The organism is Streptomyces sp. NPDC001002, from assembly GCF_053599215.1.
The window spans coordinates 168,263-224,826 of sequence record NZ_JBSFLV010000001.1 but is presented as its reverse complement, the minus strand read 5'-3'; the positions used below and the strand labels follow the sequence as shown (position 1 = coordinate 224,826).

Below are 56,564 nucleotides of genomic sequence, written 5' to 3'. Positions count from 1 at the left end.
ATCTCCCCCGACGACCGCGCGGCGATGACGCTCGCGGTCACGCATCTGGTGTCGCTGGGCCACACCCGGATCGGACTCGCCCTCGGACCGAAGCGGTTCGTGCCGGTGCAGCGCAAGATCGAGGGCTTCGTACGCGCGATGCAGGACCTGTTGGGCCTGGCCGCGCAGGAGGTCGAGTCGGATCTCGTCCAGCACTCGCTGTACACCCTGGAGGGCGGCCAGGCCGCCGCCGGCGCACTGATCGAGCGGAACTGCACGGCCGTGGTCTGCGCGAGCGACATGATGGCGCTGGGCGCGATACGGGCGGTCCGCCAGCGCGGTCTGGACGTCCCGCGCGATGTCTCGGTGGTCGGTTTCGACGACTCCCCGCTGATCGCCTTCACCGACCCACCGCTGACCACGATCCGCAAGCCGGTGCCGGCGATGGGCCAGGCGGCGGTCCGCACGCTCCTGGAGGAGATCGGCGGAACCCCCGCCCCGCACAGCGAGTTCGTGTTCATGCCTGAGCTGGTGGTACGGGGTTCGACCGCCTCGGCACCCGGAGAGCGCGGTCGTCCCTAGGGCGGAGAACCCGGGGTCCCGACCGGTTCGCAGGTAGGAGTGCGGGGCGTCTTTCCGTCGTAGGACATGCGCCCTGAACCAGCCCAAGGGATGATCGGTCGAGGAAGGCGTTTCTGGCAGACTTTGTGTCTATGGGTGAGTCGACCGTGACCAGTCTGGAAGACCGTGAGCAGACGGCAGTTCCGGACCCCGGCACGGCCGGACGAAGGCCGGGGTTCCTGCGTCGGCTGCGTACTCCGCGCCGGCCGCGGCTGTGGTTCGAGATCCTGCTGATCGGCGTCAGTTACTGGACGTATTCGCTGATCCGCAACGCGGTTCCGGAGCAGCGCGGTGAGGCGCTGCGCAACGCCGACTGGATCTGGAAGGTCGAGCACCATCTCGGCATCGCGGTCGAGGAGTCGATCAACCACGGTGTGAACTCGGTGACTTGGCTCATCGTCGGCATGAACTACTACTACGCGACACTGCACTTCGTGGTGACGCTGGGTGTGCTGGTGTGGCTGTACCGCAGTCATCCGGGCCGTTACGCGGCGGCGCGCATGGTCCTGTTCGCCACCACCCTGGTCGCGCTGGTCGGTTACTACCTGTATCCGCTCGCCCCGCCCCGCCTGATGAACGGCAGCACGTTCGTCGACACCGTCATGGTCCACCAGACCTGGGGTTCGATGGCGTCCGGCGACCTGAAGCACATGTCGAACCAGTACGCCGCGATGCCGTCCATGCACATCGGCTGGTCCCTGTGGTGCGGCCTCACGATCTTCGCCCTGGCCAAGGTCCCGTGGGTACGCGTACTGGGCCTCCTCTACCCCGCGGCGACCCTGATGGTCATCGTCTCCACCGCCAACCACTTCTGGCTCGACGCGGTCGGCGGCATGCTCTGCCTGGCCTTCGGCTTCACGGTCGCCCGCCTCTGGTACGGCGCCCTGCCGTACTCCCTGCCCCAGCTGCCTCCGGCGAGGGGCACGGGGAAGCGCCTGCTGCCTACGAGGGCGTAGGTCGGGGCGAGAGGCGTCCGCGCTCGGCGGAGTGCCGGGTTCGGGCGCGAGCCGCTGCCCGAGGTGCGCGGGCCGCGTATCAGCGGGGCGCTCCCGCCGCCTCCCGTAGCGCCTCCAGGAACGTCCGCAGCGCGGGCTGCACCGGTGCCGACTCCCGTACCGCCGCGCTGATCGTGCGGGTCGGCTCCGGCCGCCGCACCTCCCGCAGTACCACCTGCGGATGCCGGCCGCCGCCCAGCCCCAGCCGCGGGATCAGGCTCACCCCGAGGCCCGCCGCGACGAAGCCCTGTGCGGTGACGTAGTCCTCGCTCTCGACCACGAACCTCGGCCGGAACCCGGCGGCCTCGCACGCGCTCAGCTGGGCGTCCAGACAGGGCCCGGGCCACTCGCTGCCGACCCAGGGCTCCTCGGCCAGCTCCGCCAGCTCCACGGTCCGCCGGCCCGCGAGCCGGTGCCCCTTGGGCAGGACGGCGAGGTAGGGATCGTCGAGCAGATGCAGCAGCCGTACGCCGTTGGCCTGCCGCCCCGCGCCGACGACCAGCGCGAGATCCGCCCTCCCTTCGCGCACGTCCGGCAGCGGATCCTCGGGGTCGATCAGCTTCAACTCGACCTGCACGTCCGGGTGTTCGGCCCGCATCCGGGCGACCGCCGGAGCGACGAGCGCCGACCCCGCCGTGGCGAAGTACCGCACCGACAACCGCCCGGTACGCCCCGCGAGCAGATCGGCCAGCGCCGTCTCCGCCTCGGCGACCTGCCGGCCGATCGCGTCGGCGTACTCGGTGAGCAGCAGCCCGGCAGCCGTCGGCCGCACCCCCCGCCCGGACCGCTCAAGCAGCGCCGTACCGGCCTCCTTCTCCAGCGCGGCGACCTGCTGACTCACCGCGGAGGGCGTGTACCCGAGGCTCGCGGCCGCCGCCGTCACCGACCCGCTGCCGACCACCGTCCGCAGCACCTGCATCCGTCGCACATCCAGCATGTAGGAGAGGTTAACAGTGCTTGCACTATCTTTCACTTGTCCTTACGGCTATCTGCGGGCCACCGTGGACCCATGCCGCTCGCCTCCTCCCTCCGCATGGCCGTCCTGGCGCTCCTCTGGGGCTCCGGGTTCCTCTGGATCAAGCTCGCCCTGGACCACGGCCTCACGCCGGCCCAGATCACCATCGCCCGCTGCGCCCTGGGCACAGCCGTACTCCTGCTCCTGGCCCGCCGCGCAGGTCAGTCCCTGCCGCGTTCCCGCAAGGTATGGGGCCACCTCGTCGTGGCCGCGCTCTTCTGCAACGCGCTGCCCTTCGCGCTCTTCAGCGTGGGCGAGCAGACGGTCGACTCGGGCGTCGCCGGCGTCCTCAACGCCACAACTCCCCTGTGGTCCCTGCTCATCGGCGTCACCCTGGGCACGGACCGCGGCCTGACCCGAACCCGCCTGACGGGTCTCCTGCTCGGCTTCGCCGGTACGGTGTTGATCTTCGCCCCCTGGCACCGCTCGGGCCTGTTCGGCTGGGGCGCCCTCGCCCTGCTGGCCGCCGCCGCGAGCTACGCCGTCGCGTTCGCCTACATGGCCCGCCATCTCACGTCCCGCGAGGCCCCGTTGGCGGTCTCGGCGGCCCAACTCCTCACGGCCACGGCCTGGAGCACGCTGGCCCTCCCGGTCGCGGGCCCCCTGCACGCCGACACCACGGCCTTGTTGGCGGTCACCGCCCTGGGCATCCTCGGCACGGGCGTCACCTTCTACCTCAACTACCGCCTCATAGCGGACGAGGGCCCGACGAACGCGGCGACGGTGGGCTACTTGCTGCCGGTGGTGTCGGTGACGCTGGGCGCGCTGGTCCTGGACGAGCGGGTGGGTTGGCGGGTGGTGACGGGGATGGCGGTGGTCCTGACGGGCGTGGCGCTTTCCAGCCGGCGGCGTCCTCTTTCCAGCCGACGCCCTTCACTTTCGAGCCGACGCCCCATGGACGCGCCCCAAAGGGGCGCGGGGAACTGCGCGACCAGCCCCCACCGGCCCGCAGCCGACCAACAACCCCCTCACATCGCCGCCGCCCCATAAAACAGCTCGTCCACAACACCCCGTGCCCGACGCGCCGTACGGCGATACGCGTCCAGCATGTCCCCCGCATGCCCCGGCCCATACCCCAAGTACCGCCCCACCGCGGCAAGTTCCCGACTCTCAGAGGGAAACGTGTCCCCGGCCCGCCCCCGCACCAACATCACCGCATTACGAACCCGCGTCGCCAACACCCAAGCCTCATCCAGTATTTCGGCATCCTCACCCGACACCAGCCCGGCGGAGCACGCCGCGGCGAGCGCCTCCCGAGTCCGCGTAGTCCGCAACCCCGGCTCCACCCACCCGTGCTGCAACTGAAGCAGTTGCACAGTCCACTCCACGTCGGACAACCCGCCCGGCCCGAGCTTGGTGTGCAGCTTCGGGTCGGCCCCGCGAGGCATCCGCTCCGACTCCATCCGAGCCTTCAACCGCCGGATCTCCCGCACGGCATCGTCCCCGAGCCCCTCGGCGGGATACCGCAGCGGATCGATCAGTTCAATGAACCGCTGCCCCAACTCCGCGTCCCCGGCCACGGGTTCGGCCCGGAGCAACGCCTGCGACTCCCACCCCAGAGACCACCGGCGGTAATACGCCTCGTAGGAGTGGAGCGTCCGCACCAAGGGCCCGGACTTGCCCTCGGGGCGCAGGTCGGCGTCGATGAGGAGCGGCGGGTCCGCGCTCGGCACCTGGAGCAGCCGGCGCATCTCGGAGACGACCTTGTTGGCGGCTTCGGAGGCCTCCCGTTCCGGCACTCCCTCGCGCGGCTCGTGCACGAACAGGACGTCCGCGTCGGAGCCGTAGCCGAGTTCGTGACCGCCGAAGCGGCCCATGCCGATGATCGCGAACCGGGTCGGCAGGGTGTCGCCCCAGCCGCCCCGCACCACCGCGCGCAGCGTGCCCGCGAGGGTCGCCGCCGTCAGGTCGGAGATCGCGCCGCCGACCCGGTCCACCAGGGCGCCCTGGTCGGCCTCGACGGGGTGGGTGTCGGTGCCGTAGGAGCCGACGATGTCGGCGGCGGCCGTACGGAAGAGTTCCCGGCGGCGCACCCCGCGTGCGACGGCGACCGCCTGGTCGGCGTTGTCGGCGCGCCGCACTCCGGCGAGCACCTCCTGCTCCAGGTGGGCCCGGTCGCGCGGCTCCAGGCCGCCGCCACCGGCACCCCCGTCACCGCCGCCGTCGCCGAGCAGGGCCACCGCTTCCGGGGCCCGCATCAGCAGGTCGGGGGCGAGGCGTCCGGCGGACAGCACGCGGGCGAGGTTCTCGGCGGTGGCGCCCTCGTCCCGCAGCAGCCGCAGGTACCACGGTGTCTTGCCCAACGCGTCCGACACTTTGCGGAAGTTGAGCAGTCCCGCGTCCGGGTCGGCGGAGTCGGCGAACCAGCCGAGCAGCACGGGCAGCAGGGTGCGCTGGATCGCGGCCTTGCGGCTCACCCCGGAGGCCAGCGCCTCCAGGTGCCGCAGTGCGGCGGCCGGGTCGGCGTAGCCGAGGGCGACCAGCCGTTCGCGGGCCGCCTCGGGGCTCAACCGGGCCTCGCCGGGGGCGAGTTGGGCGGCGGCGTCGAGCAGGGGACGGTAGAAGAGCTTCTCGTGCAGGCGGCGTACGACGGAGGCGTGCCGGCGCCACTCGCGGGTCAACTCGGCGACCGGGTCGGCGCGCAGGCCGAGGGAGCGGCCGATGCGGCGCAGGTCGGCCTCGTCCTCGGGGACGAGGTGGGTGCGGCGCAGCCGGTAGAGCTGGATGCGGTGTTCCATGGAGCGCAGGAAGCGGTAGGCGTCGTCGAGCTGGACGGCATCGGCGCGTCCTACATACCCGCCGGCGGCGAGGGCCTGGAGCGCGTCCAGTGTGGTGCCGCTGCGCAGGGAGGCGTCCGCCCGCCCGTGCACCAACTGGAGGAGCTGCACGGCGAATTCGACGTCTCTCAGTCCACCCGGCCCGAGCTTCAGCTCGCGGTCGACCTCACCGAGCGGGATGTTCTCGACGACCCGGCGGCGCATCTTCTGCACGTCGGCGACGAAGTTCTCGCGCTCGGCCGCCTGCCAGACCATGGGGGCCAGCGCGGTGACGTACTCCTCGCCAAGCTCCAGGTCGCCGGCCACCGGGCGGGCCTTGAGCAGGGCCTGGAACTCCCAGGTCTTGGCCCAGCGTTGGTAGTAGGCGAGGTGGCTGCTGAGGGTGCGGACCAGGGGGCCGTTGCGGCCCTCGGGGCGGAGGTTGGCGTCGACGGGCCAGATGGAGCCCTCGACGGTGGTCTCGGAGCAGATCCGCATCATGTGCGAGGCGAGTTTGGTGGCGGCGCGGATCGCCTTGCCCTCGTCGGCGCCCTCGACGGCCTCGCCGACGAAGATCACGTCGACGTCCGAGACGTAGTTCAGCTCGTGGCCGCCGCACTTGCCCATCGCGATCACCGCGAGCCGGCACAGCGCGGCGTCGTCGGGCGCGGCGGCGCTCGCGATGGCGAGGGCGGCGCGCAGGGTGGCGGTGGCGAGGTCGGCGAGTTCGGCGGCGGTCTGGGCGAGGTCGGTGGTGCCGCACACGTCACGGGCGGCGATGGACAGCAGGCAGCGGCGGTAGGCGACGCGCAGGGAGACCGGGTCGGTGGCCTCGGCGAGCCCGCGCTCGAACTCCTCGACGCCCGGGTGCAGATCGCGCGGCTCGTAGGTGACGAGGGCGTGCCAGTCGTGCGGATGCCGGGCGAGGTGATCGGCGAGCGCGGAGGAGGCGCCGAGCACCCCGAGCAGCCGGTCGCGCAGCGGCTTGGCCGCTATCAACGTGTCGAGCAGCGTCCGCCACGCGGTGGTGTCGGGCTGGGCTTCGAGCAGTCGTACCAGCCCCAGCAGCGCGAGGTCCGGATCGGCGGTGGCCCCCAGTGCCTCCAGCAACACCGGGTCATTGCGCACAGGCGTCAGCTCACCGCTGTCCAGCAGCCGCTCCGCCGCCGAGGGATCGGTGAAACCGTGCCGCAGCAGCCGCGAAAAGGTACTGCTCCTGCGCCCCGGCGCCGTCATCCCGGCCTCCCGTCGGATCAAGGTCGTACTGGCCCGAGCGTAACCGGAGACACCGGCAGAAGCGCCGGGGCGGGAGAGTGGATTCAGCGGGTCACCACCAAGGTGGCGGGGCTGGCCGGGTTCACCAGCACCGTGTCTCCCGGCCCTTCGGCGCCTCCGTCCGGCGGCAGCACGGCCGCGGTGTTCGCCCGTACGGCGAGTGGAACCACGACGTGAGAGACCGTGCCAGGGCGGCCGGTACCGCGCAGGGAGGCGTACTGGACGTCCAGGCACTGCTTCCGCAGCCTCGCCAGTGCCGTGTCGACAGGCATGCCCGCCTCGACCGCCGGGAGGACCACGCTGCGGTCGGTCCAGCGGTCGAGGTACGCGCAGGCGGAGTCGTCGCGCGGTGCCGTGGGCTGTCCGGGCCGACCCCCGTGCGGTCCGGACAGCGTGAGCCGGGCGCGGTCTCCGACCGCGGTGTTCGTGGTGTCGATCCGGAGCGTGTCGCGGCGCAGCCACTGGAGGTGGTGTCCGTCGAGGTCGGCCCGCACCCAGTCCTTGGTGTCGACGAGGAACGCGGTCTCGATCGCGGCCTCCTCCGGGGGCACCATCCGGGGCGCCCGCCCGCGGGAGGCCCGCTCCGTCCCGGTGTCCGGCCAGTGCCGCAGCACCACCAGCAACGCGTCGGCAGGCCTGGTGAAGGGGTGAGCGCGGCCTCCGGTGACCGGGTACGACCCCGCCGGCGTGATCGCTGTGCGGGAGGATCCGGAGAGCTGGATGTCGCCGCGGGAGCCGAGTGTGATCCCGACGGCGTCGAAGGGCGTGTCCTGCGCCGAGGCGGTCGTGGCCGTGCTGTCGCACCCGGTGGCGAGCAGGGTGGTGGTGAGTGCGGCGGCACCTGCTGCGAGCGCCATGGCGCGGCAGGGGCGTGGGTGGGCGGGTCCGTCGTGGAAACGCAGGTGGGAACGCATGGGATGCCTCCGTGTTCTCATACGGACCGGGGTCGGCCGTATGAGTCGACGGTGCGCGCGTCAACGAACGTAGCCCATTCGGCATTTGGCGAATCTCCGGTTTCCCGGGCCGTGGCCGGGCGTAGATTCGCGTCAGGCAAAACCGGCCACAGGGAGGCCGTCATGACTCCGCCCTTCACCACCGCCGAGGCCCATCTGCGCCGCATGGCGGACGTCCTGGACGAGGCCCGGCAGGACCTCGCGGAGGGCGTGCCCCCGATGTCCCTGCTCCACGGACTGCAGCGGCTGATCCCCTGCGACTGCGCGAGCTTCTCGGAGCTGGACATCCCGACCAGGATCAGCTGGAACGACCGGGACACCCCGGGCGGCGAGGATCAGGGCCCGATGGAGGAGTACTGGCGCTGGCGCCACCAGCACCTCCAGTGCGAGCAGGTCTCGCGCCCGCACGACACCCCCGAGACGACGCAGATGGCGGACTTCGTGTCGGCCCACAGACTGCGGAACCAGCCGATCTACGTCGAGTTCCTGCGCCCCTTCCCCACCGTCGCGGACGTCGCCCTGCCCACCGCGCCGGGCCGCACCCGGGTCTTCCAGTTGTTCCGCACGGACGGGCAACCGTTCAAGGACCACGAGATGACCACGCTGCGGCTGCTCGCCCCGCACCTGTACGAGATCTACCTGGCCGCCGCCCGCAGGCACCGCACCCCGGTCCGGCTGACCAACCGCGAACTCGACGTCCTGCGCTGTGTGGCCCTCGGCATGAGCACTCCGCAGATCGCCGAGCAGCTCTGCGTGGCGCCCAGCACCGTCCGCAAGCACCTGGAGAACGCCTTCGGACGGCTCGGCGTGTCCAGCCGTACCGCGGCGGTGGCGCGGGTGTTCCCGGAGTACGCCTGACGGTCCGCCGATGAGTTCGCGCGGCCGGGGCGGTCACCACCTCAGGAGCCGATACGAGGAGGACATCCCATGACGCCCAGGACGAACCGCGAACCGCAGACCCGTCTCGACCCCCACTACAGCGACCCGGCCGCCACCGCCACCGAATGGGCCGAGGCCGAGGAACGGCTCAGCGCGGCCGAGTTGTTCTGGATCTCCACCGTGCGGCCGGACGGGCGGCCGCACGTCACGCCGTTGCCCGCGGTGTGGGCGGACGGCGCGCTGCACTTCTGCACCGGCCCCGAGGAGCGCAAGGCCCGCAATCTGGCCGCCAATCCGCAGGTCGTGCTGACGACCGGCACGAACACCTGGGACAAGGGACACGACCTGGTCGTCGAGGGCGAGGCCGTGCGGATCACGGACGAGGACCGGCTGCGGGAACTGGCCGCCGCGTGGGAGGCCAAGTACGGCAGTTTCTGGCACTTCGACGTCCGCGACGAGGCCTTCCACCACGGCCCCGGACACGCTTTCGTCTTCGCGGTGGCGCCCCGCACGGTTTTCGGCTTCGGTAAGGGAGAGCCCTTCAGCCAGACGCGGTGGCGCTTCGAGTGACGTAGCCGTGAGGTGTCCACCCGCGTACGACACCCCTGCGACAAAGGAGTCGTTATGGACATGACCCTCGAAGTGATCCTGATGCCCGTCACCGACGTGGACCGGGCCAAGGAGTTCTACCGGGACAAGGTCGGCTTCCACGTGGACCTCGACGGAGAAGTGATGGAGGGCGTACGGATCGTGCAGCTGACGCCGCCGGGCTCGGGCTGTTCGATCGCCCTGGTCGACGGGCTCCAGGTGCCGACGGGGACCCCGCAGCCGGGGACGTACCACGGCATGCAGCTGTGCGTGACGGACGCGAAGGCGGCGTACGAGGAGCTGACCGCGCGCGGCCTGGACGTCACCGAGCCGCAGCAGTTCGCGCCGCAGGACGGGGCGACCTTCATGTACTTCAAGGACCCGGACGGCAACGGGTGGGCGATCCAGGAGTACCGCAAGCGGGAGACGGAGCCGCTGCACCAGGTGCTGGCTCAACTGGCGGGCCGGGCGGGAGTAGTTCACCCGTCTTCTGGGCGGGAGTAATGCACCCGCCTTCCGGGTGGGAGTAGTTCACCCGGTCTTCATGCTTCCGGTCGGGTGCGGTGGGGCGGGAGAATCTTGGCGTGTGCATGCTGACGCCGTCAGTGCTCCGCCCTTCCCCCCACGCTTCCCCACCGGAGGTCGATGTGTCCGGCAGCTCCGCCCGTTCGACGTTCCGCCGCAGCCGTACCGCCGTGGCCGCCACGCTCGCCTTCACGGCGACGGCAGTCGGTCTGTGGACCGGCCTCGGCGGATCCCCGTCCGCGCACGCCGCGGCCACCGTGCCGAACCCGGACCACGTGGTCGTGGTGGTCTTCGAGAACCACGCCTACAGCCAGGTGATCGGCTCCTCCAGCGCGCCGTACATCAACTCGCTCAGGACCGGCGGCGCCAGCCTCAGCCAGTCGTACGCCGAGACCCACCCGAGCCAGCCCAACTACTTCGCCCTGTTCTCCGGCTCCACCCAAGGTGTCACGGACGACAGCTGCTACACCCCCGGCTTCTCCTCGGCCGCCAACCTCGCCTCCGAGGTGATCGCGGCCGGCGGCACCTGGGCCAGCTACAACGAGACGCTGCCCAGCCAGGGTTCGACGACGTGCAGCAGCGGCACGTACGCCCGCAAGCACAACCCCTGGTTCGGCTTCAGCAACGTGCCGACGTCGACCGCGAAGACCTTCGCGCAGTTCCCGACCGACTACGCGACCCTGCCCGACGTGTCCTTCGTCGTGCCCAACCTGTGCAGCGACATGCACGACTGCTCGGTGTCCACCGGTGACACCTGGCTGAAGAACAAGCTTGGCGCGTACGCCACTTGGGCCAAGACCCACAACAGCCTGCTCGTCGTCACCTTCGACGAGGACAACCGACTGGCCGGCAACCGCATCCCGACGGTCCTCTACGGCCAGCCGGTCACGGCGGGTTCGACGTCGTCCACCACCTACAACCACTACGACCTGTTGCGCACCCTGGAGGACTCGCAGGGCCTGACCACCCACGCGGGCAACGCGGCCTCGGCCAAGGACATCACCGGCATCTGGACGTCCTGACGTGTACGTAGCGGACAGCCGCGCGAGCACCCCGACGGCGTCCGTGGAAGGGACCGCCGCCCGGCGTGCGGGCGGCGGGATCGCCCCCACCGTCCTCGCGCTCGGCACGGTCAGCCTGATCACCGACGTGTCCTCGGAGATGGTGACGGCGGTCCTCCCGCTGTACCTGGTCACGGGCCTCGGCCTCTCCCCGCTGGGCTTCGGCCTCCTGGACGGCGTCTACAACGGCTTCTCGGCCCTCGTCCGGCTGGCCGGGGGCCACCTGGCCGACCGGGGCGGGGGCCGGCACAAGTGGGTGGCGGGCCTGGGCTACGGCATCTCGGCGGCCTGCAAACCCCTGCTCCTGCTCGCCCACACCCTCACCCCCATCGGCCTGATCCTGGCGGCCGACCGCACCGGCAAGGGCCTGCGCACGGCCCCCCGCGACGCGCTGATCTCCCTCTCCGCCACCCCGGAGACCCGAGGCCGCGCCTTCGGCGTCCACCGCGCGATGGACACGGCGGGCGCGCTGCTGGGCCCACTGGTGGCGTTCCTCATCCTGCGGGCGACGGTCGACGGCTACGACGCGGTGTTCACGGTGAGCTTCTGCGTGGCGGTGCTGGGCGTGGTGGTGCTGGTGCTGTTCGTGCCGTCCGGTTCGACGGGGAGGTCGGCGCGGGAGCCGTCCGTTTCGTCGCGGAGGCAGGCGCCGGAGCCGGCTGGATCAGCCCCGGGGTCCGCCCAACGCCCCACCCTGCGGGCGGCGTTGGCCCTCCTCGCCCACCGCGACCTGCGCCGCATCACGCTCTGCGCACTGCTCCTGGGCCTGGCCACGATCAGCGACTCCTTCATCTACCTCCTCCTCCAGCACCGCCTGGGCGTCCCCGACCGCTGGTTCGCACTGCTCCCGCTGGGCACGGCGGCGGCGTTCCTGCTCCTCGCACTCCCTCTGGGTCGGCTGGCGGACCGCATCGGCCGCCGCCGAGTCTTCCTGGCCGGCCACGGCGCACTGCTCCTCGCCTACGCCCTCCTCCTCACCTCCTGGCACGGCCCCGCCCTCCCCTACGCCGTCCTCCTCCTGCACGGCGGCTTCTACGCGGCGACCGACGGCGTACTGATGGCGGCGGCCTCGGAGAACGTCCCGGAACGGCTGCGCTCCTCGGGCCTCGCCGTGGTCCAGACGGGACAGGCACTGGCGAGATTCGTCTGCTCACTGGGCTTCGGCGCGGCCTGGACCCTGTGGGGCGACCGCACGGCGTTGCTGACGGCGACGGTGGCGCTGGCGGCATGCGCGGCGTTCTCGGCCTGGTCCCTACGCCCGGTTACGGCGACGAAGGAAGGCCTCACGACATGACCGTACGCAACCGCCTCCTCGTCCTCCTGGCAGCGGTCCTGGCCCTCGCCGCGGTCGCGGTGGCCTCGATCCTGCACGCGTCGGCCCGAGCTGACCGCAGAAACGAGACCCAGCCGGACGGCCCGAAGGTCACGTCAGGCCGGCTCACGCTCACCACCCCCGCCCACATGATCTTCCGCAACATGGCCTGGGGCCCCCACAGAGACGAACTGACGACGGTCCCGGCGTCGGCCCCCGCGGGCCCACGGATCGCCTCAGGCCGGAAATGCCTACGCTTCTACGCGGCAGCCGGCACCGGCGTCTGCCTGCAAGCCATCCACGGCCCGGTCACCGACACCTACCGCGCGCTGATCCTCGACACCCACCTCAAGGAGACGGCCCACTACGACGTCCCGGGCATCCCCTCCCGCGCCCGGGTCTCCCCCACGGGCCACTTCGCAGCCTGGACGGCATTCGTAGGCGGAGACTCATACGCGGGCACGAACTTCTCGACGCGCACGGCGATCGTGAACGTGCGCACGGGCGAGCTGACCCCCTCCCTGGAGTCCTTCCGCATCATCAGGAACGGCCACACCTACCACTCGGCGGACGCCAACTTCTGGGGCGTGACGTTCAGTCCGGACGACAAAACCTTCTACGCAACGCTGGCGACAAAGGGCCGGACATACCTGGTCAGGGGCAACCTCCGAACGAAGACGGTCACGACCCTCCACGAGAACGTCGAATGCCCGTCCCTCTCCCCCGACGGCACGCGCATCGCGTACAAGAAGCGGGTGAAGGGCCTCCCGAAGGACGCTCCCTGGCACCTGTACGTCCTGAACCTCCGCACGATGCACGAGACCCCGTTGTCGGAACCCCGAAGCGTGGACGACCAGGCGGTATGGAGGGACAACGACACCCTCGTCTACGCCCTGCCAGGCGACTACGGAGCGGACCTGTACGAGATCCCGTCGGACGGCACGGGCACGCCCCGACGCATCAGCACGGCGGCGGTGTCACCGGCGTTCGTCGACTAGCACTTCGGGGACGCGCATCCAGCGCCCGAGGACCCGAAAGTCGTGCGCGTGTGCGGCGAGCAGACCCTATGATCACTGCGCCCAGCGCCCGCTGCGGTCACGCACGCCTCCGAGACAGGCCGAAGAAGATGACGAGCACCGCCCGTAAAGCTCCGTGGATCCTTGCCCGCTTCGCACAGGTCGCGATAGCGGTGGCTGCCGTGGCGGACGTGTTCCGCGCGGTGGCGGTTCGGGATCACTACCTGCGTCCCACGGACGCGTCCCTGAACAAGTCGGGCTCCACGTCCATGGTCTTCCTCTATCTGATGACCCTTGCGATCGTGCTGTTCCTCGTGTGGCTCGCCCGGTCCCGGCGCACCGCCCAGGAGTTGTCCCCTCAGGCCTCGCTGCCGAGTCGGGGCTGGACGATCGGCGCGTGGTTCGTGCCGGTGGTCAACTTCTTCGTCCCTCGCCGGTTCGTCCTCGACATCGGGAGCGCCAGTTCCGCGTCGTGGGAGCGGAAGCGGGACACGGCGCTGGTGAATCTGTGGTGGGGCGCCTGGATCACGCACGCGCTGGTCCTGGGCGTGGCGGGCCAGGTGGCCCCGGGGTCGATGGCCCTCCTCGTGGTGGAGGAAGCACTCATGATCGCGGCGGCCGTACTGCTCGGCCTCGTCATCGAGCGCATCACGGCGCTGCAGTACTCCGGCGCCGACGCGCCCGTTACGCCTCTCGCCCAGGTGTGAGGCCGCCGGCGCCCGCGACCATCGGCGCCGGCAGTCCCCTCACCAGGAAACGCGATCCGCCCTGCGCTTACAGCACCGGCAGATTCTTCCGCAGCTCGAACGCCGTGACCTCGGAGCGGTACTCCTCCCACTCCGACTTCTTGTTGCGCAGGAAGAAGTCGAAGACGTGCTCGCCCAGCGTCTCCGCGACCAGGTCGCTGCGCTCCATCAGGGTCAGGGCCTCGCCCAGGTTCTGGGGGAGCGGCTCGATGCCCATCGCTCGGCGTTCCGCGTCGGAGAGGGCCCAGACGTCGTCCTCCGCGCCCGGGGGGAGTTCGTAGCCCTCTTCGATGCCCTTCAGGCCGGCGGCCAGGAGGAGCGCGTACGCCAGGTACGGGTTCGCGCCCGAGTCCAGGGAGCGGACCTCGACCCTCGCCGAGCCCGTCTTGCCGGGCTTGTACATCGGGACGCGGACCAGGGCGCTGCGGTTGTTGTGGCCCCAGCAGATGTAGGAAGGGGCCTCGCCGCCGGCGCCGGCCGTGCGTTCCGAGCCGCCCCAGATGCGCTTGTAGGAGTTGACCCATTGGTTCGTGACGGCCGAGATCTCCGCCGCGTGCTTCAGCAGGCCCGCGATGAAGGAGCGGCCGACCTTCGAGAGCTGGTACTCCGAGCCGGACTCGTAGAAAGCGTTCCGGTCGCCCTCGAAGAGGGAGAGGTGCGTGTGCATGCCCGAGCCCGGGTGTTCCGAGAACGGCTTCGGCATGAACGTCGCCTGCACGCCCTGCTCCAGCGCCACCTGCTTCATGACCAGGCGGAACGTCATGATGTTGTCCGCCGTGGAGAGCGCGTCCGCGTAGCGGAGGTCGATCTCCTGCTGGCCCGGGGCGCCCTCGTGGTGGGAGAACTCGACCGAGATGCCCATCGACTCCAGCATGGTGATCGCCTGGCGGCGGAAGTCCATGCCGATGTTCTGGGGGGTGTGGTCGAAGTAGCCGGAGTTGTCGGCGGGGGTGGGGCGGCTGCCGTCCAGCGGGCGGTCCTTCAGGAGAAAGAACTCGATCTCCGGGTGGGTGTAGAAGGTGAAGCCGAGGTCGGAGCCGCGGGTCAGGGCGCGCTTGAGGACGTAGCGCGGGTCGGCGAAGGACGGAGAGCCGTCCGGCATGAGGATGTCGCAGAACATCCGGGCGGTGCCGGGGGCCTCGGCGCGCCACGGGAGGATCTGGAACGTCGACGGGTCGGGCTTGGCGATCATGTCGGACTCGTAGACCCGGGCGAAGCCCTCGATCGCGGAGCCGTCGAAGCCGATGCCCTCGTCGAAGGCCTGTTCCAGTTCGGCGGGGGCCACGGCGACGGACTTCAGGAAGCCCAGCACGTCCGTGAACCACAGGCGTACGAACCGGATGTCGCGCTCCTCCAACGTACGGAGCACGAACTCCTGCTGCTTGTCCATCTTCCGATTCCCCATCCTTGCTGGTCAGGCCGCCTGCCCCAGGTCACGCGGGAGGCGGTCGGGCACCTGAGCATCCCACCACAACAGCATTTCATGCGCGTTGCCGACCATGATCGGCCGAGCGACTCCGGGCTGAACGGCTCCGATACGGCAGGTGTACGACTCTCCCGCCATCTTGCCTGCTCGGACCGGTATCCGTAATGCCCGGCCCGTACAGATCCGGGCGGAGCAAGGGGTTGGCTGTGACCCACCTACGAAAGTCTTCCCCTTCCCCACTACGATCAGCGGACCGACCGGCCACCTTTTCCCCAGAAGGACAGACCTCATGGGTTCCGCCAAGGCGAAGAACAGCAACAGCGCGGCCCGCAAGGCCCGGATAGAGGAGATGCAGCGCGCGGAGCGGGCCCGTGAGCGGCGCGCGCGGATCCTGACGATCGGCGCGAGCGTGGTCGTCGTGGCCGGGCTGATCGTGGGTGGCGTGTTCGTGGTGAAGGCGCAGAGCGACAAGGACGACACCGCGTCGGACTCGAAGACCTCGGGGCACTTCGTCACCGGCAAGGACGGGGTGAAGACGTGGAAGGGGACGCTGGGCCGTACCCACGTCGCCAAGACGGTGAAGTACCCCACCGAGCCCCCGGTCGGCGGCAACCACAACCAGGTCTGGATGAACTGCAACGGCGACGTCTACACCAAGGCGCTCAACAACATGAACGCCGTGCACTCGCTGGAGCACGGCGCGGTCTGGGTGACGTACACGAGCAAGGCCTCGAAGGCGGACGTGGACGCGCTGGCGGCGAAGGTGAAGCAGACGCCGTACACGCTGATGAGCCCGGACGACAAGCAGCCCGACCCGATCATGCTGACCGCGTGGGGCAAGCAGCGCACGGTGACGAGCGCGAGCGACCCGAACGTGGACAAGTTCTTCGCGGAGTTCGTGCAGGGCAAGCAGACCCCGGAGCCGGGGGCCGCGTGCACGAACGGCCTGTCGCAGTGAGGCAGGCCGGTCTGATCGCGGGCGCCGCGGTGGCGGCGCTGATCGCGGCCGGCGGAATCACCTACGCGGTGGCCGAGGACGGCGGCTCCTCGTCGAGCGTGCCGGCCGCCGACTCCGCGGACGCCGGGTTCGCCCGGGACATGGCGGTGCACCATCAGCAGGCCGTGGAGATGTCGTACATCGTGCGCGACCGCACCAAGGACACGGACGTACGCCGGCTTGCATACGACATCGCGCAGACGCAGGCCAATCAGCGCGGCATGCTGCTCGGCTGGCTGGACCTGTGGGGGCTGCCGAAGGTGTCGGCGGATCCGCCGATGACGTGGATGGGCATGGGCGACATGGCCTCCGGCAAGGACGGTGCGCTGATGCCGGGGATGGCGACCAACACCGAGATGAAGAAGCTCGGCGAGCTCAGCGGCAAGCAGGCGGAAGTCTTCTATCTGCAGTTGATGACCGACCACCACAAGGGCGGGATCCACATGGCCGAGGGCTGTGTCGCCAAGTGCTCGGTGGATGTGGAGAAGCGGCTCGCGCAGGGCATGGTCGCGGGGCAGCAGTCGGAGATCCAGTTGATGGCGGACATGCTCAAGGAGCGGGGCGCGAAGGCGCGTTCGTAACCTTCCGGAAAGATCGGGAGCGCACCAAAGCCTCAAATCCCCCATCCTGGGCGTTCCTTGAGGTTCTCTTGGTATTGGCAGAGGTTCTCTTGGCTTTCGCATTCCCCTGGCATGAACGGTTCATCGAAAGAGTGACCCCTACCGTTTGATCCAATTCCGTGCCCCCGCCGCGGCGCGGTTCTCCGAGGATCAACGGAGACCGACCACACATGCGAAGAACCGCATCGCAGGGGGTTCTATGAGATCCAACCGCGCCAACACGCGTGCCGTGGTGAGCATGGCGGCAACACTGCCGATGCTCGCCGGCGCGCTGGCGCTCGGCATACCCGCGGCCCACGCCGCGGACAACCCGGGCCGCGACTCGCTGGCGGGCACCAAGCCCACCTGGGCCACGGCCAAGGCGGACAAGGGGGCCACCTCCAACGGCTCCCAGGTCTCGCTGCGGGTGTACCTCGCCGGCAAGGACGCAAACGGCCTCGCGGCCTACGCGAAGGCCGTGTCCGACCCGAACTCGGCGGCGTACGGCAAGTACCTGAGCGCCAAGCAGGTGCAGGCCCGCTTCGGCGCGACCAAGGCCCAGGTGGCCGCGGTCAAGTCGTGGCTGACGTCCACCGGACTGAAGGTCACCGGCGTCACGCAGCACTACGTCTCCGTCACCGGTGACGTGGCGGCGGCCGAGAAGGCGTTCAGCACCCAGCTGCACAACTACGCCAAGGGCACCAAGACCTACCGCGCGCCCTCGAAGTCGGCGACCGCGCCGGACAGCCTGAACGGCGCCGTCCTGACCGTCACCGGCCTGGACAACGCTCCGCACAAGGCGGACCACGACGACCAACTGCCGGGTCCGACCGCGGTGTTCAAGAACGCGGGGCCGTTCTCCTCGTACTACGGCTCCAAGACCGCGACCTCGCTGCCCAGCGCGTACGGCAAGAAGATCCCGTACGCCGTGCAGGGTTACACCGGCAAGCAGCTGCGTGCCGCCTACGGCGCGGGCAAGTACACCGGCAAGGGCGTGCGGGTCGCCATCACGGACGCCTACGCCTCGCCGACCATCGCCTTCGACGCGGCCACGTACGCGAAGAAGCACGGCGACGCCACGTGGAAGACCGGTCAGCTGCACCAGGTGCTGCCCGACAACTACACGAACACGGGCGCCGACGAGTGCGACGCCTCGGGCTGGTACGGCGAGGAGACCCTCGACGTCGAGGCCGTGCACGCGGTGGCGCCCGCGGCGGACGTCACGTACGTGGGTGGCGCGTCCTGCATGGACGACGATCTGCTCGACTCGCTGAGCAAGGTCGTCGACAACCACCTGGCCGACATCGTCTCCAACTCGTGGGGCGACATCGAGGCCAACCAGACGCCTGACCTCGCGGCCGCCTACGACCAGGTGTTCCAGCTGGGCGCGGTCGAGGGCATCGGCTTCTACTTCTCCTCCGGTGACAACGGCGACGAGGTCGCGCACACCGGCACGAAGCAGGTCGACACCCCGGCCAACTCGGCGTGGGTGACGGCGGTCGGCGGTACCTCGCTCGCCGTCGGCAAGGGCGACAAGTACCTGTGGGAGACCGGCTGGGGAACCGAGAAGGCCTCGCTGTCCGACGACGGCAAGAGCTGGACGGCCTTCCCGGGCGCCTTCACCTCCGGTGCGGGCGGCGGCACCAGCAAGACGGTGTCCGAGCCCTACTACCAGAAGGGTGTCGTCCCGAACGCGCTCGCCACGGCCAACAACGCCGCCGGCAACCGCGTCGTGCCCGACATCTCGGCGATCGCCGACCCGAACACGGGCTTCAAGGTCGGCCAGACCCAGACCCAGGCGGACGGCTCGGAGTCGTACAGCGAGTACCGCATCGGCGGCACCTCGCTGGCCTCGCCGGTGATCGCGGCCGTCCAGGCCCTGGCCCAGGAGGCGCGCGGCGGCAAGGCGATCGGTTTCGCCAACCCGTCGATCTACGCCAAGTACGGCTCGAAGGCGTACCACGACGTGACCGACAACCCGACGGGCTCCGGCCTGGCGGTGGCGCGCGTGGACTTCGCCAACGGCTACGACGCCACCGACGGCCTGCTGACCTCGGTCCGCAGCCTCGGCAAGGACAGCTCGCTGTCCGCGGTGAAGGGCTACGACGACGTGACCGGCGTGGGCACGCCCGCGGGCGGCTACGTCCAGTCCTTCGTCAAGCCCAAGGGTCACCACTGACCCCTGAGTAACGACACGGGTCACCTGTAATGGGGTGGCGTGGGGCGCACCACTCCCCCACGCCACCCCATTGCGTCGCCCTGACGATTACACTGGGCCCCGTGCCTCCACTCAACTTCCGGTCGCTCTACCAGCACGGCTTCGCCCGCGTCGCCGCCTGTACGGGCCACACCGTCATCGCGGACCCGCACGCCAACGCCGAGGCGGTACTGCGCCACGCGCGCAGGTGCGCCGAGGAGGGCGTGGCCGTCGCCGTCTTCCCGGAGATGGTGCTGTGCGGCTACTCGATCGAGGACCTGCTGCTCCAGGACGCGCTGCTCGACCAGGTCGAGGAGGCGCTGCGGGAGGTGGTGACGGGATCGGCGGAGCTGCTGCCGGTCCTGGTCGTGGGCGCCCCGCTGCGCCATCGCGACCGCGTCTACAACTGCGCGGTGGTCGTGCACCGCGGCCGGGTCCTCGGGGTCGTTCCCAAGTCTTACCCGCCCAACTACCGCGAGTTCTACGAGCGTCGGCAGATCGCCGCGGGCGACGACGAGCGCGGCGGCACGATCCGGGTGGACGGGGAATCGGTGCCGTTCGGCGTGGACCTGCTGTTCGCGGCGGAGGACGTGCCGGGGCTCGTCCTGCACACGGAGATCTGCGAGGACATGTGGGTGCCGGTGCCGCCGAGCGCCGAGGCCGCCCTGGCGGGCGCGACCGTCCTCGCCAACCTCTCCGGCAGCCCGATCACCGTCGGCCGCGCGGAGGACCGCAAGCTCCTGGCCCGCTCGGCGTCCGGCCGCTGCCTCGCCGCGTACGTCTACGCGGCAGCCGGCCTCGGCGAGTCGACGACCGACCTGTCGTGGGACGGCCAGACCCTGATCTACGAGAACGGCGTGCTGCTGGCCGAGTCCGACCGTTTCCCGCTCGACGACCAGTACGCGGTGGCCGACATCGACCTCGACCTGCTGCGGCAGGAGCGGCAGCGGATGGGGACCTTCGACGACAACCGCCGTACGCACGCTGCCCGTACGGCCGACTTCCGCACGGTGACCTTCGAACTCACCCCGCCGACGGGCGACTTGGGCCTGCGCCGACGGGTGGAGCGGTTCCCCTTCGTACCGGCGGACGCGGATCGGCTGGCCCTGGACTGCTATGAGGCGTACAACATCCAGGTCGCGGGCTTGCAGCAGCGGCTCGCGTCGATCGGTGGCCCGAAGGTCGTCATCGGGGTGTCGGGGGGCCTCGATTCGACACACGCGCTGATCGTCGCCGCGCGCGCGATGGACCGCGCCGGGCGGCCGCGCAGCGACATCCTGGCCTGGACGCTGCCCGGGTTCGCGACGAGCGACCACACGAAGGACAACGCGCACAAGCTGATGGCGGCGCTGGGGGTGACGGCGGCGGAGCTGGACATCACGCCGACCGCGCGCCTGATGCTGAAGGAGATGGGCCACCCGTTCGCGGCGGGTGAGCCGGTGTACGACATCACCTTCGAGAACGTGCAGGCGGGTCTGCGGACGGACTACCTGTTCCGGCTGGCCAACCAGCGGGGCGGGATCGTGCTCGGCACCGGTGACCTGTCGGAACTCGCCCTGGGCTGGTCCACGTACGGCGTCGGCGACCAGATGAGTCACTACAACGTCAACTCCGGTGTGCCGAAGACGCTGATCCAGCATCTGATCCGGTGGGTCATCGAGAGTGGGCAGTTCGGGGAGGAGGCGGGGAAGATCCTCGCGGCGATCCTCGACACGGAGATCAGTCCTGAGCTGGTGCCGGGTGAGGAGATGCAGTCGACGGAGTCGAAGATCGGGCCGTACGCGCTGCACGACTTCACCTTGTTCCACGTGCTGCGGTACGGCTTCCGGCCGTCGAAGATCGCGTTCTTGGCGTGGCATGCGTGGCGGGATGCGGAGGGGGGTGCGTGGCCGCCGGGATTCCCGGAGGCGAAGCGGGTGGCGTACGACCTGCCGGAGATCCGGCGGTGGCTGGAGGTGTTCTGCCGGCGCTTCTTCGCGTTCGCGCAGTTCAAGAGGTCGGCGATGCCGAACGGGCCGAAGGTGTCGGCGGGGGGTTCGTTGTCGCCTCGGGGGGATTGGCGGGCGCCGTCGGACAGTTCGGCGACGGTTTGGTTGCGGGATCTGGCGCGCTTCGACTAGGCGGTTTCCTCGCCCCCGCCGCCCCTACCCGTCCCATCCTTCTGGGGCTGCCGCCCCCAGACCCCCGCTTCGGCCTGAACGGCCTCGTCCTCAAACGCCGGACGGGCTGGGTGGTGCGGACCGGCGTCGAGAAAAAGATCTACCGGGACGGATCCGCGTCGTAGTCCTCGCGTGCCCGCTCCACCTTCTCCAGGTTGTCCGCCGTCCATTCGGCGAGGTGGGCGAAGAGTGGGGCGAGGGTGCGGCCGAGGTCGGTGATCTCGTACTCGACGCGCGGGGGGACCTCGGGGTGGTACGTGCGCACGACCATGCCGTCCCGCTCCAGTTGCCTCAGCCGTTGTGTCAGCACCTTCGGGGTGATCCTGGCGATTCCCCGTTCCAGCTCGACAAACCGTTGCCGACCGTGGGTGTTGAGGGACCACAGGATCGGCGTCGTCCACCGGCTGAACACGATGTCCACGACCGGGCCTATCGGACAGGCGAGTTCGGGATCGGTCTCGGCGGGTGCCGCCCAGCTGGCGTTGTCGGGCATGCGCACCCCTTCGGCATAGTCACTTTCCTGTAGGTACCTACTATACCGGCGGTGTTAGCGTCCCCGAGTCGCCAGGAGAGCAGCCGGAGCGCGGCCTTCTCCGCGGCGGTCCCGCCCGCTCGGGCGACGACAACCACGCTGAATCACAGGGGAGTTGGCCATGATCGTAGTGACGGGGGCGACCGGTAACGCAGGGCGTTCGCTCGTACGGACCCTCGCGGCGGCCGGCGAGCGGGTGACCGCGACCTCGCGGGGCATCTCGGACGCGGATGTGCCGGAAGGTGTCCGGTATCGACAAGCGGACCTGATCGATCCTGAGAGTCTTCGGCCCGTTCTCGAGGGCGCCGACGCGCTGTTCCTGCAGAACGGTGGCCCCAGCGCTCATCTGCTGAACCCTCGGGACATCGTCGACGTCGCCAAGGCCGGCGGCGTACGACGGGTCGTCCTGCTGTCCTCCCAAGGCGTCGCGACCCGGCCGGAGTCGGCCTCGCACGGGGACACGGCACGCTTCATCGAGGACGCCGTCCGGCAGTCCGGCATGGACTGGACGGTCCTGCGCCCCGGCGGCTTCGACTCCAACGCCTACGCCTGGGCCGAGTCGGTCCGCACCCGGCGGGAGATCGCCGCGCCGTTCGCCGATGTCGGCCTGCCGACCATCGATCCGGACGACATCGCGGAGGTCGCCGCCGCGGCCTTGCGGGAGGACGGACACGCGGGCCGGATCTACGAGTTGACCGGGCCCGCCCTCAGTACTCCACGCGGACGGGCCGAGGCGATCGCCGCCGCGCTCGGCGAACCCGTCCGGTTCGTCGAGCAGACCCGGGACGAGGCCCGCGTGCAGATGCTGCAATTCATGCCGGAGCCCGTCGTCGAGACCACGTTGGGCATCCTCGGCGCGCCCAACCCCGCCGAGCAGCGCATCAGCCCCGACGTCGAGCGGGTCCTCGGCCGCGCGCCCCGCACGTTCGCCGAGTGGGCCCAGGACCACATCGCCGCGTTCCGCTAGGTCCCGCGGTCAATGGCCATGGCAGTGCTGGCCGATCCGTCGCCCAGCACTGCCGACCCCGGTCAGGCGGTCAGGCGGTCAGGCGGTCAGGCGGTCAGGCGGTCAGGCGGTCAGGACCGCAACGCCCGCTCCCGCTCCGGTACATGGCCCGCGACCACGCGCTCGCGGCCGTTGCCCGACACACCTCGACGCCGGTCGACCACGTACGCGACCCCAGCAACTCCCAGCCCCAGCACGGCAAGTCCCGCCCCCACGACCGCCGGAGACGTCACACCGAAGCCGGCGGCAAGTGCGAGCCCTCCGATCCACGCGCCGCCCGCGTTCGCCAGGTTGAACGCCGCCTGGTTCGCCGAGGACGCCAACGACGGGGCCGAGGACGCCTTTTCCATCACCATCAGCAGCAGCGGGGAGCTCGTCACGAACGCTGCCGTGCCCAGGAGGACCACCGCCAGGGGGGCACTCCACGCCGTGGCCATCAACGCCGGGAACAGGGCCAGGACCACCGCCAGCGACACCAGGCCGCCGAACAGCGTGCCCCGCATCGAGCGGTCCGCCAGACGCCCGCCCAGCAGGTTGCCCGCCGTCGCGCCAACACCGAACAGGGCCAGCAGCAGCGTCACGCTGGAGTCCGCGTAGCCGGCCGCGTCCGTCAGCATCGGCGTGATGTAGCTGTACGCGGCGAACAACGCACCGAAGCCCGCGACCGTCGTACCGAGAGCGAGCCAGACCGGGAGGGAGCGCAGGGCTGCCATTTCGCCACGCAGGCCCGCAGACGAGGAGTGGGCACTGTCCCGAGGCACCAGCAGCGCCAGCGACACCACCGCCAGGACGCCGATCACGCTGACGCCGAGGAACGTGGAGCGCCAGCCGAGGTGCTGGCCCATGAGCGTGGCGACCGGCACGCCCGCGATGTTGGCGATGGTCAGGCCGAGGAACATCAGCGAGACCGCGCGGGCCTTGCGCTCGGGCGCCGCGAGCGAGGTGGCGACGACCGCGCCGACGCCGAAGAACGCGCCGTGCGGCAGGCCGCTGAGGAAGCGGGCGGCGAGCAGCCAGTCGTAGTCGGGGGCGAACGCCGAGAGGGTGTTGCCCGCGATGAACAGGAGCATCAGGCCGATCAGGACCTTGCGGCGGGACATGCGCGCGGTGACGGCGGCCAGCAGGGGCGCGCCGATCACCACACCGAGCGCGTACGCCGAGACCAGGTGTCCGGCGGTGGGGATGGAGACGTGGAGGTCGTCCGCGACGTCGGGCAGCAGCCCCATCATCACGAACTCGGTGGTGCCTATGCCGAATGCGCCTACGGCCAGCGCGAGCAGGGCCAGGGGCATGGAGGTGCCTGTGCCTTTCAAAGAGTGCGGTGTTCGGTCCACTGTATGTTCATGGACGGAACAAAGCCTCCCCCGCGCAGTATTCCGGCAGGTTAAGAGCGCGTGTAATCAAGCGCAGATGTCATCAAAAGTCCGTGTCATCAAGAGCCGGTGTCGAGATTCACACGGGCTGCCACCGGCAGGTGGTCGCTCCCGGTGCGCGGCAGCGTCCAGGAGCTCACCGGCTCGATGTCCTGGACCATGATCTGGTCGATCCGGGCCATCGGGAACGCGGCCGGCCAACTGAAGCCGAAGCCGCTGCCCGCCGCGCCCTGCGTGGAGCGCATCTGGGCGGTGACGGCGTTGAGCGAGCGGTCGTTCATGGTGCCGTTGAGGTCGCCGAGCAGGATCTTGCGGGGCAACTGCTCATCGGCGATCGCCTCGCCCAGCGCGTCGGCGCTCTTGTCGCGCTGCCGGGCGGTGAACCCGGCCTCCAGCTTCACCCGCACCGACGGCAGATGAGCGACGTACACCGCGATCCGGCCCTCGGGGGTGGTGACGGTGGCGCGCATGGCGCGGGTCCAGCCCAGTTTGATGTCGACGGCCTTCACGCCGGTCAGCGGGTCCTTGCTCCACAGGCCGACCGTGCCCTCGACCGAGTGGTACTTGTACGTCGACGCCAGCGCCTTCTCGTAGACCGGGACCGCGGAGGCGGTGAGTTCCTCCAGGGCCACCACGTCGGCGCCGGAGGCGGCCACGTCGCGGGCGGTGCCGGAGGGGTCGGGGTTGTCGGCGTTGACGTTGTGGGTGGCGACGGTCAGGTCGCCGCCGGTGCCGGTCTTGTCGGTGAGAAGGCCACCGAAGACGTTCAGCCAGACGGCGGCGGTCAGCACCACCGCGATCAGCGCGGTAGCGCTTTTGCGCACCAGGGCGAGCACCAGCAGCACCGGGACCAGCACGCCCAGCCAGGGCAGGAAGGTCTCGGTGAGGCTGCCCAGGTTGCCGATCACGTTCGGGATCTGCGCGTGCAGCAGCATGACCAGGGCGAGGATCAGGGCGATCGCGGCGAGCACGATGCCGCGCCGCCAGATTCTCGGATCCCCGCGCCAGCCGGCGACCAGCCGCTTCAGCAGGCGCCGGACCCGGTCTCCCCGGCGTTCGGGTCCCGACCCGCCGCCGTCCGTCTCCGTCACATAAGCCTGCTGCGCCATACCGTCGCCTCACTACCTGCCGTGCGCACCGTTCATCCATCTCCGCGTCATACGACCCTAGGGGATGATCGGTTGTCGTCCCGCCGTCCGAGACGGCCGTACGGGCACGAGGACGACGAAGCGGACGTGGGGAGTTCCGTGGACCGCTGGTGAAAGCGCGGTCTGTGACGCAACGCGCACATTCACGCGTTCAGGCTCACGCGCCATTCCTACGGCGTGGTCGGCGGGCTGACGGGCCGTAGTCCGGCGAGCAGCGTGTCCACGATCTGCTCGGACAGGCCCTCGGGGAGGTCGCCGTCGTGGCGCATGACGGAACGCAGCAGCATCGGGCCGACGAACAGGTCGTTCATCAGCTCGGGGTCGAGGTCGGTGCGCAGTTCGCCGTTCTCCTGGCCGCGGCGCAGGATCTCCACCGCCTTGCGGCGGCGGGGCTCCACGACGGACGACTGATAGGCGGCCCAGACCTTCGGGGTGCTCTTCATCTGCGCGAAGACGTTGTGCAGGAGCGCCGAGGACCGGGTCAGCACGCCACGCAGCCGCAGCTGTTCCAGCATGGCGACGAGGTCGTCGCGCATCGACGTGCCGGGCAGTTCGGGATCGGCCGGCTCGGCGGCGCGGACGACGTCGACGAACAGTTCCTCCTTGCCGGACCAGCGGCGGTAGATGGTGGCCTTGCCCACACCGGCGGTTCGGGCGATGCGCTCGATGGAGAGTTCGGCGAGGGGCACGCCCTCCTCCACGAGCTTCATCACGCCCTCGGTGATGGCACGTTCTACGGCCTCGCTGCGGGGGCGTCCCCGGGTGGGGGCGTCCGGCCGAGTCCCGTTGCCGGCAAGGCTCACTTCACTGCGTCCCTTCGCTGTCCCCCCGCTCCGTCCGTGGTGATTGTCGTCGCTACTCCCCCACGACGACCAATTCCTGCTCCTCCTTGCCCTCCTGACGGGCCGGGGACTTGCCGGGCAGGAACAGGAACGCGACGACCGCGCCGATGATCGCGACCCCGGCTCCGCACAGCGCGGTGACGTGCATCGCGTGCAGGAACGCGTCGTTGGCGGGCGTGACGAGAGCCTTGCCCTGCGCACCCAGCTTCTCGGCGACACCGAGGGTGGCCTCGATGGACTCGCCGGCGGTGTCCCGCAGGGCGGGCGGTACGAGGCCGAGCTTGCCCTCGATGCCGTTGCGGTAGGCCGTGGACAGGACCGAGCCGAGGACGGCGATGCCGAGGGCGCCGCCGACCTGGCGGAAGGTGTTGCTCAGCGCGGACGCGGAGCCCGCCTTCTCGCGCGGCAGGGCCTGCATGATGACCACGCTGGTCGGGGTCATGACGTGCGCCATGCCGGCGCCCATCAGGAAGAACACGACCTCCAGGATCCAGATCGGCGTGTCCGCCTCGAAGCCGGCGAACGCGGCGAGCATTCCGGCGAGCAGCAGCAGGCCGACGCCGGTGGTGACCTTGTTGCCGAACCGGTCGACGACCAGCCGGGCCCGCGGCGCGAAGATCATCTGCGCGGCGGCCAGCGGCAGCATCAGCAGACCGGTCTGCAGCGGCGAGTAACCGCGCACGCTCTGGGTGTAGAAGACCGAGAAGAAGGTCACGCCCATCAGCGCGAAGAAGACCAGCGCGATGGCGGCGATCGCGGCCGAGAACACCTTGTTCTTGAAGTACGTGACGTCGATGGAGGGGTGGTCGCTGCGCTTCTCGAACCAGACGAATCCGGCGAGGACGAGGACACCGGCGATGATCGTCGACAGCACCTTGGGCGCCGTGAAGTCGGCGAGTTCGCCGCCCTCGATGATGCCGTAGACCAGCAGGACGAGGCCGACGACGGACAGCACGACGCCGATCGGGTCGACGCGGCCGGGCTTGGGGTCGCGGGAGTCGGGCACCAGCCAGATCATCAGCGCGACCGCGATCAGCACGATCGGCACGTTGATCAGGAAGACGGAGCCCCACCAGAAGTGGTCGAGGAGCACACCGCCGGTGATCGGGCCGATCGCGATGGCGAGGCCGACACCGCCGGCCCAGATGCCGATGGCCTTGGGCTGCTCGTCGCGCTCGAAGACGTTCATCAGGACGGCGAGGGTGGCGGGCATGACGAAGGCGGCGCCGAGCGCCATCAGTGCGCGGAAGGCGATGAGCTGCGTCGGCGAGCCGGACTCGGCGGCCAGCGCGGAGCCGATGCCGAACACGACGAGCCCGCCGAGCAGGACCTTCTTGCGGCCGATCCGGTCGCCGAGGAGGCCGGCGGTGAACAGCAGGCCCGCGAAGACGAGGGTGTAGGCGTTGATCGCCCACTCCAGCTCGCTCTGCGTGGCGCCCAGGCCGGTCGGGGCCGGGGTCGAGATCGTCTTGATGGCGACGTTCAGGATCGAGTTGTCGAGCACCACGATCAGCAGGCTCAGCATGAGAACGCCGAGGATCGCCCAACGGCGCCGGTGCACCGCCTCCGGTATGCGGGAGGCGGGGACGGATGGAGTGGTCATGCGGATCAGGCTAGGCGAATTCCGATACGGAACGGTCCCGTATCGTAAATCTTTTACTCATCTCTTACGTACCCTTCCTCCGCCCTCTCGTCCGCTCCCGGAGTGACGGAGACCCCTCTGGCCCTCCCTGGCACGAGGTGCCACCATGGAGGTGATCCGGGGACACCGTCAGGGTGCCTCGAGATGACCGAAGGAGCCGTTGCAATGACGCAGCTTTCGGCTGCCCCGACTGTGCACAACAGCCCCTCCGACGGCAGCAAGACGCTGTACGGAGGCAAGGGCACACGCCGTATCACCGTGCGCGACATCGCCCTCGCCAAGGACCGTGGCGAGAAGTGGCCCATGCTCACCGCCTACGACGCGATGACCGCGTCCGTCTTCGACGAGGCCGGGATCCCGGTGATCCTCGTCGGCGACTCGGCGGGCAACTGCCACCTCGGGTACGAGACGACCGTACCCGTCACCCTCGACGAGATGACCATGCTCTCGGCGGCCGTGGTCCGCGGCACCACCCGCTCCCTGATCGTCGGCGACCTGCCGTTCGGCTCCTACCAGGAGGGCCCGGTGCAGGCGCTGCGCTCGGCGACCCGGCTGGTCAAGGAGGCCGGGGTGGGCGCCGTGAAGCTGGAGGGCGGCGAGCGCTCGCACGAGCAGATCCGCCTCCTGGTGGAGGCCGGCATCCCGGTCATGGCACACATCGGCCTGACCCCGCAGTCCGTGAACGCGATGGGGTACCGCGTGCAGGGGCGTGGCGAGGAGGCGGCCCAGCAGCTGCTGCGCGACGCGAAGGCGGTGCAGGACGCGGGCGCGTTCGCGGTCGTCCTGGAGCTGGTGCCGGCGGAACTGGCGGCCGAGGTGACCCGGGTGCTGCACATCCCGACGGTCGGCATCGGCGCGGGCGCGGAGACGGACGCGCAGGTGCTGGTCTGGACCGACATGCTCGGGCTGACGCCGGGCCGGGTACCGAAGTTCGTGAAGCAGTACGCGAACCTGCGTGAGGTCATGAGCAACGCGGCGCAGGCGTTCGCGGAGGACGTGGTCGGCGGAACGTTCCCGCTGGAGGAGCACTCCGTCCACTAAGGCCAGCCCGCCAAGAGAGCCACTGCGGCACAGAGACAGCCCGCCGAAATCCCCCGTCGGCGGGCTGTCGCCTTTGTCCGGTTCGTATCGGTCGGATGTCGGCACCGACAGGTCACCGACATATCCCTGTCGGTGACCTGTCGGTCGTTTGTCGGTGGCGTCTGGAACTGTCATCGGCATGACGCGAATCGACAAGAACCCCAGCGGCGGGAACATCGCCGTGACCGTGCGGGGGCTGGTCAAGCACTACGGCGAGACCAAGGCGCTGGACGGCGTCGACCTGGACGTGCGCGAGGGCACCGTGATGGGTGTGCTCGGGCCGAACGGCGCCGGCAAGACCACCCTCGTACGCATCCTGTCCACCCTCCTGGCCCCGACCTCCGGGCAGGCCAACGTCGTCGGCTACGACGTCCTGCGCCAGCCCCGCCAACTGCGCAAGGTGATAGGGCTGACCGGGCAGTACGCCTCGGTCGACGAGAAGCTCTCCGGCTGGGAGAACCTCTACCTGATCGGGCGGCTGCTCGACCTGTCCCGCAAGGACTCCCGCGCCCGGGCCGACGAGCTGCTGGAGCGGTTCTCGCTCACCGAGGCAGCCCGGCGCCCGGCGAGCACCTACTCCGGCGGTATGCGGCGCCGGCTGGACCTCGCCGCCTCGATGATCGGGCACCCGCAGGTGCTCTTCCTCGACGAGCCGACCACCGGCCTGGACCCGCGCACCCGCAACGAGGTGTGGGCCGAGGTGAAGTCCATGGTCGGCGAGGGCGTGACCGTCCTGCTGACCACCCAGTACATGGAGGAGGCCGAGCAGCTGGCCTCCGAGCTGACCGTCGTGGACCGCGGCAAGGTCATCGCCGGCGGCGCCATCGAGGAGCTGAAGGCGAAGGTCGGCGGCCGTGCCCTGCGCATCCGCCCGGTCGACCCGCTGGAGCTGCGCCCGCTGGCCGGAGCGTTGGACGCGCTCGGCATCACCGGGCTCGCCACCACGACCGTGGACCCCGAGAGCGGCACGCTCCTGGTGCCGATCCTCAGCGACGAGCAGCTGACCGCGATCGTCGGCGCGGTCACCGCGCGCGGCATCACCATCGGCTCGATCACCACCGAACTGCCCAGCCTGGACGAGGTGTTCCTCTCGCTCACCGGCCACAAGGCCAGTGCCCCGCAGGACGCCGTGCCCACCGACACCCGCGAGGAGGTCGCCGTATGAGCGCCGCCACGATCACCGCACCCGCCGGCGTCACGGACGCTCATATCCCGCTGCGCAACCACTTCCGGCACACCGGCGCGCTGATCCGCCGCAACCTGCTGTGGATCCGCCAGGACCCGGAGTCGATGTTCGACGCCGTGCTCTTCCCGGTGATCTTCACCCTGCTGTTCGTGTACGTCTTCGGCGGCTCCATCGGCAAGTCGCTGGGCGGCGGCCAGGAGGCGTACGTGCAGTACGTCATCCCCGGGCTGCTGGCGATGATGGGGATGAACATGTCCCAGGGCGTCGGCACCGGCTTCAACACGGACTTCAACTCCGGTGTCATGGACCGCTTCCGGTCCCTGCCGATCGGCCGCGGCTCGGTGCTGATCGCCAAGATCGTGGTGGAGCTGATGCGCATGCTCGCCGCGTGCGTGATCCTCATGGTCGTGGCCGTGCTGGTCGGGTTCAACATCACCAGCTGGACCGGGATGCTCGGTGCCGTGGGTCTGGCCACGGTGTTCGGCTCGGCGCTGATGTGGGTGTTCATCACCCTCGGCGTCACGATGAAGAGCGCGCAGTCGGTCCAGGCCATGGGCTTCCTGGTGATGATGCCGCTGCAGTTCGGCTCGTCGATCTTCGCGCCGACCGACTCGATGCCGGGCTGGCTGCAGAACTTCACCGACTACAACCCGCTGTCCTCGCTCGCCGACGCGGCGCGCGGCATGATGGTCGGCGGCCCGGTCGCCCACGGGCTGTGGGTGACGCTGGCCTGGTCGGTGGGGCTGACGGCGGTCATGGCGCCGGTCGCGATCCACAAGTTCCGTACCAAGAACTGACCTTCACCATCGGTGCGCGTCAGCCAGAGCCTTGCACCAGGGCGGCGGCCTCCTCCAGGGAGAGGCCGCCGCCCTCCGCGTACGCGGCCTCGTACTCGGCGTCGCCCAGCGCCGCGCGGGCGTACCGCTCGGCCCGCTCGAACACCTCGCGCTCCATGGACGTCGAGAAGTTGCCGGGCGGCAGGTTCGCCACACCGGCCCCGAGGCAGCGGGCGGCGTCGCGGGCCCGGCGGCCGCCGTCGACCTCGGACATGCTGATCGCGGCGAGGGCCAGGTACAGGGAGCGCATGTGCGGGGCCATGGCCCTGGACAGCGGGTCGGCCGACCGGTCCAAGGCCTTGCGGACCTTCTCCAGGGAGAGGTCGTAGTCGCCCGCGGCCGCCTCCACCCAGGCCTCCCCGCCGAGGATGAAGGCGTCGAAGACCAGGAAGTGGGAGATCTCGAACTCCCTTCGCAGCACCACGAGTTGGCTGCGCGCCTCGTCGATCCGGCCGGTGGTGGCGAGCCGGCCCGCGAGGAACATCCGGGCGGCGGGCATGGCCTCGTTGCCGGAGCCGTCCTTGCGCTCGATCACCTCGCGCAGCAGTCGCTCGCCCCGCTCGGGCTCGCCCGCCTCGATGAGCGCGCTGCCGAGCCGCGCCTGCAGCACCGCCACCTGACCGCGGGCGCCCAGCCGCTGCGCCTGTTCGGTGGCCGCCTCGTAGTCCCCCGCGGCGAGCACGTACTCGCCGATCCGCTCCCGGGCCTCGCCGCGTGCGGAGAGCGCCTCGGCGGTGCCCCAGGCGTCGCCGAGCCGGTCGAAGATCCGCAGCGACTCGTCGGCGTCACGGGAGGCGTCACCGGCCCAGTCGCTGCGGTTGGCCAGGAGGTTGGCGCGCATCTGGAGGGTGGCGGCCAGCTCCCACTCCATGCCGGGGGTGGTGCGGCAGGTGTGGACGCAGGCGTCGAGGATCCTCGGCAGCATCTCCACGTTGCCGGTCAGCATCACGGCGTAGAACCAGAGCATGGCGGGGGTGCGGCAGGTCTGCGGCATGCCGGGTTCGTAGGCCTCGGTGATCAGGCGCAGTTTCTCCTTTGCCGCCGGGGACTCCCAGGCCGCCAACTCGGTGTCCATGCAGGCGAGATGGGCGAGGTGGATGCCGCGGCGGGCCTCGGCGAGGAGTTCGCCGGTCAGCGGGGGCGGGATGTCGGTGCTGCGCTCCCGGACGGGGAGGGCGCGGCGCAGCGGGACGGCGAAGGGGTCGGGGCCGAGCGTCATGACCTCGGCGCACCAGTTGCGGGCCTCGATGCGGGCGTCGCGCATCTGCCAGTACCAGACCAGCGACAGGGCGAGGCTGAGGGCTTCCTGTTCGTCGCGCTCGGCGACGGCGTGCCGCAGGGCGGTGCGCAGGTTCTCGTACTCGCGCTCCAGCAGCTCGATGGCGGCGAGTTGGCCGGGGCCGCGCAGCAACGGGTCGGTGGTGCGGGCGAGTTCGCGGTAGTACGTCAGGTGGGCGCGCTCGGTGCCGGCCCGCAGGCCGGTCTCGTCGAGGCGCTCGCCCGCGTACTCGGCGACGGTCTCCAGGAGCCGGTAGCGCATGCCGTCGTCGCCCGAAGGGGCCGCCACGACAAGGGACTTGTCGACGAGCGAGCCCAGCGCCTCCAGCGCGACCGGGCCGCACACCGCTTCGGCGGCGGCGAGGTCGCAGCCGCCGGCGAACACCGACAGGCGGCACAGGACGTCCCGTTCGTCCGCGTCGAGCAGGTCCCAGGACCAGTCGACGACCGCGCGCAGGGTCTGCTGGCGGGGCAGGACGGTACGGCTGCCGGAGGTGAGCAGCCGGAAGCGGTCGTCGAGCCGGTCGGCGATCTGACGTGGCGTCAACATCCGGAGCCGGGCGGCCGCGAGCTCGATGGCCAGCGGCAGTCCGTCGAGCCGGCGGCAGATCTCGGCGCACGCCTCGGGGTCGTCCTCGACCCGGAACCCGGGCCGGGCGGCGGCCCCGCGGTCGGCGAGCAGCCGCAGCGCGCTCGGCTCGGGCAGCGGCTCCACGGGCCGCAGCAACTCCCCCGGTACGCCGAGGGGTTCACGGCTGGTGGCGAGCACCGTCAGTTCGGGGCAGCGGGCGAGGAGTTCCTCGACGAGACGGGCGGCGGCGTCGATGACGTGCTCGCAGTTGTCGAGGACGATCAGCATGCGGCGTTTGCCGAGGTGTTCGGCGAGCCGGTCCAGGGGATCGTCGTGCCGGTCGCTGCCCGCGGCCCGCATGGCCTCGGCGCCGGCGCCGTACAGCACGGTCTCGCGGGCGCCGACGGCGGTGAGCACGGCCTCCGGCACGGAGTCCGGGTCGTCCACGGGCGCGAGTTCGGCCAGCCAGACCCCGTCCCGGGTGGCGTAGCGCACCTTCTCGGCGGCCTCCTGCGACAGCCGTGTCTTCCCGGCACCGCCGGGCCCGAGCAGCGTCACCAGCCGGGCGGTGGCGATGTCGCCCCGGATGGCATCGATGTCGGCTTCCCGGCCGACGAAGGAGGTGAGCCGGGCACGGAGGTTGCCGAGCGGTGGGGCGGGGAGACCGCCGGGCGTGGTCGGAGCGGCGACGGCCTGGGCCCGAGGATCGCTCGCGGCAACCGTCTCCCCGCCGTCCGCCGACCGGAGCAACTCCCCGTGCAGGGCGCGCAGTTCGGGCCCCGGGTCGGAGCCGAGCCGGTCCGCGAGCAGCCGGCGTACGTCTTCGTAGGCGACCAGTGCCTCCGCCGTGCGGCCCGTGGCGCGCAGTGCCTTGAGGCGCAGGGACTGGAGGGGCTCGTCGAGGGGGTGGGTGTCGCACAGGGCGGTCAGTTCGGGCAGGGCCGTGTCCGCGTCGCCGAGGGCGAGGGCGGCCGTGAGCCGGGCCCGGCGGGCGTCCAGGCGCCGGGTCTCCCAGCGGGACGCCTCCCCCGTGCGGTCGGGCAGGTCGGCCAGGGCCGGGCCGTGCCACAGGGCGAGCGCGTCGTCCAGAGCCTCCGCCGCCTTGGTGGGGTTGCCGTCGGCCAGCGCCCGCAGCCCCTCAGCGGTCAGCCGCTCGAACCGGTGCAGGTCGATGTCGTCGGCGGCGACGGCGAGCCGGTACCCGCTCTCCGCCGAGGCGATCGCCTCGGCACCCAGCGTCCGGCGCAACCTCCCCACCAGCGCCTGCAGCGCGCCCGTCGCGTCCGCCGGTGGGTCCCCGCCCCAGACCTCGTCCACCAGAAGGCTCGCGGGCACCGTCCGCCCGGGCCGCAGCGCGAGCACGGTGAGCAGCGCACGCAGCCGCGTCCCGCCGACCGGGACGGCCGTACCGTCGGGGCGCAGTGCCTGGGTGGTGCCGAGAATGCGATAGCGCACGGGGTCCATTGTCTCCGGTCATATCGGGGCCGGTCACGGGGTTCGGGTACACGGGGTGGCGAGGGGGCTGGATCAGAGGGTTTCTGCGGGCTCAGGGGGATCCGGCGGTCTCAGGGAGCCGAACTCGAACGCGGCCTCGCCCCACGCTTCGCGCGCCTTGCCACTTCCCGTCGCCCCATCCCCCCACCTTCCCCGGAACCAAGGACCCTTCGCGAGACGTTTTCCCCCTACGCCCGGTACCGTCGGGCAGTCCCACCGCGCGCGCATTCAGTCCAGGGAGCCCGATGACCACCGCCACCACCCGCCACAGCGACCGCCGGATCAGTCCCGTCTTCCTCGGGATCCTGGCCGTCACGGCGGTCACGGGATGGGCCACCTGGACGGGGTTCGCCGAGCAGCCCGGCGTGGCCGTGTTCCTGTTCGTGACGGCCGCCTGGATCGTCTCACTGTGTCTGCACGAGTACGCACACGCGCGTACGGCGCTGCACAGCGGCGACATCTCCGTGGGCTCCAAGGGTTATCTCACGCTGAACCCGCTGAAGTACACGCACGCCCTGCTCAGCATCGTGCTCCCCGTGCTCTTCGTGATCATGGGCGGGATCGGCCTGCCGGGCGGGGCCGTGTTCATCGAGCGGGGGCGGATCCACGGGCGCTGGAAGCACAGTCTGATCTCGGCGGCCGGTCCGCTGACCAATGTGCTGTTCGCCGCCGTGTGCACCGCGCCGTTCTGGCTGCACGCGCTGGACGGGGTGCCGCGGGACTTCCAGTTCGCGCTGGCCTTCCTCGCGCTGCTCCAGGTCACGGCCGCGATCCTGAACTTCCTGCCGGTGCCGGGCCTGGACGGCTACGGCGTGATCGAGCCCTGGCTGTCGTACAACATCAAGCGCCAGGTGGAGCCGTTCGCGCCGTTCGGCCTGCTGTTCGTGTTCGCGCTGCTGTGGGTGCCGGCGATCAACACCCAGTTCTTCGACGTGATCGACGCGATCCTGCGCGGCCTGGGCATCGGCGACTTCTCGACCTACTGCGGTCAGGAGCTGTACCGGTTCTGGCAGGGCACCAACGAGTTCTGCTCGGTCAGCGGGTGACGGGGCCGGACCCGGTCGCCTTGCCGCGCTTCACGTAGTACCACCACATGTTGCTGGACAGCCCCGCCAGCAGCACCCACACGATCCCGAGCCAGCTGCCCTGTACGAAGGAGACGACCGCCGCGGCCACCGCGAGGACGCAGACGACGAGGGCGTAGAGGGCTAGGCGGGGCATTCGATCGGCTCCTGTCGAGGGGCGGGGGAAACTGATGGGCACCCACCAGTCTCCCCCACCCGCTCACACGTCGGTGACGCGCAGCCCCGCGTGTGCCTTGTAGCGGCGGTTCACCGAGATCAGGTTCGCGACCAGGGACTCCACCTGGTGGGCGTTGCGCAGCCGGCCCGCGAAGACTCCGCGCATGCCGGGGATGCGGCCGGCCAGGGCCTGGACGATCTCGACGTCGGCCCGCTCCTCGCCCAGCACCATCACGTCGGTGTCGATCTCCTCGATCTCCGGGTCCTGGAGCAGGACCGCCGAGAGATGGTGGAAGGCGGCGGCGACCCGGGAGTCCGGCAGCAGGGCGGCGGCCTGTTCGGCGGCGCTGCCCTCCTCCGGCTTCAGCGCGTAGGCGCCCTGCTTGTCGAAGCCGAGCGGGTTGACGCAGTCGACGACCAGCTTGCCGGCCAGTTCCTCGCGCAGGGACTCAAGGGTCTTGCCGTGGCCGTCCCAGGGCACGGCGACGATCACGATGTCACTGCGCCGCGCGGTCTCCGCGTTGTCGGCGCCCTCGACGCCGTACCCGAGTTCGTCGGCGGCGGTCTGCGCGCGGTCGGCGGCCCGCGAGCCGATGATCACCTTCTGGCCGGCCCGGGCCAGCCGGTAGGCGAGGCCCTTGCCCTGCGGCCCGGTCCCGCCGAGGACGCCGACGACCAGACCGGAGACGTCGGGGAGGTCCCACGGGTCCTTGGCGGGGGCCTTCGCGGGGGTCTGTGCAGCACTGTCGGTAGAGGTCATGGGCCGACTGTACGTGCGGCCCGACCCCCCTCGCCGGTCAGGTGAGCGCCGTCACGGGCACTGTGCGGAATACGACTCGTTCGTACGCCCCGAAGTCGCCGGTCTCGTAGAGGAGTCCGACCGTCCGGGCGTCGACGCGGACGAGGTCGGAGTAGGCGGCGGGCAGGCCGTCGGCGGTGAACACCGGGCGCCAGGTCTTTCCGCTGTCGGTGGAGGCGCGGACGGTCATCAGGGCGCGGCCGTCGGGCAGGGCGGGGCCGGAGAAGAGGAGGACGTCGGGGTCGTCGAGCTGGAGGAGGCTGCCCTCGCAGACGGGTCCGGTGAGGCCGGCCTGGGGGCGGAAGGGGGTGTGCAGGGTCTCGCCGCCGTCCGTGGAGTGGGCGTCGGCGCGGTTGCCGGGCGACGGGGAGTCGTTGCGGGTGTTGAAGTAGACGCGCCCGTCGGGGAGTTCGGCGGCGGTGGTCTCGTTGCAGTTGATGTAGCCGTTGGTGTTCTCGTCGAGGTAGCCGAGGTACCAGGTCTCGCCCAGGTCGTCGCTGAGCAGGCAGTGGCCGCTGTTGTACTTGGCCTCGTTGCCGATGTCGGTGCCGGTGGGCGGCAGGGTGTGGTTGGCGGGGACGACGACCCGGCCGGTGCTCAACTGCAGGGCGTGGCCCGGGGTGGTGGCGTACCAGCGCCAGCCGGGCCGCTTCACCGACGCGGTGATCTCGACCGGGTCCGACCAGGTGAGGCCGTCGTCGTCGCTGTGCTGGACCCAGACCCGGCGTCCGTCGGCGTCCGTCACCTGGCCGCGCAGGATGAGGTCCTCGGAGGCGGTGGCCGCCGAGCGGACGTGGACGAGGAGGATGCGGCCGGTGTCGAGGACGACGGGGGCGGGGTTGCCCGCGAGGTCGGTGCCGTTGTCGGCGGCGACCTGGAGCGGGCCCCAGGTGCGGCCGCCGTCGGTGGAGCGTTTGAGCACGATGTCGATGTGGCCGTAGTCGCGCGCGGAGGCGACCCGGCCCTCGCAGAAGGCGAGCAGCGTGCCGGCGGCGGTGCGGACCACCGCCGGGATCCGATAACTGGCGTACCCCTCGCGGCCGGCACGGAAGGGGACGGTGGCCTCTGCCATGGACGTACTCCTCGTGATCGTCGTTGATCTCCGATAACTGACCCGATTGCCCAACTTGGGCGAATTCGCGGTGAACTCCGGGTCACGAACGGCCGGTTGGTGCAGGATGCGGGCATGGACGCCGTACGTGTCGCGCTGCTGCGCGAAGTGCTCGCCGGGACCGAATGGCTGGGCGCCACAAGGAGGTTCGCGGGGGCGCTGCGCGGGTCGGTCGTCTCGCACGGGGGCGGTCTGCTCCTCGTCGGCACCCCGGAGTACGAGCCCTGGCACCTGGCGGCCCACCTCGTCGACGAGGCCGCCTGGTCGGGTACGCCGGAGCTGGCACCGACCCTCGTACGGCACGGGGCGCAGGCCGCGGACCCGGCCCATCTGGCCGTCGGTCTCGGCCGGTTGGCGGCGGCCCGGCGCGGCGAAACGCTGCTCGTGGTGTCGCCGGGCGGACCGGACGTGCCGCTGCTGGAGCGTGTGCACGACGCCCGCCGGGCCGGCGCGACGGTCCTGGCCCTGGGCCCCGGCGAGGAGCAACTGATCTCCCTGGCCCACGAGTCGCTGACGGTTCCGGACGGCTCCGAGCTGGACCTCGACACCGTCCAGCACCTGGTGAGCGCGGCGGCCGGCGAGACCCCGCTCCCCGCGCCCCGGGGCCACCGCCGCTTCAGGGACCGGCTGTCCCGGCTGGCGGACCAGCTGACGGCACCGCCACCGGCACGCTGGTAGCCGCGTAGGGCGGGACGCCGAAGGTAGGGCGCCGCAGGTGGGGCGGTCGGAAAAGCGTTTGCCCCAGGCAGCCATACGGCCCGAACATGGCCCTTCGTGACCGAAGACGCCCCCGAACCTCCCTCCCGCCTGCGCGGTCTGCTGCCCGATCTCGCCCCCTGGCGGGCCTCGCGGGATTTCCGGCGGCTGTGGTTCTCGGGGATGATCTCGACCTTCGGCAGCTTCCTGACGTTCGTCGCGCTACCGGTGCAGATCAAGGAACTCACCGAGTCCGCCGCGGCCGTCGGGGCGATCGGCGCCGTGGAGCTGGTGCCGCTGATCGTGTTCGGGCTGTACGGCGGTGCGCTGGCCGACGCCCTGGACAAGCGGAAGCTGATCCTGTGGACGGAGGCAGGCCAGGGCGTGCTGTCCGCGCTGCTGCTGCTCAACGCGCTGGTGCCGAGCCCCGCCGTCTGGCCGCTGTACGTGGTCGCCGCGCTCTCCTCCGCCCTGGTCTCCGTGCAGCGCCCCGCGCTCGACTCGCTCTGGCCCCGGATCGTGGCCCACGAGCACCTGCCGGCCGCGGCCTCGCTGAACGCCCTGCGCTGGACGGTCGGCGGGGTCGCCGGACCGGCCCTCGCGGGCGTGGTCGTGGCGTACGCGGGCCTCGGCTGGGCGTACGGCGCCGACCTGTTGACGTTCGTCGTCTCCGCCGTCCTCATGGTCCGCATCGCCGCCGCCCCCGCCGCGCGCGAGGCCGTGAAGCCGTCGCTGGCCGCGATCGTCGAGGGCGCCCGGTACGCCTGGAGCCGCAAGGAACTGCTCGGCACCTACGCCGTCGACCTGGCCGCGATGTTCCTGGCGATGCCGCTCGCCCTGCTGCCCTTCCTCGCGGACGAGCTGGACGCCGAGTGGTCGCTGGGCCTGATGTACGCGGCGGTCCCGTTCGGGGCGATGCTGGTGGGCCTGACCGGCGGCTGGACCTCGCGGGTGCACCGGCACGGACGGATGGTGGCGCTGTCGGCCGCGCTGTGGGGCCTGGCGATCGCGGGCGCCGGCATCGTCGGCAACGTATGGCTGGTGCTGCTCTTCCTGACCGTGGCCGGCAGCTGCGACATGGTCAGCGGGATCTTCCGCAGCGCCATGTGGAACCAGACGATCCCGGACGAGCTACGGGGCCGGCTCGCCGGGATCGAACTGCTCTCGTACTCCGTCGGACCCACCCTCGGCCAGGTCAGGGCCGGCGGTTTCGCCGCCTGGTGGGGCGTACGGGCGTCCGTCTGGTCCGGCGGGCTGCTGTGCGCGGGCGCGGTGGGGCTGCTGGCGCTGTGCCTGCCGGGGCTGATGCGCTACGACGAACGGACCAACGAGCACGCGGCACGCGTGCGTGCGCAACGGACGGCGACCGCGGCGGTGACGCCGGCGAGCCAGGCGCGGGCCCAGGCATAGGCGCGTACCCATGCCCGGACCCGTGCGCCGGCCCGGTCACTTGTCGTCGGCGCCGCCCTTGGGGGCGTCGTGCCAGTTGGGGTCGTTCTCCCACTCCAGGTTGCGCTCGCGGGCCGTCTCCATCGCGTGCTCGGCCTCCTGGCGGCTCGCGTAGGGCCCGAAACGGTTCTTGCCGGGGCAGTCGGGCCCCTCCTCGACCGTCTTGTGTTCGAGGCAGTAGTACCACTCGCCCGGCTTGCCGACCGTGCGCTTCTTGAACAAGGCCATGACCTGCTCCTCTCGCCACCGACATGTTCCCCCACGGCGGCTCGTTAGACTCGCTGGCATGTCTGGCCAGTCGCTGCTCGTACCAGGGGAGCTCTCCCCCACCCGTCAGGTACCCGGAAACATCCGCCGCCCCGAGTACGTGGGCAAGCCCGCACCCGCGCCGTACACCGGCCCCGAGGTGCAGACGCCCGAGACGATCGAGGCGATGCGTGTCGCCGGGCGGATCGCCGCGCGGGCGATGGCGGAGGCCGCGAAGCTGATCTCCCCCGGCGTCACCACCGACGAACTGGACAAGGTGGCGCACGAGTACATGTGCGACCACGGCGCCTATCCGTCGACGCTCGGCTACCGCGGCTTTCCCAAGTCCCTGTGCACCTCCGTCAACGAGGTGATCTGCCACGGCATTCCGGACTCGACCGTGCTGCGGGACGGCGACATCGTCAACCTCGACGTGACGGCGTACATCGGCGGGGTGCACGGCGACAACAACGCGACCTACCTGGTCGGGGACGTCGACGAGGAGTCGCGACTGCTGGTGGAGCGGACCCGGGAGGCCCTCGACCGCGCGATCAAGGCCGTCCGGCCGGGCCGGCAGATCAACATCATCGGCCGGGTCATCGAGTCGTACGCCAAGCGCTTCGGCTACGGCGTGGTCCGGGACTTCACGGGCCACGGCATCAACTCGTCCTTCCACTCCGGGCTGATCATCCCGCACTACGACAGCCCGCACGCGACGACGGTCATCCAGCCCGGGATGACGTTCACGATCGAGCCGATGCTGACGCTGGGGACGTACGAGTACGACATGTGGGACGACGGGTGGACGGTCGTCACGAAGGACCGGAAGCGGACGGCTCAGTTCGAGGACACGCTGGTGGTGACGGAGTCGGGGGCGGAGATCCTCACACTCCCGTAGCCCCGGAGACCGCTGCGGCTCGCTCTCTCGGAGGGCGGGCCGTTTTCTTGTACTCTTTTACCGACAGACTGTCGGCATCTTTACCGACCAAAAGTCGGGAAGCTGTTGACTTAGGTAAGGCTTACCTCAGAAAATGGCGCGCATGGACTCCTTCTCGACAGTCATCCGCACCGCGTCCCACGAGCAGCACGTGGAGGCGGAGACCTCCACGTTCATGAGCGACCTGCTCGGCGGACGGCTGGGGGTGGACGCGTACGCGCGCTACACCGAGCAACTGTGGTTCGTGTACGAGGCGTTGGAGGCGGGTGCGGCGCGGCTGGCCTCGGATCCGGTGGCCGGGCCCTTCATCCAGGCGGAGTTGTTCCGGCTGCCCGCGCTGGAGCGGGACCTGACGCATCTGCGGGGCGCCGACTGGCGGTCGGGCCTGACCGCGCTCCCCGCGACACGGGCGTACGCGGACCGGGTGCGGGAGTGTGCCGAGCAGTGGCCGGCCGGGTACATCGCCCATCACTACACGCGCTACCTCGGCGATCTCTCCGGCGGCCAGATCATCCGCGACAAGGCGGAGCGGACGTGGGGCTTCGCGCGCAAGGGCGACGGCGTGCGGTTCTATGTCTTCGAGGAGATCGCCAACCCGGCGGCGTTCAAGCGGGGTTATCGGGAGCTGCTGGACGCGGTGCGGGCGGACGACTTGGAGAAGCAGCGGATCGTGGCCGAGTGCAAGAACGCGTTCGCTTTGAACACAGGGGTGTTCAGGGCATTGGGCGAAGAGTTCTCCCTCAGCGCCTGACCTAGCGCTCCAGAAACACCCGCCCGCCGACCTCCACCCATCCCTCCGGCTGCGGAGCCGTCAGTATCTGTGACCCCGCCCCCTGCGTGATGTTGAGTGCTCGTCCCAACTGGTCCGTCAGGAGCAGTGCCGCCGCGCCCGTTGCCTCGTCCTCGTCTATGCCGTCGTCTCGGCCGGGGAAGGCGCGGGCGCGGACGCGTCCGGCGGCCTCGTCCTCCCAGGCCCAGGCGTAGATCCACTCCCCCGGCGGCGGCACCGGCAGGGCGTCGACCTCGGCGGCCGTGGCGTACTGGCGCAGGGTGCGTGGCGGTGCCCACTCCGCGCGGGCCTCGATCCAGCTGAACTCGCCGTCGAGGCGGGCGCCCACCACCCCGGCCGGCGTGACCAGTTCGGGCACGTCGAGGAGCCAGGCCGAGCCGACGCAGGGGTGGCCGGCGAAGGGGAGGCGCAGGGTGGGCGTGTAGATGTCGATGACTCCGCGCTCGGGGTCGTCGACGAACACGGTCTCGCTGAAGCCGAGTTTGCCCGCGAACGCCTGCCGTTCGTCCGGGTCGGGCACGGTCGAACCCTCGCGGACGACGGCGAGTTCGTTGCCGTATCCGCCATTGGGTGCGCAGAAGACGCGGAGCACGTCGTAGTCGGTCACGCGGGAATTGAAGCATCCCGGGGGCACAGGCGGTTCCCTGTGCCCCCGGTCCGGCGGAGACCTACGCCTGCGTACGCCGCCTGCGCATCGCGAACACGACTCCCGCGCCCGCCGCCACCGCGACCGCCGAGGCCGTGCCGAGGGCGGCGACCGGTACGTCCGAGCCGGTCGACGCGAGGCCGCCGCTGATGCCGCCCGTCGTCGAGCCGGTCGTGCCGCCCGTGGTGCCGCCGGTCGTGCCCGAGCCGCCGGAGGAGGTGCCGGTGCCGCTCGAACTGCCGTCGGACGGGAGGGTGGCGTCGTCGCTGAGGGCCACCGAGAGGGTGACGGGGTCGAGTTCGGTGCCGGAGGTGTAGTAGCCGCTGAAGGCCTTCGCACCGGCCTCGGTGAGGGTCGCGGTGATGCCGTCGACCGTAATGACGTCGTCCTCGGGGGTGAGGGTGGCGTCGTTGGTCTTGAGGTCGGCCAGGACCACGTCGTCGGTCGTCTTGCCGAGGCTGGTGACGTCCGCCGTCAGCTCGCCCTTGCCGCCGTCGAGGGCGACTTCGAGGCCGCTGAGGGTGAGGTCGAGGGCGTAAGTGCCGTTCGTCTCATGGCCCTTGAAGTTCACCGCGCCCTCGAAGGCGGCGGAGAGGGTGTCCGCGTCGTTGTCGTACGAGCCGGTCGCGTCCGGGAACGTGAAGGCGCCGTTGCCGGTGGCCTGGGTCGCGCCGTCCGACGCCGTGATCCTGCCGTTGGCGACACTGCCGAGCACGTAGGTGCGGAAGGACTCCTTCACGCCCCAGCCGAGCTTGCCGTCGAGGATCTCGCCCTCGGTCGCGGGCTCGGACTCCGACTCGGAGGGTGTCGGCGAGGGGGTGGCGGTGGCGGTCGTGGGCGTCGCGGTGGGGGTGGTGGTCGGAGTGGGCGTGGGCGTCGGGGTCGGGGTGGGCGTCGTCGACGGCGGGGGCGAGCTCGGCGGCGTCGGAGCCGTCACCGTCAGCGGGTCGCCCGCCGCGCCCTCGTAGCCGGGGCTGCCGAAGGTGTCCGCGGCCTCCTTGGTCAGCGTGGTCGCCATGGCCTTCATGTCGCGCGTGACGGTGACCTTCGCGAGCGGCACGTCCTGTGTCGTCGTCCCGCTCTTGGTCACGTCCGCCGTCAACTCGGCGTCCTTGCTGTCGAACTGGACGTCCGACAGCGTGATCTCGAAGCCGTGCAGCTTGGAGACGATGTTCAGGCTGCCCTCGAAGGCGAGGTCCACCGTGTGCGCGTCGGAGTCGTAACTGCCCGCGCCCTTGACGAAGGTGAAGGCGCCGTTGCCGGACGCCTGCGAGGCGCCGGCCGCCGGAGTGAAGGTGCCGGCCGCTGCGCCGGTCACGTAGGTGCGGTACGACTCCTTGATGCCCCACGTCAACTCGTAGCCGCTGAGCGGCACTTCGGCGGCGGACGCGCTGGTCGCGGCGAACGCGCCGGCGCCCAGGGTGACCGCGACGGCGGCGGCGAGGGCGATGGATCTGGGGGTGGCGGCTGGCATGGCGGGATCGTCTCCTCGTGATGATGGTGGTGGTGGCGTTTGTGGGGGGGGATCAGCCCTTGTCCGCTGTGCCGCGGGTACGGCGGGCGCGGAGCACCGCGTAGGCGGCGGCCGCCAGCAGCAGGGCACCGGCCGTGAGGCCGACCGGGAGGACCGGGAAGCCGTCGTCGTCGCTGTCGGTGGCGCTCGCGGCGCGGACCGGTTCGGCGGACGCCTTCGAGGGCGTGGGGCTCGGGGTGGGTGCGCTGCCCAGGTCGGGCAGGGCCGGGAGGACGGCGTCGTCGGTGAGGGCGACGGCCAGCGAGACCGGGTCCATCGCGGTGCCCGCCTGGTACATGCCGCCGAAGGCCTTGGCGCCCTGGGCGGTGAGCTTCGTGGGGGCCTCGGTCAGTTTCACCAGTCCGTCGGTGGCCTTGAGGCCCTTCGCGACGAAGGTGACCAGCGGGACCTTCTTGCCGGTGAAGTCCGCGCTCGTGACGTCGGCGTAGAGAGTGCCCTTGCCGTCCTTCACGGCGGCCCGCACCGCGCTCAGCCTCAGGTCGAGGCCCTGCTCGCCGGTGAAGCGGACCGCGCCGGTGAAGTTCGCGGTCAACTCGCCCTTCTCGTACGTCCCTTCGCCCTCGGGGAAGCGGAAGAGGGCGCCGCCGTCCTCGGCTCCGTCGGACAGCGTCCACTTGCCGCGGGCGATGTCGCCGGTGACGTACTCGCGGAAGGTGCGGCGCACGCCCCAGTCGGCGGCGCCGTCCTTGATGGCGTCGGTGGCGGCCGGCTTCTTCTCCTTCTTCGCCGCGGACTTGGTGGGCGAGGGGGATGAAGTGGCCTTGGTCGCCTGGATGTCCGCCGTGAGGCTGACCGGGTCCAGGGCGGTGCCGGCCGTGTAGTAGCCGGCGAAGGACTTGGCGCCCTGGGCGGTGAGGGTGGCGGGCAGGTTGTTCAGGACGACCGACGTGCCGCCGCCCTTCATGTTGATGCCGCCCAACGCGAGGGTGGCGAAGGGCACTTGCGAGGACGTCGTGACCGTCCCGGTGCCCTTCGCCTTGCTGACGATGTCCAGGTAGAGCGTGCCGGTGGCGCCGGAGATGCGGACGGTGGGGCGGCTGAGCGTGAGGTCCAGCTGGTGGTTGCCGTTGGCTTCCTTGTGGCCGACGAAGTGGACCCCGCCGGCGTAGGAGGCGTTGAACGCGCCGGTGGTGCCGTCGTAGGTGCCGGTGGCCGAGGGGAAGCGGAACTGGCTGCTGCCCACGGTCGCCGCGCCGCCGGTGAGGGAGTAACTCCCCTTCGCGATCGGGCCGGTGACATAGCTCTGGAAGGACGATTTGATCCCCCAGTCGAGCCGGCCTCCCCGCACGGTGCTGCTGTCCGCGTGCGCGGCGGTGACCGGGAGCAGCAGGGCTCCCAGTACGGCCGTGCACAGCACGGTGATCAGGGCACGTAGGCGCGCGGGCATGGAAAGTCCTCCGGTGACGACTGCCGGTAGCGAGCGAAGGTAAGGCTAACCTAAGCTTTGCCTGCCGAAAACAGTCGGCGGACCTGGTCATGGACCGGGCGTGAACCGGAAGGAACGACGGGACCGTGCGACGCTTGCGCACTCGACTGGCAGGAGCACTGGTCTCCGTGCTCGCCCTCACGCTCACCGCGACCGGTTGTGGAGGGGGTGACAGCGAAACCCCGGCGGCGGCTACGACCACGGCGGCCAACCGGGTGGAGCCGCTGGCCGGCACCCCGGAGCCCGACCTCCCGGTGACCGTCACCTCGGCCGACGGGAAAAAGGTGACCGTCTCCGACGCGCGGCGCATCGTGCCGCTCTCCGGCAGTCTCAGCGAGATCGTGTTCACGCTCGGGCTCGGCGACCGGGTCGTGGCCCGGGACATCACCGCGACCTTCCAGCAGGCGGCGAAGCTTCCGGTCGTCACCCGCAACCACGACGTCTCCGCGGAGAGCGTGCTGTCGCTGAAGCCGGATCTGGTGCTCACCGAGGCCACGACGGGACCGGAGGAGGCGATGGGGCAGATCCGTGCCGCCGGTGTCCCGGTGCTGGTCGTCGACCCGGCCCAGGGGCTCGACGACGTCGGCCCGCGCATCCGGGCCGTCGCGGACGCGCTCGGTGTACCGGCCGCGGGGAAGGAGCTGACGGAGCGTTCCGAGGCGCGAATTGCCGCCGTGCAGAAGGCAGTTCCGGCGCCTGCGGCGGACAAGGACAAGCCGCGGGTCGCCTTCCTCTATCTGCGTGGCTCGGCTTCCGTCTATCTCATCGGCGGCAAGGGCTCGGGCGCGACCTCGCTCCTGGAGGCGGCCGGGGCGGTCGACGCGGGCGCCGAGTCGGGACTGGAGAAGGACTTCACCGCGATCACCACGGAGGCGCTCGCCAAGGCCGCGCCGGACGCGATCCTCGTCATGACCAAGGGACTTGAGTCGGTCGGGGGGATGGACGGCCTGGTGAAGATCCCGGGCGTGGCCCAGACCCCGGCCGGCATGAACCGCCGGGTCGTGTCGATCGAGGACGGCGTGCTGCTCAATTACGGGCCGCGTACCGATCAGGTGCTGAAGTCGATAGTCGACCAGCTGTACGGCGGCGGGGACAGTGTCGGGGACGGGGGCGGCGCCAAGTGACCCTTCTCGACAAGCGGTTGGTGACGGAGAGCTCCGCTCCGGCGCGCCGCGGCAGACGCAGTACCGCGTGGATCCTGACCGTGGGTCTGGTCGTCGCTTTGCTCGTCCTCGTTCCCGTCGCCGCCGGGCTCGGCGCGTACCCGATCCCCGTCGGTGACGTCCTCTCCTCCGTGCAGCACCGGATCGGGCTCGGGGGCGCGGCCCTGGACCGCGTACCGGAGTCGGTCCTGTGGAACGTACGTTTCCCGCGGATCGTGCTCGCGCTGCTGGTGGGTGCCTCGCTGGGGTGTGCCGGGGCGCTGATGCAGGGCGTGTTCGGCAATCCGCTCGCCGAGCCCGGGGTCATCGGCATCTCGTCCGGCGCGGCGGTGGGCGCGGTCGCGGTGATCGCGTTCGGGCTCAACTTCCTTGGCACGTGGACGGTTTCGGTGTTCGCCTTCGTCGCCGGGCTCGGCACGGTCCTGCTCGTGTACGCGACTTCGCGCTCCGGCGGCCGTACGGAGGTCGTGACGCTGATCCTGACCGGCATCGCGCTGAACGCCTTCGCGGGTGCGCTGATCGGCCTGTTCCTCTTCTTCGCGGACACCGCGGCCGTCAACCAGATCACGTTCTGGCAGCTCGGCTCGCTCTCCCAGGCGACCTGGCCGAAAGTGCTCGCGGTACTGCCGTGCGCGGCGATCGGCCTGACCCTCGCGCCCCTGTTCTCCCGCCGCCTGGACCTCCTCGCACTCGGCGAACGCCCGGCCAGGCACCTCGGCGTGGACGTGGAGAGACTGCGCCTGACGCTGGTCCTGCTGATCGCCCTGCTCACCGCGGCCGCGGTCAGCGTCTCCGGCATCATCGGCTTCGTCGGCCTGGTCGTCCCGCACCTGCTGCGCATGGCGGCGGGCCCCGGCCACCGCTTCCTCGTCCCCGGCAGCGCCCTGCTCGGCGCGCTGGTCCTCCTGGCGGCCGACCTCACGGCCCGCACGATCGCGGCTCCCGCGGAACTCCCCCTGGGCGTCCTCACCGCCCTCCTAGGCAGCCCGTTCTTCTTCTGGCTGCTCCTCAGAACACGGCGCAGACAAGGGGGTTGGGCATGAGGCACGGGCACGTCATGAGATACGCCGGTGTCCTGGCCGAGCGATACGCCGGCGCCCTGCGACCCGGACCCGACCGGCCTCACCCCACGCCTTCCGCCGGGCCGTCCCTCAACCGACCCCAGCACCCCCTCCCCGCCCTCCGTTCGTTCCTCGCCGCCTTGCCGGCCTTCGCCACCGCGGCAACTCCCCCTGCCACCACAGAGCCTGGTCACGACGACACGCTCCGCCGGTGCGGCACCCACCGCGACCACGACACCCAAGGACCCCGGCCTTGAGACTCCTGCGCCCCCGCCCCACCCCGCCCGCCCCCGCCGAACCCGGAGACGTGCTCGCCGAGGCCGTGGGGCTTCACGTTCGGCTCGGGGGCCGTGAGGTTCTGCATGGTGTTGATGTGCAGGCGCGGGCCGGGGAGATCCTTGCGCTGGTGGGGCCCAACGGGGCGGGAAAGTCCACCCTGTTGGGCGCTCTGGCTGCCGACTTGCCGTCGACCGCCGGCACTGTCCGTATCGACGGCCGGCCCACCTCCGAGTGGACCACCCCCGAACTCGCCCTGCGTCGGGCGGTACTTCCCCAGTCGGCGACGCTCTCCTTTCCGTTCACGGTGGAGGAGGTCGTGCGGATGGGCCGCGCGCCACACGCCGCCGCGCCCGCCGAGGACGACTGGGCCGTCGCCGACGCGATGGGCCGTACCGAGGTGACCGCGTTCGCCGCGCGGCCCTTCAACGCGCTCAGCGGCGGTGAGCGCGCCCGGGTCGCTCTCGCGCGTGTACTCGCCCAGCGCGCCCCGCTGTTGCTGCTCGACGAGCCGACCGCCGCGCTCGATCTGAAACACCAGGAGCTGGTGCTGCGGCTGTGCCGGGAGCGGGCCGAGGCAGGGGACGCCGTGGTCGTCGTCCTGCACGATCTGGGGCTCGCCGCCGCCTACGCGCACCGGGTCGCGATCCTGTGCGCCGGACGGGTCGCGGCGGACGGCCCGCCCGCCGAGGTCTTCACCGAGCGACTGCTGTCACGGGTCTACGACCAGGCCGTCGAGGTCCTTCAACACCCGCGTACGGACGCGGTCCTGATCACCCCGAAGCGAACCCTTTGAAGTTCCTTTGAAGGTTTCTTGGGGTCCGTTTTAGGTCACCGTGATCGGCCCGTGCCCCTGGGTCTGCCATGAGAGCTGAATCACCGCATGGGTGGGTATCACGCAGGCAAGGCTCAGTTAAGTTAGGCGAGCCTCACCATCCCAGTGTGAGCCCCGACACGCGATTTTTCGCCATCCTCAGGAGCCTGCATGCGAGCCGTCAGACTCTCCGCCGTCACCGCAGTCGCCACCGCCGCGGCCCTCGCCGCCGTCACCGGCTGCACCGAGAAAAGCTCGGGCGACGGTGACGACGCGATCCAGGTGACCGCCGCCGACTCCAAGTGCGACACCTCCGTCAAGTCGGTGGCGGCCGGTCAGGTGACCCTGAAGATCGAGAACAAGGGCTCCAAGGCGACCGAGGTGGAGATCCTCTTCCCGGACGACCGGATCGTCTCCGAGAAGGAGAACATCGGGCCGGGGACGAAGTACACGCTCACCGCCGAGGTGAAGGCCGGGTCGTACGAGATCGCCTGCCGGCCCGGGATGAAGGGGCACGGCGTCCGGCAGAAGCTCACCGTCACCGGCGGCTCGGTCGCCAAGCGCGACCCGAAGCTGGACGCGGCCGTCGCCGCCTACCGCGAGTACGCGCAGAACGAGGCCGACACGACGATCCCGAAGGTGGAGACCTTCGTCAACGCCATCAAGGCGGGCGACCTCACCGCCGCCCAGAACGCCTATGCCCCCTCCCGCGTCGGCTGGGAGACCACCGAGCCGATCGCCGAGTCGTTCGGGGACATCGACCCCAAGACCGACACCCGCGCCGACGGCCTGGAGAAGGGCCAGAAGTGGACCGGCTGGCACGCGCTGGAGAAGGCGCTGTGGGAGGACAAGAAGATCGGCACCGAGCAGAAGGCCCTCGCCGATGAGCTGCTCACCGACCTGAAGGACTGGCAGAAGCGGGTCGGCAAGGCCGAGATCACCCCGACCTCCATGGCCAACGGCGCCAAGGAGCTGCTCGACGAGGTCGCCACCGGCAAGGTCACCGGCGAGGAGGACCGCTACTCGCACACCGACCTGAGCGACTTCAAGGCCAACGTCGACGGCGCGCAGAAGGCGTACGAGCTGCTCAAGCCGGTCGCGCAGAAGAACGACGCGGCCCTCACCACCGAGCTGGACAAGCAGTTCGCCTCGCTCAACACGCTGCTGGACAGGTACCGCTCGGACAGCCCGCACGACAAGGCGTACAACGGCTTCGTCTCGTACGCCACGGTCACCAAGCCCAAGCAGAAGGAGCTGTCGGACGCGGTCAACGCCCTCGCGGAACCGCTCTCCAAGCTCGCCGCCACCGTCGTGAAGTAAGGGACCGACCATGACGGACACGCAGGAAGCAGCCACCGGGGCCGCCGACTCGAAAGCGCCCTCGCGCCGTTCGCTGATCGGCTGGGGCGGTGCCGGGCTCGCGCTCGGCGCCGCCGTGGCCGGCGGCGCGGTCGCGGCCGTCCGCTCCGGCGACGACATGGACCCGGCCGCCGCCGAGACGGGCGCGGCGGTCGGCTTCCACGGCGCCAACCAGGCGGGTATCGCCACTCCGGTGCAGGACCGGCTGCACTTCGCCGCGTTCGACGTACAGACCGAGGACCGCGCCGAGTTCGTGCGGATGCTGAAGGACTGGACCGAGGCCGCACGAAGGATGACGTCCGGGAAGGCGGTCGGGGACGGCGCGTACGGCGGTCTCGCCGAGGCGCCGCCGGACGACACCGGCGAGGCGCTGGGCCTCAAGCCCTCGCGGCTGACGCTGACGATCGGCTTCGGTCCGTCGCTGTTCGAGAAGTTCGGCGAGCAGTTCGGCATCGCCGGTCGGCGGCCCGCCGCGCTGGCGGACCTGCCGCAGTTCCCCGGCGACAACCTCGACAAGACCCGTACCGGCGGGGACCTGTGCATCCAGGCCTGCGCGGACGACCCGCAGGTCGCCGTGCACGCGATCCGCAACCTGGCCAGGATCGGCTTCGGCGCGGTCAACATCCGCTGGTCGCAGCTGGGTTTCGGCAAGACGTCCTCGACCACGCCGAACGCGCAGACCCCACGCAACCTGATGGGGTTCAAGGACGGCACCCGCAACATCGCGGGCACCGAGACGGACCGGCTGAAGAAGTTCGTGTGGGTGGCCGACGGTGACGGGGACGACAACTCGGCCTGGATGACCGGGGGTTCGTATCTGGTCGCCCGGCGGATCCGGATGCACATCGAGACCTGGGACCGCACCTCGCTGCAGGAGCAGGAGGACATCTTCGGCCGGGACAAGGGCGAGGGCGCCGCGGTCGGCAAGGCCAAGGAGCACGACCCGCCGTTCCTGAAGGCGATGAAACCGGACGCGCACGTCCGGCTCGCGCACCCCGACTCCAACCACGGGATCACCATCCTGCGCCGGGGCTACTCCTTCACCGACGGCACCGACGGCCTCGGCCGACTGGACGCGGGCCTGTTCTTCCTCGCCTACCAGCGGGACGTCCGCAAGGGGTTCATCCCCCTGCAGCGGAACCTGTCGGCGACGGACGCCCTCAACGAGTACATCCAGCACGTGGGTTCGGCGGTCTTCGCCGTCCCGCCGGGCGTCCGCGACAAGGACGACTGGTGGGGCAGCACGCTGTTCTCCAAGGAGGCCTGACGCGTGTTCTCCAACTACCTGATCGGTCTGCGCGAGGGACTGGAAGCCAGTCTCGTCGTCTGCATCCTGATCGCCTACCTGGTCAAGACGGACCGCAGGGACGCCCTGAAGCCGATCTGGATCGGCATCGCCGTCGCCGTGCTCATCGCGATGGGCTTCGGCTGCGCGCTCGAATTCGGCTCCCAGGAGCTGACGTTCGAGGCGCAGGAGGCGCTCGGCGGCTCGCTGTCGATCCTCGCCGTCGGCCTGGTGACGTGGATGGTGTTCTGGATGCGGCGCACCGCCCGGCACCTGAAGTCCGAGCTGCACGGCAAGCTGGACGCGGCCCTCGCGATGGGCACCGGCGCGCTGGTGGCCACCGCGTTCCTCGCCGTCGGCCGCGAGGGCCTGGAGACCGCCCTGTTCGTGTGGGCGTCGGTGCACGCGGCGAGCGACGGCACTCCGCGCCCGCTGGTCGGCGTCGCGCTCGGCCTCGCCACCGCCGTCTTCCTCGGCTGGCTCTTCTACCGCGGCGCCCTGAAGATCAACCTGGCCAAGTTCTTCACCTGGACCGGCGCCATGCTGGTCGTCGTCGCGGCGGGCGTGCTTGCGTACGGCTTCCACGACCTCCAAGAGGCGGACTGGGTCCCGGGGTTGACGAACCTGGCCTTCGACATCAGCAACACGATCCCGCCGGACAGCTGGTACGGCACCCTCCTCAAGGGCGTCCTCAACTTCCAGCCGGACCCGACCGTCCTCCAGGTCACGGTGTGGCTGCTGTACCTGGTCCCGACGCTCGCGCTCTTCTTCGCCCCGGTAGGGTTCGCCTCCGGGAAGGGGAAGGTGAAGACACCTGATGAGCAGGGATCTCGGCCCTCGAAGGCTCCGCAGGCTTGACCGGCGCGTACTGATAGCGGCCTCGGTGACCGCTTTGTCGCTGACGGCGAGCGGTTGTGTGGTGGTGCACGGCGAGCGCGAGGTGCTCCCCTCGACCACGCGCGCCGAGGCCGCGAAGGCGCTTGAGCAGTTCACGACCGCGTACAACGCGGCGGACAAGGCCTACGACAGTTCGCTGGACGCCGACCATGTCACCGGCGCCCTCGGCGACATCGACGCGGCCCGGCTGAAGGCCGGTCACACCAACAGCCCGTCCGGCAATCCGGCGCACACGCCGCTGACGCTCACGAACGCGACGTTCACGATCCCGAAGAAGGCGGGCTGGCCGCGCTGGTTCGTCGCCGAGGCGCAGGGCAACAAGGGCGGAGACCTGCACTGGCTGCTGGTGTTCACCCGCGACGATCTCAACGAGCCATTCCAGGTGGCGTATCTGACGCTGATCACGCCCGGCTCGCTGCCCAAGGTCAAGAAGGACGCGGCCGGCTGGGCCGAGGCGGTCCCCGCCAACTCCACCGAACTCACGGTCCCGCCAGGGAAGTTGAGCGACGACTACGCGACCTACCTGAAGGACGGCGGGCAGACCTTCGCCGACGGCCCGCACACCGACCAGTGGCGGTCCCAGCGCGCGAAGTCGGCGAAGAAGCCGGGCCTGGTCACGCAGTACATCGACGAGCCGGTCACCAGTGGCGACTACGCCCCGCTGGCGCTGCGCACCGAGGACGGCGGCGCGCTGGTGTTCTTCACGACCCGGCGCTTCGAGAAGGAGACCGCCGCGGCGGGCACCTCGATCCCCACTCCGAACGCGAATGTGCAGGCCCTGACGACCGGCGAGATCAAGCAGTCGCTCACCATGGAGTTCGTCTCCAACGGGGTGGCGCTGGATCCCAAGAGCGGCGGCAAGGTGACGATCATGGCCCGTCTGGAGGGGCTGACTTCGGCCGAGGGGTCCTGAACAGCTCGGCCGCGCAGGGGAGTTGAGCGCTCAGTGGCGCGAAGGCCAGGCCGCGCTCGCGTGGTCGGGCTCCTCGCCCGCGTACCGGGCGCACGCGTCGGTGAGGGTCTCCAGCAGGCTCAGCGGGTCGGGCAGCGGGTGTTCGAGCCCTCGTACCCAGTGCACGGACCGGTCGTCGTCACCCGGGAGCCGGGCGGGCGGTACGAGGACGTAGGACCCGCGGCAGTGCCAGCGCAGTCCGTGGTGCTCGTCCATCGTCTCGGGGTGGCAGTCCAGCTCGCACGGCCACCACTCGTCCTCGTCCTCGGGGGTGCCGCGGGTGAGGGTGAAGAAGAGCAGCCGACCGTCGGAGCTCTCGGCTACGGGCCCGACCTCGACGCCGGCGCCGAGCAGCCGCTCCAGCGCGGAGCGGCCCGCCTCCAGCGGCACGTCGAGGACGTCGTGCACCATGCCGGTCGCGGTGATGAAGTTGGCCTGCGGCTGATGCCGGGCCCAGCGCTCGATCTGCGCCTTGTCGGTGGTGGACTGCGTCTGCCACGCGAACGACACCGGGTGCCGCGCCGGGGTGGGACAGCCCACGCGATCACAGGAACAGCCGTAGCCGGCGGCCGGGTACGCGGCGGGCGCGAGCGGCAGACCCGCTCCGGCGGCCGCCAGCAGCAGGGCCTCTCGACCACCGTCGCCGGTGGCCTCCTTGGGCCCGCGTCCGCGCAGCCACTGGGAGATTCTGCCTTGCAGGCCGGTCCGGCCGGCCGAGTCCGCGCGGTCCCCGCTCATCTGCACCTCGCCTCGCTGTCGTCCCAACAGCATGCCTTATGGTCCCATCGTCCTATGCTCCGGGGGGTGCAGAGCCGACATCTGGGGTGGTCCCGACACCTCGGCACCGCGTGGCACCGGGTGTCACCTCGGCGCGAGACCGTTGAGCGCGTAGTCGACGAGGGTGTCCGTGTACGCGTAGGAGATCGGGCCCGTGTGCTGGAGCCAGCGCTGGGCGAGCGGGGAGACGAACAGCTCCAGGGCGATCCGGGGATCGACGTCCGCGCGCACGCCGCCGGCGTCCTGGGCGGCGCGCAACCGGTCGACGTAGAGCTGGAGTTGGGGCTCAAGGAGCTTGGCGACGAACTCCCGGCCCAACGGCTCGTTGACCAGTCCCTCGGCGGCCAGCGCCCGGGCCGGTGCCTCGAAGCGGGGGTCGAGCAGTTCGTCGACGGTCGCGCGCAGGACGGCCTTGAGGTCGGCGGCGAGATCTCCGGTGTCCGGGATGCGGTACGGCTCCTGCCCCGCGGCCCTGGCCGCCTGCTCGCCCAGGTCCAGGAACGCCTCAAGGAGCACGTCCGCCTTCGACGGCCACCACCGGTAGATGGTCTGCTTGCCCACACCGGCCCGCGCGGCGATGCCCTCGACGGTCGTCTTCGGGTAGCCGACCTCCGCGACGAGGGCGAGCGCGGCTTCGTGAATCGCCCGCCGGGACTTGTCGCTGCGGCGGGTGGCGTCGGGGGTCGCGCGGTCGGGGGTGGCGCGGTCGGGGGTGGGCTTTTTGACCATGGGTCGACGGTACCGGCCTGGTGGTTTCTACGGCTGTGCGGTGTGCGGTGGCCAGGTGTCGCCCCAGTCCGCGTCCCGGGCCGCCTTGTACAGGTCGCCGTGGCGTTTGGTGACCGTCGTGCGGCGCAGTTGTTCGTCGGGCTCGCAGAGGTCGAGGAGGACCTGGCCCTTGCGGATCTGGGGGCGGCGGATCACGCGGGCCGGTGCGGGCGCCTGGGCGGCGGGCTGGAAGCGGGTCGCTGCCACGTAGCTGAACTTCTCGTCCTCGTACGGCAGTGAGCCGCCCTTGACCTTGCGGTGCAGGGAGGAGCGGCTGACCCGCGTCGAGAAGTGGCACCAGTCCGTGCCCGGGGTGATCGGGCAGGGGGCGCTGTGCGGGCAGGGGGCGGCGATGTGGAAGCCGGCCGCGACCAGGCGGGTGCGGGCCTCGATGACTCGGGCGTAGCCGTCGGGGGTTCCTGCCTCGACGATGACGACCGCTTGCGCGGCGGCCGCGGTGGCGTCGATGAGGGCGGTGCGGTCCTGTTCCGTCAGTTCGTTGAGGACGTAGGAGACGGTGATCAGGTCGGTGGGGGTGAGGGTGAGGGTCTTGCCGATGCGGGCCTTTTGCCAAGTGGCTTCGCGGAGGGGTGGGTTGGTGGCGGCGAGTTCCTTGCCGAGGGCGAGGGCGGGTTCGGCCCAGTCGAGGACGGTGATCTTGCGGGGGCCTGGCCAGGTGGCGGTGACGGCCCAGGTGGCCGCGCCTGTGCCGCCGCCTACGTCTGTGTGGGTGGTGGGGGTCCAGTCGGGGGTTGCCTCGGCGAGTTCTTGGAGGGCTGTGTGGGCTGCCTCGAAGGTGGCGGGCATGCGGTAGGCGGCGTAGGCGGCTACGTCTGCGCGGTCGCGGAGGATGGGGGTGTGGGTGGGGGTGGTGCCCCGGTAGGTGGCGATGAGGCGGTCCACTGCTTGGGACGCCTGCTTGGGCGGGAGGCCGTCGAGGAGGCTTGCGAGGCTCGCGCGGAGGGCTTCCGCCGGGGGTACGGGGGCATTCACCCCGCGATTCTATTCTCGCCCCCGCGAGAGGCTCCGCCGGCTGAAACCACCGATCGGCCCTTAAGGGGCCTCGTCCTCAAACGCCGGACGGGCTAAAAGACAAAGCCGGACCGGCGTTCAAGGGGCGCAACCCACTTACCTGACCGCCCTTGCCAATCTCGTCGCCAACCGGGCCCTCGGGGTGTTGTTCGGGGGACGGCGTCTTGGGTGGACCGTGTTGGCCAGCAACACCACGAAGGTGTCCGTCTCTCGGTCGAGGACCAGGGATGTGCCTGTGAAGCCCGTGTGGCCTGCTGCGCCTTGGCCGGACAGTTCGCCCATGAACCATGGTTGGTCCAGGGCGAAGCCCAGGCCCGGTGGGGTGAAGAGGAGTTCGACGAGGTCGGGGCCGAGGATGCGGGCGGGGCCGTAGGAGCCGCCGGCCAGGAGGGTGCGGGCGAAGATCGCCAGGTCCCGGGCCGTGGAGAAGAGGCCCGCGTGGCCGGCTACTCCGCCGAGGGCCCACGCGTTCTCGTCGTGGACCACTCCTCGGAGCATGCCTCGGTCCGCCTTGGCCCAGGGGCGTCGTTGGTCTTCCGTCGCGGCGGCGCCGGGGCAGGGGCCGAAGGTCGTGGACGTCATGCCCAGGGGGCGGGTGATGCCCTCGTGGACGAGGACGTCCAGGGTGCGGCCCGTGATGCGTTCCAGGACGTACTGGAGGAGGAGCAGGTTCAGGTCCGAGTACGTGTACGTGCCGGGGACGCCTATCGGGGGTTCCTCGCGGAGGAGGTTCAGGCGTTCTTCGTCGTTCGCGCAGTCGTAGAGCGGGAGTTCGGGGCGTAGGCCCGATGTGTGGGTGAGGAGTTCGCGGACCGTGATGCCGTGTCTGGCCGCCGCCCGGAAGTCCGGGAGGTAGTCGCCCACGCGCGCGTCGATGCCCAGCGTGCCGCGTTCGATCTGCTGGACGGCGGCGACCGAGGTGAAGAGTTTGGTCAGGGAGGCGAGGTCGAAGGGGGTGTCCACCGTCATCGGGACGCGGGATCTTCTCGGGAGTTCGACTCCCTTGTCCTTTTCCGGGTCGTACGACTTGTAGCGGACCGCCCAGCCCGCCGCCTCCGCCACCGCGATCACCGGACCGCGGCCGGCCACCACGACCGCGCCCGCCGCCCATGGGCGGTCCCCGGCGGTGAGGTCGTGGACCTCTTCGGCGAGCAGACGGAGTTCCTCGGGGTCGAGGCCGGCACGTTCCGGTGTGTCGTCGCGCAGTCTCGGTGCGCT

The 56,564-nt window shown here is 70.7% G+C and carries 52 protein-coding genes (3 of these 52 only partly in view); 30 read left to right on the top strand and 22 right to left on the bottom strand.

The genetic code is table 11. The annotated features are described in order from the left end of the window. Positions 1-561, top strand: the 3' portion of a protein-coding gene (locus ACWDR3_RS01050; protein WP_450349734.1) for a LacI family DNA-binding transcriptional regulator. The gene continues 474 nt to the left of window position 1, outside the view; 561 of the gene's 1,035 nt are visible here — the last part of the coding sequence; the start codon falls outside the window, past its left edge; the stop codon is at positions 559-561. 131 nt (positions 562-692) lie between these two features. Further along, complete coding sequence (locus tag ACWDR3_RS01045) at positions 693-1,556, top strand: phosphatase PAP2 family protein (RefSeq protein ID WP_450349732.1); 864 nt, start codon at positions 693-695, stop codon at positions 1,554-1,556. A 79-nt stretch (positions 1,557-1,635) separates the two neighbouring features. On the opposite strand, the gene ACWDR3_RS01040 is transcribed toward ACWDR3_RS01045, so the two are convergent. Further along, positions 1,636-2,532: a LysR substrate-binding domain-containing protein gene (locus tag ACWDR3_RS01040; RefSeq protein ID WP_450349731.1), complete on the bottom strand. Its 897-nt coding sequence runs from the start codon at positions 2,530-2,532 to the stop codon at positions 1,636-1,638. 72 nt (positions 2,533-2,604) lie between these two features. Between ACWDR3_RS01040 and ACWDR3_RS01035 the strand changes: the two genes are divergently transcribed. Further along, positions 2,605-3,600 (top strand): DMT family transporter, encoded by a 996-nt coding sequence (locus ACWDR3_RS01035; protein WP_450349729.1) that lies wholly within the window; start codon positions 2,605-2,607, stop codon positions 3,598-3,600. Here the strand turns inward: ACWDR3_RS01035 and ACWDR3_RS01030 are convergent. Together ACWDR3_RS01030 and ACWDR3_RS01025 are read right to left on the bottom strand one after the other, a co-directional pair. Beyond that, positions 3,579-6,602, bottom strand: coding sequence for a bifunctional [glutamine synthetase] adenylyltransferase/[glutamine synthetase]-adenylyl-L-tyrosine phosphorylase (locus ACWDR3_RS01030; RefSeq protein ID WP_450349727.1), 3,024 nt, complete (start codon positions 6,600-6,602; stop codon positions 3,579-3,581). The genes ACWDR3_RS01035 and ACWDR3_RS01030 overlap by 22 nt on opposite strands. A gap of 83 nt (positions 6,603-6,685) precedes the next feature. Then, the gene (locus tag ACWDR3_RS01025; protein ID WP_450349725.1) at positions 6,686-7,555 is read right to left on the bottom strand and encodes a hypothetical protein; all 870 of its coding nucleotides are present in this window, start codon (positions 7,553-7,555) and stop codon (positions 6,686-6,688) included. A gap of 162 nt (positions 7,556-7,717) precedes the next feature. On the opposite strand from ACWDR3_RS01025, the gene ACWDR3_RS01020 reads away from it, so the two are divergent. From ACWDR3_RS01020 to ACWDR3_RS00990, 7 genes are all read left to right on the top strand, one after another. Beyond that, a complete protein-coding gene (locus ACWDR3_RS01020; protein WP_450349724.1) occupies positions 7,718-8,452 on the top strand; it encodes a response regulator transcription factor in 735 nt (244 codons plus the stop codon). Between the two features lie 69 nt (positions 8,453-8,521). Then, entirely contained in the window at positions 8,522-9,043 is a 522-nt protein-coding gene (locus ACWDR3_RS01015; protein WP_450349723.1) for a pyridoxamine 5'-phosphate oxidase family protein, read from the top strand. Positions 9,044-9,097: 54 nt separating this feature from the next. Further along, positions 9,098-9,565 carry a VOC family protein gene (locus ACWDR3_RS01010; protein ID WP_450349721.1) on the top strand — a complete coding sequence of 156 codons (468 nt, stop codon included), beginning with the start codon at positions 9,098-9,100 and terminating at the stop codon, positions 9,563-9,565. 143 nt (positions 9,566-9,708) lie between these two features. Next, positions 9,709-10,608, top strand: a complete 900-nt coding sequence (locus ACWDR3_RS01005) for an alkaline phosphatase family protein (protein WP_450349720.1) — start codon at positions 9,709-9,711, stop codon at positions 10,606-10,608. 1 nt (position 10,609) lies between these two features. Next, complete coding sequence (locus ACWDR3_RS01000; protein WP_450349719.1) at positions 10,610-11,941, top strand: MFS transporter; 1,332 nt, start codon at positions 10,610-10,612, stop codon at positions 11,939-11,941. Further along, positions 11,938-12,957 carry a TolB family protein gene (locus ACWDR3_RS00995; protein ID WP_450349718.1) on the top strand — a complete coding sequence of 340 codons (1,020 nt, stop codon included), beginning with the start codon at positions 11,938-11,940 and terminating at the stop codon, positions 12,955-12,957. Before ACWDR3_RS01000 ends, ACWDR3_RS00995 begins: the two co-directional genes overlap by 4 nt. 128 nt (positions 12,958-13,085) lie before the next feature. Then, on the top strand, positions 13,086-13,682 hold the full coding sequence (locus ACWDR3_RS00990) for a DUF4328 domain-containing protein (RefSeq protein ID WP_450349717.1): 597 nt from the start codon (positions 13,086-13,088) through the stop codon (positions 13,680-13,682). A 67-nt stretch (positions 13,683-13,749) separates the two neighbouring features. Here the strand turns inward: ACWDR3_RS00990 and glnA are convergent, their stop codons facing one another. Further along, entirely contained in the window at positions 13,750-15,111 is a 1,362-nt protein-coding gene (gene glnA, locus ACWDR3_RS00985; protein WP_401728936.1) for a type I glutamate--ammonia ligase, read from the bottom strand. A 325-nt stretch (positions 15,112-15,436) separates the two neighbouring features. Here glnA and ACWDR3_RS00980 point away from each other — a divergent pair, with 325 nt between their 5' ends. The 4 genes from ACWDR3_RS00980 (at position 15,437) to ACWDR3_RS00965 (ending at position 21,060) form a co-directional block, all read left to right on the top strand. Then, on the top strand, positions 15,437-16,105 hold the full coding sequence (locus tag ACWDR3_RS00980; protein WP_450349716.1) for a DUF3105 domain-containing protein: 669 nt from the start codon (positions 15,437-15,439) through the stop codon (positions 16,103-16,105). Continuing rightward, positions 16,102-16,725 (top strand): DUF305 domain-containing protein, encoded by a 624-nt coding sequence (locus ACWDR3_RS00975; RefSeq protein ID WP_450349715.1) that lies wholly within the window; start codon positions 16,102-16,104, stop codon positions 16,723-16,725. The genes ACWDR3_RS00980 and ACWDR3_RS00975 overlap by 4 nt, the downstream gene beginning before the upstream one ends. A gap of 238 nt (positions 16,726-16,963) precedes the next feature. Next, entirely contained in the window at positions 16,964-18,922 is a 1,959-nt protein-coding gene (locus ACWDR3_RS00970) for a S53 family peptidase (protein ID WP_450349713.1), read from the top strand. 101 nt (positions 18,923-19,023) lie between these two features. Continuing rightward, positions 19,024-21,060, top strand: a complete 2,037-nt coding sequence (locus ACWDR3_RS00965) for an NAD(+) synthase (protein ID WP_450349711.1) — start codon at positions 19,024-19,026, stop codon at positions 21,058-21,060. A 139-nt stretch (positions 21,061-21,199) separates the two neighbouring features. Here ACWDR3_RS00965 and ACWDR3_RS00960 read toward each other — a convergent pair whose 3' ends face one another. Next, positions 21,200-21,592 carry a winged helix-turn-helix transcriptional regulator gene (locus ACWDR3_RS00960; RefSeq protein ID WP_450349710.1) on the bottom strand — a complete coding sequence of 131 codons (393 nt, stop codon included), beginning with the start codon at positions 21,590-21,592 and terminating at the stop codon, positions 21,200-21,202. Between the two features lie 160 nt (positions 21,593-21,752). Here ACWDR3_RS00960 and ACWDR3_RS00955 point away from each other — a divergent pair, with 160 nt between their 5' ends. Beyond that, entirely contained in the window at positions 21,753-22,598 is an 846-nt protein-coding gene (locus ACWDR3_RS00955) for an NAD(P)H-binding protein (RefSeq protein ID WP_450349709.1), read from the top strand. A 110-nt stretch (positions 22,599-22,708) separates the two neighbouring features. Here ACWDR3_RS00955 and ACWDR3_RS00950 read toward each other — a convergent pair whose 3' ends face one another. The 4 genes from ACWDR3_RS00950 to ACWDR3_RS00935 all read right to left on the bottom strand — a co-directional run bounded on the left by ACWDR3_RS00950 (position 22,709) and on the right by ACWDR3_RS00935 (position 27,603). Next, positions 22,709-23,929, bottom strand: a complete 1,221-nt coding sequence (locus ACWDR3_RS00950; protein ID WP_450349707.1) for an MFS transporter — start codon at positions 23,927-23,929, stop codon at positions 22,709-22,711. Positions 23,930-24,069: 140 nt separating this feature from the next. Further along, complete coding sequence (locus ACWDR3_RS00945) at positions 24,070-25,119, bottom strand: endonuclease/exonuclease/phosphatase family protein (protein WP_450349705.1); 1,050 nt, start codon at positions 25,117-25,119, stop codon at positions 24,070-24,072. A gap of 209 nt (positions 25,120-25,328) precedes the next feature. Further along, on the bottom strand, positions 25,329-25,961 hold the full coding sequence (locus ACWDR3_RS00940; protein ID WP_450349703.1) for a TetR/AcrR family transcriptional regulator: 633 nt from the start codon (positions 25,959-25,961) through the stop codon (positions 25,329-25,331). Between the two features lie 52 nt (positions 25,962-26,013). Next, entirely contained in the window at positions 26,014-27,603 is a 1,590-nt protein-coding gene (locus ACWDR3_RS00935; protein ID WP_450349701.1) for an MFS transporter, read from the bottom strand. A 204-nt stretch (positions 27,604-27,807) separates the two neighbouring features. On the opposite strand from ACWDR3_RS00935, the gene panB reads away from it, so the two are divergent. The 3 genes from panB to ACWDR3_RS00920 all read left to right on the top strand — a co-directional run bounded on the left by panB (position 27,808) and on the right by ACWDR3_RS00920 (position 30,705). Then, a complete protein-coding gene (gene panB / locus ACWDR3_RS00930; protein WP_450349699.1) occupies positions 27,808-28,683 on the top strand; it encodes a 3-methyl-2-oxobutanoate hydroxymethyltransferase in 876 nt (291 codons plus the stop codon). A 178-nt stretch (positions 28,684-28,861) separates the two neighbouring features. Beyond that, positions 28,862-29,887, top strand: a complete 1,026-nt coding sequence (locus ACWDR3_RS00925; protein WP_450349697.1) for an ATP-binding cassette domain-containing protein — start codon at positions 28,862-28,864, stop codon at positions 29,885-29,887. Further along, the gene (locus ACWDR3_RS00920) at positions 29,884-30,705 is read left to right on the top strand and encodes an ABC transporter permease (protein WP_450349695.1); all 822 of its coding nucleotides are present in this window, start codon (positions 29,884-29,886) and stop codon (positions 30,703-30,705) included. The genes ACWDR3_RS00925 and ACWDR3_RS00920 overlap by 4 nt, the downstream gene beginning before the upstream one ends. Positions 30,706-30,724: 19 nt before the next feature. Here ACWDR3_RS00920 and ACWDR3_RS00915 read toward each other — a convergent pair whose 3' ends face one another. Beyond that, positions 30,725-34,057, bottom strand: coding sequence for an AfsR/SARP family transcriptional regulator (locus ACWDR3_RS00915; protein ID WP_450349694.1), 3,333 nt, complete (start codon positions 34,055-34,057; stop codon positions 30,725-30,727). 275 nt (positions 34,058-34,332) lie between these two features. Between ACWDR3_RS00915 and ACWDR3_RS00910 the strand changes: the two genes are divergently transcribed. After that, the gene (locus ACWDR3_RS00910; RefSeq protein WP_450349692.1) at positions 34,333-35,133 is read left to right on the top strand and encodes a site-2 protease family protein; all 801 of its coding nucleotides are present in this window, start codon (positions 34,333-34,335) and stop codon (positions 35,131-35,133) included. On the opposite strand, the gene ACWDR3_RS00905 is transcribed toward ACWDR3_RS00910, so the two are convergent. The 3 genes from ACWDR3_RS00905 to ACWDR3_RS00895 all read right to left on the bottom strand — a co-directional run bounded on the left by ACWDR3_RS00905 (position 35,123) and on the right by ACWDR3_RS00895 (position 37,199). After that, positions 35,123-35,308 (bottom strand): hypothetical protein, encoded by a 186-nt coding sequence (locus tag ACWDR3_RS00905; RefSeq protein ID WP_450349690.1) that lies wholly within the window; start codon positions 35,306-35,308, stop codon positions 35,123-35,125. The genes ACWDR3_RS00910 and ACWDR3_RS00905 overlap by 11 nt on opposite strands. Before the next feature lie 63 nt (positions 35,309-35,371). Continuing rightward, positions 35,372-36,088: an NADPH-dependent F420 reductase gene (gene npdG / locus ACWDR3_RS00900; RefSeq protein ID WP_450349689.1), complete on the bottom strand. Its 717-nt coding sequence runs from the start codon at positions 36,086-36,088 to the stop codon at positions 35,372-35,374. 37 nt (positions 36,089-36,125) lie between these two features. Then, on the bottom strand, positions 36,126-37,199 hold the full coding sequence (locus ACWDR3_RS00895; protein WP_450349688.1) for a sialidase family protein: 1,074 nt from the start codon (positions 37,197-37,199) through the stop codon (positions 36,126-36,128). 114 nt (positions 37,200-37,313) lie between these two features. On the opposite strand from ACWDR3_RS00895, the gene ACWDR3_RS00890 reads away from it, so the two are divergent. Continuing rightward, a complete protein-coding gene (locus ACWDR3_RS00890) occupies positions 37,314-37,916 on the top strand; it encodes a hypothetical protein (RefSeq protein WP_450349686.1) in 603 nt (200 codons plus the stop codon). A 96-nt stretch (positions 37,917-38,012) separates the two neighbouring features. Further along, positions 38,013-39,344 carry an MFS transporter gene (locus ACWDR3_RS00885; RefSeq protein ID WP_450349685.1) on the top strand — a complete coding sequence of 444 codons (1,332 nt, stop codon included), beginning with the start codon at positions 38,013-38,015 and terminating at the stop codon, positions 39,342-39,344. 36 nt (positions 39,345-39,380) lie between these two features. On the opposite strand, the gene ACWDR3_RS00880 is transcribed toward ACWDR3_RS00885, so the two are convergent. Then, positions 39,381-39,611 carry a hypothetical protein gene (locus tag ACWDR3_RS00880; protein ID WP_450349684.1) on the bottom strand — a complete coding sequence of 77 codons (231 nt, stop codon included), beginning with the start codon at positions 39,609-39,611 and terminating at the stop codon, positions 39,381-39,383. 58 nt (positions 39,612-39,669) lie between these two features. Between ACWDR3_RS00880 and map the strand changes: the two genes are divergently transcribed. Together map and ACWDR3_RS00870 are read left to right on the top strand one after the other, a co-directional pair. Then, the gene (gene map, locus ACWDR3_RS00875) at positions 39,670-40,527 is read left to right on the top strand and encodes a type I methionyl aminopeptidase (protein WP_450349683.1); all 858 of its coding nucleotides are present in this window, start codon (positions 39,670-39,672) and stop codon (positions 40,525-40,527) included. Between the two features lie 142 nt (positions 40,528-40,669). Then, positions 40,670-41,317 carry a biliverdin-producing heme oxygenase gene (locus ACWDR3_RS00870; protein WP_450349681.1) on the top strand — a complete coding sequence of 216 codons (648 nt, stop codon included), beginning with the start codon at positions 40,670-40,672 and terminating at the stop codon, positions 41,315-41,317. A 1-nt stretch (position 41,318) separates the two neighbouring features. Here the strand turns inward: ACWDR3_RS00870 and ACWDR3_RS00865 are convergent, their stop codons facing one another. The 3 genes from ACWDR3_RS00865 to ACWDR3_RS00855 form a co-directional block, all read right to left on the bottom strand. Further along, the gene (locus tag ACWDR3_RS00865; protein WP_450349679.1) at positions 41,319-41,963 is read right to left on the bottom strand and encodes a PhzF family phenazine biosynthesis protein; all 645 of its coding nucleotides are present in this window, start codon (positions 41,961-41,963) and stop codon (positions 41,319-41,321) included. A 61-nt stretch (positions 41,964-42,024) separates the two neighbouring features. Next, the gene (locus ACWDR3_RS00860; RefSeq protein ID WP_450349678.1) at positions 42,025-43,476 is read right to left on the bottom strand and encodes an HtaA domain-containing protein; all 1,452 of its coding nucleotides are present in this window, start codon (positions 43,474-43,476) and stop codon (positions 42,025-42,027) included. Between the two features lie 52 nt (positions 43,477-43,528). After that, entirely contained in the window at positions 43,529-44,923 is a 1,395-nt protein-coding gene (locus tag ACWDR3_RS00855; RefSeq protein ID WP_450349677.1) for an HtaA domain-containing protein, read from the bottom strand. Positions 44,924-45,057: 134 nt separating this feature from the next. Here ACWDR3_RS00855 and ACWDR3_RS00850 point away from each other — a divergent pair, with 134 nt between their 5' ends. The 7 genes from ACWDR3_RS00850 (at position 45,058) to ACWDR3_RS00820 (ending at position 52,730) form a co-directional block, all read left to right on the top strand. After that, positions 45,058-46,086, top strand: coding sequence for a heme/hemin ABC transporter substrate-binding protein (locus ACWDR3_RS00850; protein WP_450349676.1), 1,029 nt, complete (start codon positions 45,058-45,060; stop codon positions 46,084-46,086). Beyond that, positions 46,083-47,168, top strand: coding sequence for a FecCD family ABC transporter permease (locus ACWDR3_RS00845; protein ID WP_450349675.1), 1,086 nt, complete (start codon positions 46,083-46,085; stop codon positions 47,166-47,168). The genes ACWDR3_RS00850 and ACWDR3_RS00845 overlap by 4 nt, the downstream gene beginning before the upstream one ends. 271 nt (positions 47,169-47,439) lie before the next feature. Continuing rightward, positions 47,440-48,258, top strand: a complete 819-nt coding sequence (locus ACWDR3_RS00840; protein WP_450349674.1) for a heme ABC transporter ATP-binding protein — start codon at positions 47,440-47,442, stop codon at positions 48,256-48,258. A gap of 189 nt (positions 48,259-48,447) precedes the next feature. Then, positions 48,448-49,596: an iron uptake system protein EfeO gene (gene efeO / locus ACWDR3_RS00835; RefSeq protein WP_450349672.1), complete on the top strand. Its 1,149-nt coding sequence runs from the start codon at positions 48,448-48,450 to the stop codon at positions 49,594-49,596. Between the two features lie 10 nt (positions 49,597-49,606). Further along, complete coding sequence (efeB, locus tag ACWDR3_RS00830; protein ID WP_450349670.1) at positions 49,607-50,902, top strand: iron uptake transporter deferrochelatase/peroxidase subunit; 1,296 nt, start codon at positions 49,607-49,609, stop codon at positions 50,900-50,902. A gap of 3 nt (positions 50,903-50,905) precedes the next feature. Further along, on the top strand, positions 50,906-51,778 hold the full coding sequence (gene efeU / locus ACWDR3_RS00825) for an iron uptake transporter permease EfeU (RefSeq protein WP_450349668.1): 873 nt from the start codon (positions 50,906-50,908) through the stop codon (positions 51,776-51,778). Continuing rightward, the gene (locus tag ACWDR3_RS00820; protein WP_450349667.1) at positions 51,738-52,730 is read left to right on the top strand and encodes a hypothetical protein; all 993 of its coding nucleotides are present in this window, start codon (positions 51,738-51,740) and stop codon (positions 52,728-52,730) included. Before efeU ends, ACWDR3_RS00820 begins: the two co-directional genes overlap by 41 nt. Positions 52,731-52,760: 30 nt before the next feature. On the opposite strand, the gene ACWDR3_RS00815 is transcribed toward ACWDR3_RS00820, so the two are convergent. Next, positions 52,761-53,507, bottom strand: coding sequence for a bifunctional DNA primase/polymerase (locus ACWDR3_RS00815; RefSeq protein WP_450349806.1), 747 nt, complete (start codon positions 53,505-53,507; stop codon positions 52,761-52,763). 123 nt (positions 53,508-53,630) lie between these two features. Beyond that, complete coding sequence (locus ACWDR3_RS00810) at positions 53,631-54,275, bottom strand: TetR/AcrR family transcriptional regulator (protein ID WP_450349665.1); 645 nt, start codon at positions 54,273-54,275, stop codon at positions 53,631-53,633. A gap of 27 nt (positions 54,276-54,302) precedes the next feature. Then, complete coding sequence (locus ACWDR3_RS00805; RefSeq protein ID WP_450349663.1) at positions 54,303-55,307, bottom strand: small ribosomal subunit Rsm22 family protein; 1,005 nt, start codon at positions 55,305-55,307, stop codon at positions 54,303-54,305. Between the two features lie 135 nt (positions 55,308-55,442). Further along, positions 55,443-56,564: the 3' portion of a serine hydrolase domain-containing protein gene (locus ACWDR3_RS00800; protein ID WP_450349805.1), read on the bottom strand. Its footprint extends 48 nt past the window's final position; only the last 1,122 of its 1,170 coding nucleotides appear in the window; the start codon falls outside the window, past its right edge — the gene reads right to left on this strand; it ends in the stop codon at positions 55,443-55,445. Continuing rightward, position 56,564, bottom strand: partial view of a multidrug effflux MFS transporter gene (locus ACWDR3_RS00795; protein WP_450349662.1) — a 1-nt sliver only. The gene runs 1,298 nt beyond the window's last position; just 1 of its 1,299 coding nucleotides falls inside the window; its start codon lies off the right edge, out of view; the stop codon is cut by the window's right edge — 1 of its three bases falls inside, at position 56,564. Before ACWDR3_RS00795 ends, ACWDR3_RS00800 begins: the two co-directional genes overlap by 49 nt.

Coding starts and splice junctions, on each gene's coding strand:
- ACWDR3_RS01015 (WP_450349723.1), top strand. CDS start 8,522: ATGACGCCCAGGACGAACCGCGAACCGCAGACCCGTCTCGACCCCCAC.
- ACWDR3_RS00905 (WP_450349690.1), bottom strand. CDS start 35,308: ATGCCCCGCCTAGCCCTCTACGCCCTCGTCGTCTGCGTCCTCGCGGTG.
- ACWDR3_RS01045 (WP_450349732.1), top strand. CDS start 693: ATGGGTGAGTCGACCGTGACCAGTCTGGAAGACCGTGAGCAGACGGCA.
- ACWDR3_RS01040 (WP_450349731.1), bottom strand. CDS start 2,532: ATGCTGGATGTGCGACGGATGCAGGTGCTGCGGACGGTGGTCGGCAGC.
- ACWDR3_RS00995 (WP_450349718.1), top strand. CDS start 11,938: ATGACCGTACGCAACCGCCTCCTCGTCCTCCTGGCAGCGGTCCTGGCC.
- ACWDR3_RS00945 (WP_450349705.1), bottom strand. CDS start 25,119: ATGGCGCAGCAGGCTTATGTGACGGAGACGGACGGCGGCGGGTCGGGA.
- ACWDR3_RS00970 (WP_450349713.1), top strand. CDS start 16,964: ATGAGATCCAACCGCGCCAACACGCGTGCCGTGGTGAGCATGGCGGCA.
- ACWDR3_RS00910 (WP_450349692.1), top strand. CDS start 34,333: ATGACCACCGCCACCACCCGCCACAGCGACCGCCGGATCAGTCCCGTC.
- npdG (WP_450349689.1), bottom strand. CDS start 36,088: ATGACCTCTACCGACAGTGCTGCACAGACCCCCGCGAAGGCCCCCGCC.
- ACWDR3_RS00860 (WP_450349678.1), bottom strand. CDS start 43,476: ATGCCAGCCGCCACCCCCAGATCCATCGCCCTCGCCGCCGCCGTCGCG.
- ACWDR3_RS00810 (WP_450349665.1), bottom strand. CDS start 54,275: ATGGTCAAAAAGCCCACCCCCGACCGCGCCACCCCCGACCGCGCGACC.
- glnA (WP_401728936.1), bottom strand. CDS start 15,111: ATGGACAAGCAGCAGGAGTTCGTGCTCCGTACGTTGGAGGAGCGCGAC.
- ACWDR3_RS00960 (WP_450349710.1), bottom strand. CDS start 21,592: ATGCCCGACAACGCCAGCTGGGCGGCACCCGCCGAGACCGATCCCGAA.
- ACWDR3_RS01035 (WP_450349729.1), top strand. CDS start 2,605: ATGCCGCTCGCCTCCTCCCTCCGCATGGCCGTCCTGGCGCTCCTCTGG.
- ACWDR3_RS01020 (WP_450349724.1), top strand. CDS start 7,718: ATGACTCCGCCCTTCACCACCGCCGAGGCCCATCTGCGCCGCATGGCG.
- ACWDR3_RS01010 (WP_450349721.1), top strand. CDS start 9,098: ATGGACATGACCCTCGAAGTGATCCTGATGCCCGTCACCGACGTGGAC.
- efeB (WP_450349670.1), top strand. CDS start 49,607: ATGACGGACACGCAGGAAGCAGCCACCGGGGCCGCCGACTCGAAAGCG.
- map (WP_450349683.1), top strand. CDS start 39,670: ATGTCTGGCCAGTCGCTGCTCGTACCAGGGGAGCTCTCCCCCACCCGT.
- ACWDR3_RS00815 (WP_450349806.1), bottom strand. CDS start 53,507: ATGAGCGGGGACCGCGCGGACTCGGCCGGCCGGACCGGCCTGCAAGGC.
- ACWDR3_RS00920 (WP_450349695.1), top strand. CDS start 29,884: ATGAGCGCCGCCACGATCACCGCACCCGCCGGCGTCACGGACGCTCAT.
- panB (WP_450349699.1), top strand. CDS start 27,808: ATGACGCAGCTTTCGGCTGCCCCGACTGTGCACAACAGCCCCTCCGAC.
- ACWDR3_RS00855 (WP_450349677.1), bottom strand. CDS start 44,923: ATGCCCGCGCGCCTACGTGCCCTGATCACCGTGCTGTGCACGGCCGTA.
- ACWDR3_RS00915 (WP_450349694.1), bottom strand. CDS start 34,057: ATGGACCCCGTGCGCTATCGCATTCTCGGCACCACCCAGGCACTGCGC.
- ACWDR3_RS00990 (WP_450349717.1), top strand. CDS start 13,086: ATGACGAGCACCGCCCGTAAAGCTCCGTGGATCCTTGCCCGCTTCGCA.
- ACWDR3_RS01025 (WP_450349725.1), bottom strand. CDS start 7,555: ATGCGTTCCCACCTGCGTTTCCACGACGGACCCGCCCACCCACGCCCC.
- ACWDR3_RS00870 (WP_450349681.1), top strand. CDS start 40,670: ATGGACTCCTTCTCGACAGTCATCCGCACCGCGTCCCACGAGCAGCAC.
- ACWDR3_RS00950 (WP_450349707.1), bottom strand. CDS start 23,929: ATGCCCCTGGCCCTGCTCGCGCTGGCCGTAGGCGCATTCGGCATAGGC.
- efeO (WP_450349672.1), top strand. CDS start 48,448: ATGCGAGCCGTCAGACTCTCCGCCGTCACCGCAGTCGCCACCGCCGCG.
- ACWDR3_RS00880 (WP_450349684.1), bottom strand. CDS start 39,611: ATGGCCTTGTTCAAGAAGCGCACGGTCGGCAAGCCGGGCGAGTGGTAC.
- ACWDR3_RS00820 (WP_450349667.1), top strand. CDS start 51,738: ATGAGCAGGGATCTCGGCCCTCGAAGGCTCCGCAGGCTTGACCGGCGC.
- ACWDR3_RS00935 (WP_450349701.1), bottom strand. CDS start 27,603: ATGACCACTCCATCCGTCCCCGCCTCCCGCATACCGGAGGCGGTGCAC.
- ACWDR3_RS00955 (WP_450349709.1), top strand. CDS start 21,753: ATGATCGTAGTGACGGGGGCGACCGGTAACGCAGGGCGTTCGCTCGTA.
- ACWDR3_RS00925 (WP_450349697.1), top strand. CDS start 28,862: ATGACGCGAATCGACAAGAACCCCAGCGGCGGGAACATCGCCGTGACC.
- ACWDR3_RS00890 (WP_450349686.1), top strand. CDS start 37,314: ATGGACGCCGTACGTGTCGCGCTGCTGCGCGAAGTGCTCGCCGGGACC.
- ACWDR3_RS00980 (WP_450349716.1), top strand. CDS start 15,437: ATGGGTTCCGCCAAGGCGAAGAACAGCAACAGCGCGGCCCGCAAGGCC.
- ACWDR3_RS01030 (WP_450349727.1), bottom strand. CDS start 6,602: ATGACGGCGCCGGGGCGCAGGAGCAGTACCTTTTCGCGGCTGCTGCGG.
- ACWDR3_RS00895 (WP_450349688.1), bottom strand. CDS start 37,199: ATGGCAGAGGCCACCGTCCCCTTCCGTGCCGGCCGCGAGGGGTACGCC.